Source organism: Sphingobium sp. B8D3A (genome assembly GCF_025961995.1).
Lineage (GTDB): Bacteria > Pseudomonadota > Alphaproteobacteria > Sphingomonadales > Sphingomonadaceae > Sphingobium.
Map to the genome: position 1 here is coordinate 1,809,605 of NZ_JAOQOS010000001.1, position 56,929 is coordinate 1,866,533.

General features: G+C 64.9%; 52 protein-coding genes, 1 tRNA gene and 1 pseudogene (2 of these 54 cut by a window edge). 24 read left to right on the plus strand and 30 right to left on the minus strand.

Features of this window, described 5'->3' with window-relative positions; all coding sequences use genetic code 11:
• The 3 genes from M2342_RS08320 to rpmE all read left to right on the plus strand — a co-directional run.
• Window positions 1-268, plus strand: the 3' portion of a protein-coding gene (locus M2342_RS08320) for an OmpH family outer membrane protein (protein WP_264572649.1). The gene continues 404 nt to the left of window position 1, outside the view; the window shows 268 of its 672 coding nt (coding positions 405-672); its start codon lies beyond the left edge, outside the window; the stop codon is at window positions 266-268.
• 6 nt (window positions 269-274) lie between these two features.
• Window positions 275-757, plus strand: a complete 483-nt coding sequence (fabZ, locus tag M2342_RS08325; protein ID WP_264572650.1) for a 3-hydroxyacyl-ACP dehydratase FabZ — start codon at window positions 275-277, stop codon at window positions 755-757.
• A 110-nt stretch (window positions 758-867) separates the two neighbouring features.
• On the plus strand, window positions 868-1,095 hold the full coding sequence (gene rpmE / locus M2342_RS08330; protein ID WP_181559464.1) for a 50S ribosomal protein L31: 228 nt from the start codon (window positions 868-870) through the stop codon (window positions 1,093-1,095).
• A gap of 104 nt (window positions 1,096-1,199) precedes the next feature.
• Here rpmE and M2342_RS08335 read toward each other — a convergent pair whose 3' ends face one another.
• The 6 genes from M2342_RS08335 to M2342_RS08360 all read right to left on the minus strand — a co-directional run bounded on the left by M2342_RS08335 (window position 1,200) and on the right by M2342_RS08360 (window position 13,232).
• Window positions 1,200-2,399: a S41 family peptidase gene (locus tag M2342_RS08335; RefSeq protein ID WP_264578732.1), complete on the minus strand. Its 1,200-nt coding sequence runs from the start codon at window positions 2,397-2,399 to the stop codon at window positions 1,200-1,202.
• A gap of 116 nt (window positions 2,400-2,515) precedes the next feature.
• Window positions 2,516-6,772, minus strand: a complete 4,257-nt coding sequence (gene rpoC / locus M2342_RS08340; RefSeq protein ID WP_181559466.1) for a DNA-directed RNA polymerase subunit beta' — start codon at window positions 6,770-6,772, stop codon at window positions 2,516-2,518.
• An 80-nt stretch (window positions 6,773-6,852) separates the two neighbouring features.
• Window positions 6,853-11,025 (minus strand): DNA-directed RNA polymerase subunit beta, encoded by a 4,173-nt coding sequence (gene rpoB / locus M2342_RS08345; RefSeq protein WP_264578733.1) that lies wholly within the window; start codon window positions 11,023-11,025, stop codon window positions 6,853-6,855.
• A 364-nt stretch (window positions 11,026-11,389) separates the two neighbouring features.
• A complete protein-coding gene (locus M2342_RS08350; RefSeq protein ID WP_264578734.1) occupies window positions 11,390-11,944 on the minus strand; it encodes a superoxide dismutase family protein in 555 nt (184 codons plus the stop codon).
• A gap of 56 nt (window positions 11,945-12,000) precedes the next feature.
• The gene (locus M2342_RS08355; RefSeq protein WP_264578735.1) at window positions 12,001-12,663 is read right to left on the minus strand and encodes a purine phosphorylase; all 663 of its coding nucleotides are present in this window, start codon (window positions 12,661-12,663) and stop codon (window positions 12,001-12,003) included.
• A gap of 5 nt (window positions 12,664-12,668) precedes the next feature.
• Window positions 12,669-13,232 (minus strand): adenine phosphoribosyltransferase, encoded by a 564-nt coding sequence (locus M2342_RS08360; protein WP_264578736.1) that lies wholly within the window; start codon window positions 13,230-13,232, stop codon window positions 12,669-12,671.
• Window positions 13,233-13,384: 152 nt separating this feature from the next.
• On the opposite strand from M2342_RS08360, the gene M2342_RS08365 reads away from it, so the two are divergent.
• Window positions 13,385-14,206, plus strand: coding sequence for a hypothetical protein (locus tag M2342_RS08365; RefSeq protein WP_264578737.1), 822 nt, complete (start codon window positions 13,385-13,387; stop codon window positions 14,204-14,206).
• 107 nt (window positions 14,207-14,313) lie between these two features.
• Here M2342_RS08365 and rplL read toward each other — a convergent pair whose 3' ends face one another.
• Both rplL and rplJ read right to left on the minus strand, forming a co-directional pair.
• Window positions 14,314-14,694: a 50S ribosomal protein L7/L12 gene (gene rplL / locus M2342_RS08370; RefSeq protein WP_181559472.1), complete on the minus strand. Its 381-nt coding sequence runs from the start codon at window positions 14,692-14,694 to the stop codon at window positions 14,314-14,316.
• An 83-nt stretch (window positions 14,695-14,777) separates the two neighbouring features.
• On the minus strand, window positions 14,778-15,293 hold the full coding sequence (rplJ, locus tag M2342_RS08375) for a 50S ribosomal protein L10 (protein ID WP_181559473.1): 516 nt from the start codon (window positions 15,291-15,293) through the stop codon (window positions 14,778-14,780).
• A 595-nt stretch (window positions 15,294-15,888) separates the two neighbouring features.
• Between rplJ and M2342_RS08380 the strand changes: the two genes are divergently transcribed.
• A complete protein-coding gene (locus M2342_RS08380) occupies window positions 15,889-16,434 on the plus strand; it encodes a PEPxxWA-CTERM sorting domain-containing protein (protein ID WP_264578738.1) in 546 nt (181 codons plus the stop codon).
• 103 nt (window positions 16,435-16,537) lie between these two features.
• Here the strand turns inward: M2342_RS08380 and M2342_RS08385 are convergent, their stop codons facing one another.
• The 7 genes from M2342_RS08385 to M2342_RS08415 form a co-directional block, all read right to left on the minus strand.
• Entirely contained in the window at window positions 16,538-17,065 is a 528-nt protein-coding gene (locus M2342_RS08385) for a TIGR02281 family clan AA aspartic protease (protein WP_264578739.1), read from the minus strand.
• A gap of 72 nt (window positions 17,066-17,137) precedes the next feature.
• Window positions 17,138-18,148, minus strand: coding sequence for a hypothetical protein (locus M2342_RS08390; protein WP_264578740.1), 1,011 nt, complete (start codon window positions 18,146-18,148; stop codon window positions 17,138-17,140).
• Window positions 18,149-18,335: 187 nt separating this feature from the next.
• The gene (gene rplA, locus M2342_RS08395) at window positions 18,336-19,034 is read right to left on the minus strand and encodes a 50S ribosomal protein L1 (RefSeq protein ID WP_181559477.1); all 699 of its coding nucleotides are present in this window, start codon (window positions 19,032-19,034) and stop codon (window positions 18,336-18,338) included.
• A 4-nt stretch (window positions 19,035-19,038) separates the two neighbouring features.
• Window positions 19,039-19,470, minus strand: coding sequence for a 50S ribosomal protein L11 (gene rplK, locus M2342_RS08400; RefSeq protein ID WP_181559478.1), 432 nt, complete (start codon window positions 19,468-19,470; stop codon window positions 19,039-19,041).
• 178 nt (window positions 19,471-19,648) lie between these two features.
• On the minus strand, window positions 19,649-20,347 hold the full coding sequence (locus M2342_RS08405; protein WP_264578741.1) for an HPP family protein: 699 nt from the start codon (window positions 20,345-20,347) through the stop codon (window positions 19,649-19,651).
• A 117-nt stretch (window positions 20,348-20,464) separates the two neighbouring features.
• Window positions 20,465-21,841 carry an MFS transporter gene (locus tag M2342_RS08410; RefSeq protein ID WP_264578742.1) on the minus strand — a complete coding sequence of 459 codons (1,377 nt, stop codon included), beginning with the start codon at window positions 21,839-21,841 and terminating at the stop codon, window positions 20,465-20,467.
• A gap of 109 nt (window positions 21,842-21,950) precedes the next feature.
• Window positions 21,951-22,406 (minus strand): hypothetical protein, encoded by a 456-nt coding sequence (locus M2342_RS08415; RefSeq protein ID WP_181559481.1) that lies wholly within the window; start codon window positions 22,404-22,406, stop codon window positions 21,951-21,953.
• A gap of 113 nt (window positions 22,407-22,519) precedes the next feature.
• Here M2342_RS08415 and M2342_RS08420 point away from each other — a divergent pair, with 113 nt between their 5' ends.
• Window positions 22,520-23,194 carry a spermidine synthase gene (locus M2342_RS08420; protein ID WP_264578743.1) on the plus strand — a complete coding sequence of 225 codons (675 nt, stop codon included), beginning with the start codon at window positions 22,520-22,522 and terminating at the stop codon, window positions 23,192-23,194.
• Window positions 23,195-23,213: 19 nt separating this feature from the next.
• On the opposite strand, the gene M2342_RS08425 is transcribed toward M2342_RS08420, so the two are convergent.
• From M2342_RS08425 to M2342_RS08445, 5 genes are all read right to left on the minus strand, one after another.
• On the minus strand, window positions 23,214-25,325 hold the full coding sequence (locus M2342_RS08425; protein ID WP_264578744.1) for a PQQ-dependent dehydrogenase, methanol/ethanol family: 2,112 nt from the start codon (window positions 25,323-25,325) through the stop codon (window positions 23,214-23,216).
• 270 nt (window positions 25,326-25,595) lie between these two features.
• Window positions 25,596-26,132: a transcription termination/antitermination protein NusG gene (nusG, locus tag M2342_RS08430; protein WP_181559484.1), complete on the minus strand. Its 537-nt coding sequence runs from the start codon at window positions 26,130-26,132 to the stop codon at window positions 25,596-25,598.
• 44 nt (window positions 26,133-26,176) lie between these two features.
• Window positions 26,177-26,383 carry a preprotein translocase subunit SecE gene (secE, locus tag M2342_RS08435; RefSeq protein WP_181559485.1) on the minus strand — a complete coding sequence of 69 codons (207 nt, stop codon included), beginning with the start codon at window positions 26,381-26,383 and terminating at the stop codon, window positions 26,177-26,179.
• Window positions 26,384-26,527: 144 nt separating this feature from the next.
• Window positions 26,528-26,603 (minus strand) — tRNA-Trp (locus tag M2342_RS08440).
• 77 nt (window positions 26,604-26,680) lie between these two features.
• Complete coding sequence (locus tag M2342_RS08445) at window positions 26,681-27,370, minus strand: alpha/beta fold hydrolase (RefSeq protein ID WP_264570139.1); 690 nt, start codon at window positions 27,368-27,370, stop codon at window positions 26,681-26,683.
• A 118-nt stretch (window positions 27,371-27,488) separates the two neighbouring features.
• On the opposite strand from M2342_RS08445, the gene aat reads away from it, so the two are divergent.
• A complete protein-coding gene (aat, locus tag M2342_RS08450) occupies window positions 27,489-28,229 on the plus strand; it encodes a leucyl/phenylalanyl-tRNA--protein transferase (protein ID WP_264578745.1) in 741 nt (246 codons plus the stop codon).
• 35 nt (window positions 28,230-28,264) lie between these two features.
• Here aat and M2342_RS08455 read toward each other — a convergent pair.
• The 4 genes and pseudogenes from M2342_RS08455 to M2342_RS08470 form a co-directional block, all read right to left on the minus strand.
• Window positions 28,265-28,501 (minus strand): annotated as a pseudogene (locus M2342_RS08455) (DUF2155 domain-containing protein); the annotation flags it as partial.
• A 170-nt stretch (window positions 28,502-28,671) separates the two neighbouring features.
• Window positions 28,672-29,067: an NADH:ubiquinone oxidoreductase subunit NDUFA12 gene (locus M2342_RS08460; RefSeq protein WP_181559488.1), complete on the minus strand. Its 396-nt coding sequence runs from the start codon at window positions 29,065-29,067 to the stop codon at window positions 28,672-28,674.
• A 60-nt stretch (window positions 29,068-29,127) separates the two neighbouring features.
• Window positions 29,128-29,712: a DUF192 domain-containing protein gene (locus M2342_RS08465; protein ID WP_264578746.1), complete on the minus strand. Its 585-nt coding sequence runs from the start codon at window positions 29,710-29,712 to the stop codon at window positions 29,128-29,130.
• Entirely contained in the window at window positions 29,709-30,263 is a 555-nt protein-coding gene (locus M2342_RS08470) for a regulatory protein RecX (RefSeq protein WP_264578747.1), read from the minus strand. Before M2342_RS08470 ends, M2342_RS08465 begins: the two co-directional genes overlap by 4 nt.
• A 195-nt stretch (window positions 30,264-30,458) precedes the next feature.
• On the opposite strand from M2342_RS08470, the gene M2342_RS08475 reads away from it, so the two are divergent.
• The gene (locus tag M2342_RS08475; RefSeq protein ID WP_264578748.1) at window positions 30,459-32,177 is read left to right on the plus strand and encodes a fatty acyl-AMP ligase; all 1,719 of its coding nucleotides are present in this window, start codon (window positions 30,459-30,461) and stop codon (window positions 32,175-32,177) included.
• Window positions 32,178-32,253: 76 nt separating this feature from the next.
• Complete coding sequence (locus M2342_RS08480) at window positions 32,254-34,617, plus strand: putative bifunctional diguanylate cyclase/phosphodiesterase (RefSeq protein ID WP_264578749.1); 2,364 nt, start codon at window positions 32,254-32,256, stop codon at window positions 34,615-34,617.
• Window positions 34,618-34,627: 10 nt separating this feature from the next.
• On the opposite strand, the gene M2342_RS08485 is transcribed toward M2342_RS08480, so the two are convergent.
• Window positions 34,628-35,377: a ParA family protein gene (locus M2342_RS08485; protein ID WP_181559492.1), complete on the minus strand. Its 750-nt coding sequence runs from the start codon at window positions 35,375-35,377 to the stop codon at window positions 34,628-34,630.
• Between the two features lie 147 nt (window positions 35,378-35,524).
• Here M2342_RS08485 and plsY point away from each other — a divergent pair, with 147 nt between their 5' ends.
• The 9 genes from plsY to M2342_RS08530 all read left to right on the plus strand — a co-directional run bounded on the left by plsY (window position 35,525) and on the right by M2342_RS08530 (window position 45,088).
• A complete protein-coding gene (plsY, locus tag M2342_RS08490) occupies window positions 35,525-36,145 on the plus strand; it encodes a glycerol-3-phosphate 1-O-acyltransferase PlsY (RefSeq protein WP_264578750.1) in 621 nt (206 codons plus the stop codon).
• Complete coding sequence (dprA, locus tag M2342_RS08495) at window positions 36,142-37,233, plus strand: DNA-processing protein DprA (protein WP_264578751.1); 1,092 nt, start codon at window positions 36,142-36,144, stop codon at window positions 37,231-37,233. Before plsY ends, dprA begins: the two co-directional genes overlap by 4 nt.
• Before the next feature lies 1 nt (window position 37,234).
• Window positions 37,235-37,615 carry a hypothetical protein gene (locus M2342_RS08500; protein ID WP_264578752.1) on the plus strand — a complete coding sequence of 127 codons (381 nt, stop codon included), beginning with the start codon at window positions 37,235-37,237 and terminating at the stop codon, window positions 37,613-37,615.
• A gap of 57 nt (window positions 37,616-37,672) precedes the next feature.
• Entirely contained in the window at window positions 37,673-37,975 is a 303-nt protein-coding gene (locus M2342_RS08505) for a hypothetical protein (protein WP_264578753.1), read from the plus strand.
• A 78-nt stretch (window positions 37,976-38,053) separates the two neighbouring features.
• A complete protein-coding gene (locus tag M2342_RS08510; protein WP_264578754.1) occupies window positions 38,054-38,683 on the plus strand; it encodes a DedA family protein in 630 nt (209 codons plus the stop codon).
• A gap of 73 nt (window positions 38,684-38,756) precedes the next feature.
• Window positions 38,757-41,342, plus strand: a complete 2,586-nt coding sequence (gene topA / locus M2342_RS08515; RefSeq protein ID WP_264578755.1) for a type I DNA topoisomerase — start codon at window positions 38,757-38,759, stop codon at window positions 41,340-41,342.
• 175 nt (window positions 41,343-41,517) lie between these two features.
• Entirely contained in the window at window positions 41,518-42,423 is a 906-nt protein-coding gene (gene cysD / locus M2342_RS08520; protein WP_181559499.1) for a sulfate adenylyltransferase subunit CysD, read from the plus strand.
• Window positions 42,423-44,357: a sulfate adenylyltransferase subunit CysN gene (gene cysN, locus M2342_RS08525; protein WP_264578756.1), complete on the plus strand. Its 1,935-nt coding sequence runs from the start codon at window positions 42,423-42,425 to the stop codon at window positions 44,355-44,357. Before cysD ends, cysN begins: the two co-directional genes overlap by 1 nt.
• A complete protein-coding gene (locus M2342_RS08530; protein ID WP_264578757.1) occupies window positions 44,354-45,088 on the plus strand; it encodes a 3'(2'),5'-bisphosphate nucleotidase CysQ in 735 nt (244 codons plus the stop codon). Before cysN ends, M2342_RS08530 begins: the two co-directional genes overlap by 4 nt.
• A 9-nt stretch (window positions 45,089-45,097) precedes the next feature.
• On the opposite strand, the gene M2342_RS08535 is transcribed toward M2342_RS08530, so the two are convergent.
• Window positions 45,098-45,592, minus strand: a complete 495-nt coding sequence (locus M2342_RS08535) for a nuclear transport factor 2 family protein (RefSeq protein WP_264578758.1) — start codon at window positions 45,590-45,592, stop codon at window positions 45,098-45,100.
• Between the two features lie 192 nt (window positions 45,593-45,784).
• On the opposite strand from M2342_RS08535, the gene M2342_RS08540 reads away from it, so the two are divergent.
• Window positions 45,785-48,355, plus strand: coding sequence for a TonB-dependent receptor (locus tag M2342_RS08540; RefSeq protein WP_264578759.1), 2,571 nt, complete (start codon window positions 45,785-45,787; stop codon window positions 48,353-48,355).
• 3 nt (window positions 48,356-48,358) lie between these two features.
• Here M2342_RS08540 and M2342_RS08545 read toward each other — a convergent pair whose 3' ends face one another.
• The 4 genes from M2342_RS08545 to M2342_RS08560 form a co-directional block, all read right to left on the minus strand.
• Window positions 48,359-48,952 carry a GNAT family N-acetyltransferase gene (locus tag M2342_RS08545; RefSeq protein ID WP_264578760.1) on the minus strand — a complete coding sequence of 198 codons (594 nt, stop codon included), beginning with the start codon at window positions 48,950-48,952 and terminating at the stop codon, window positions 48,359-48,361.
• Window positions 48,949-49,377 carry a ketosteroid isomerase-related protein gene (locus tag M2342_RS08550; protein WP_264578761.1) on the minus strand — a complete coding sequence of 143 codons (429 nt, stop codon included), beginning with the start codon at window positions 49,375-49,377 and terminating at the stop codon, window positions 48,949-48,951. Before M2342_RS08550 ends, M2342_RS08545 begins: the two co-directional genes overlap by 4 nt.
• A 96-nt stretch (window positions 49,378-49,473) precedes the next feature.
• The gene (locus M2342_RS08555) at window positions 49,474-49,695 is read right to left on the minus strand and encodes a hypothetical protein (RefSeq protein ID WP_264575917.1); all 222 of its coding nucleotides are present in this window, start codon (window positions 49,693-49,695) and stop codon (window positions 49,474-49,476) included.
• Window positions 49,696-49,833: 138 nt separating this feature from the next.
• The gene (locus M2342_RS08560; RefSeq protein WP_264578762.1) at window positions 49,834-50,319 is read right to left on the minus strand and encodes an RNA pyrophosphohydrolase; all 486 of its coding nucleotides are present in this window, start codon (window positions 50,317-50,319) and stop codon (window positions 49,834-49,836) included.
• A 158-nt stretch (window positions 50,320-50,477) separates the two neighbouring features.
• On the opposite strand from M2342_RS08560, the gene M2342_RS08565 reads away from it, so the two are divergent.
• From M2342_RS08565 to M2342_RS08585, 5 genes are all read left to right on the plus strand, one after another.
• On the plus strand, window positions 50,478-52,349 hold the full coding sequence (locus tag M2342_RS08565) for a 2-oxoacid:acceptor oxidoreductase subunit alpha (protein WP_264578763.1): 1,872 nt from the start codon (window positions 50,478-50,480) through the stop codon (window positions 52,347-52,349).
• On the plus strand, window positions 52,346-53,392 hold the full coding sequence (locus tag M2342_RS08570; protein WP_264570157.1) for a 2-oxoacid:ferredoxin oxidoreductase subunit beta: 1,047 nt from the start codon (window positions 52,346-52,348) through the stop codon (window positions 53,390-53,392). The genes M2342_RS08565 and M2342_RS08570 overlap by 4 nt, the downstream gene beginning before the upstream one ends.
• Window positions 53,393-53,484: 92 nt before the next feature.
• Entirely contained in the window at window positions 53,485-55,833 is a 2,349-nt protein-coding gene (locus M2342_RS08575) for a PAS-domain containing protein (RefSeq protein ID WP_413715163.1), read from the plus strand.
• Window positions 55,834-55,837: 4 nt separating this feature from the next.
• Window positions 55,838-56,296, plus strand: coding sequence for a tRNA (adenosine(37)-N6)-threonylcarbamoyltransferase complex ATPase subunit type 1 TsaE (gene tsaE, locus M2342_RS08580; protein ID WP_264578765.1), 459 nt, complete (start codon window positions 55,838-55,840; stop codon window positions 56,294-56,296).
• On the plus strand, window positions 56,293-56,929 hold the 5' portion of the coding sequence (locus M2342_RS08585) for an aminoglycoside phosphotransferase family protein (protein ID WP_264580018.1). 356 nt of this gene lie beyond the right edge of the window; 637 of the gene's 993 nt are visible here — the first part of the coding sequence; its start codon is at window positions 56,293-56,295; its stop codon lies off the right edge, out of view. Before tsaE ends, M2342_RS08585 begins: the two co-directional genes overlap by 4 nt.

Below are 56,929 nucleotides of genomic sequence, written 5' to 3' on the forward strand. Positions count from 1 at the left end.
GCTCGAGCAGATCGGCGCCAAGCTGCCCGAGGCCATGCGCAACGTGATGACCAAGAACAAGATCGACCTGCTGGTGAAGGCGGAAGCCGCAGAAGCCTTCCAGCCCACGGCGGACGTCACCCGTCTGCTCGTGCAGGAGATCAACGCGCTGGTCCCGTCCGTCAGCATCACGCCGCCGCAGGGCTGGCAGCCCGGTGGTCAGCAGCAGCAGCAGCCTGCCGCTGCAGCGCCGGCTGCGCGCACGCCGACGGCTGGCGAAGGGCGCTAATCACCGATGAGCGAAGCGGAAAGCGCAGGGGCTGAACAGAGCGGCGGACTCGATATCCGTGGCGTGCTGGCAGCCTTGCCGCATCGTTACCCGTTGCTGCTGGTCGACCGTGTGGTCTCGATGGTTCCCAAGACCTCGATCCACGCGGTCAAGGCCGTGTCGATGAACGAGCAGTTCTTCCAGGGGCATTTCCCCGGGCGTCCGATCATGCCGGGCGTGCTCATCGTCGAGGCGATTGCCCAGGCTGCCGGTATCCTCGCCGTCGAATCCCTTGGGCTCGCCGGCACGGGCAAGCTCGTTTATTTCATGACCATCGAGGGCGCTAAGTTCCGTGCGCCTGTCGAGCCGGGGCATCTGCTGGACCTCCATGTCGAGTTCACGCAGCTGCGCGGTTCGGTCTGCAAATTCTCCGGCAAGGCCAGCATCGACGGCAAATTGTGCGCAGAAACAAACTGCGTCGCGATGATCGCCGATCCGCCGAAGGACTGAGCGGGACACAAGCCCCGCAGAGCCTTGCCAAGCCGGCCCTTTCCCGCTAAGGGCCGCGCTTCCCTAACGCCCCGGACCGGTCGGAAACCGGTCATTTCAGGAGCCGACACATGAAAAAAGACACGCATCCCGAATATCACCTCATCACCGTGCAGATGACGGACGGGACCAGCTTCCAGACCCGCTCGACCTGGGGCAAGGAAGGCGACACGATGACGCTGGAAATCGACCCGACGTCGCACCCGGCATGGACCGGCGGTCAGCGCCAGCTCGATCAGGGCGGCCGCGTTGCCCAGTTCAACAAGCGCTTCGGTGGCCTCACGCTCAAGAAGAACTGAGCGGGCTCCACCCAAGGTTTCAGAGGAAGGCTCCGGTTTTCGGGGCCTTTTTCTTTGTCAGGAACGCCGACGGAGGCCTGGCCGCGCCCCCATCATGCTGACCGTCAGCGCGCTGTATCCATCGGGATCGGCTCGGGCTGGAAAGCTTCCCTCGGCGTTCCATCGACAGCGTACAGGCGCTCGGTCGGCAATTTGATGATCACGCCGGATTTGGGCAACGCATGATCGTAGATCGCGCCCAGGAGCCCCGCCATCCTGCTGCCTTGCACGCGCGCGCCTATGGCATGCAGGCCTATCGCCAGGCCTTCGCCCATGCTCCCCGTCCAGCGCGAGACCCGCACGAGGACCGGGCCGGCATGATGCTTCCCAGCCCGTGGTAGCACCTGCTCGATCCACTGCCGCGCAATGCCGGTCTCGCGCTCTTCGACGGGCAGGTTGTGAATTTGATAGGCGGTGGGCTGGGTGACGAACCAGCCCATGACCGCCCGCGCGACCGTCGTATTGCCGCCGCTGGCAGTGTCTGTCAGGTCGAGGATGATCGGCTTGCCCGGCGTCAGCGCCGCCATGGCCGCATCGAAGGCTGGGATCGTGTCATCGCGCCCGAGGGAATCGTGAAAGCGGATGATCGCCGCGCCGCGGGCGTCCTCGGCAACCGAGAGCGGCGGCATGTCCCGATGCTTGAGGGCGTACAGATTGGGTAATTCCACCGTGCGCGGTGACCTGCCGCCGGCCTTCACGGTCAGCTGTCGCGGCCGGTCGCGACGGCCCGCCGCGAGCACGCGCGCGGCATAGCCGGCATCGCCTTCGCCCGGCGCGACGCCGAGGTCGGTCCAGAACGCGTCGACCGCTGCCTGTACAGGCGTTCCGGCAATGGCGATCAGCTCGTCGCCGGCTTGCACACCGGCCTGTTCCGCCGGGCTGCCGGCCCGGACCTGCTCAATACGATAGCCAGCGCCGCGCCGCTCGATCCACAGGTCGCCATAGCTTGGGAAAACCGCCCAGCTGTTGGAGAAGGAGGCCCCCGTGATTGCATGATGGTCGGCGAGAACCATGAGGGCGCGTTCTGCAAGGCGGATGAGGCCATCCTCATCGCGGACCGCCTCGGCTTCCGCCTGGAGCCGGGAGGGCAGGCGATATTCGCCGCCTGCAAGGCGCTCGGGATAGGCATAGGTTTCCGCGATGATGCCCGGAAGTGCACGGGCATCCTCCTGATAGGGATTGGTCTGTCCCAGCGCGCCACTGGCAGAGAGGGCGAGGGCGCCCAAGGTTAGGGCAAGGCAGCAGAGCCTCAGTTTCAGCATCATGTGTCCTGCGGCCAAGGGAGTCGATGCCACAGGATATCGCGTCGGACATCCAAGCAAAAGGCCCGCCGGATCGCTCCGGCGGGCCTCTCTATTTTCTTCCTGAAAGGACCTGATGCTTAGTTCATGTCCTCGGTGGTGAAGTCCTCACCCTGCACCTTGCCGAGCGGATCGTCGCCGATGGCGGCTTCCACGGGCTGGCGCAGCTCGGCCTCATGCTCTTCGGCGGCGGTCTGCGGCGCGACGAGGTGAACCTCGTTGGCGGCCCGCATGGCGGCGCGGAGCGCAGCATCGCGGCTGTTCGCGGCGATCCGCATCCGGTTCATCGAGGAGCCGGTGCCGGCCGGGATCAGACGCCCGACGATCACATTCTCCTTGAGGCCGATCAGCGTGTCCTTCTTGCCCTGAACGGCCGCCTCGGTGAGGACGCGGGTCGTTTCCTGGAAGGAGGCTGCCGAAATGAAGCTGCGGGTCTGCAGCGACGCCTTGGTGATGCCGAGGAGCACGGGCTTGCCGAACGCCGGCTGCTGGCCGGGCGCGAGGCGGGCGTTCACTTCGTCCATTTCCTCGCGATCGACCTGCTCGCCTGCCAGCAGCGTGGTGTCGCCGCCGTCGGTGATCTCAACCTTCTGCAGCATCTGGCGAACGATCACCTCGATGTGCTTGTCGTTGATCTTCACGCCCTGCAGTCGATAGACCTCCTGGATTTCCGCGACCATATATTCCGAGAGCGGCTCGATGCCGAGCACTTCGAGAATGTCGTGGGGATCGGGCGAACCGCCGATCAGGTTGTCGCCACGCTTCACGTAGTCGCCTTCCTGAACGTCGATCACCTTGCTCTTGGGGATCAGATACTCGACCGGCTCGCCGCCATCCTCGGGGAGGATCGCGATCTTGCGCTTGGCCTTGTAGTCCTTGAGGAACTGAACGCGGCCCGAGACCCGTGCGATGATCGCATTGTCCTTGGGCTTGCGCGCCTCGAACAGCTCCGCCACGCGCGGCAGACCGCCCGTGATGTCGCGGGTCTTGGCAGCCTCGCGGGAGACACGGGCCAGCACGTCACCAGCCTGCACCTGCGCACCATCCTCGACCGAGAGCGTCGCGCCCGGTGCCAGAAGGTAACGCGCTGCCTCGCCGGAGGCATCGTCCAGCAGGGTCAGGCGCGGACGCAGATCGTCCTTGGAGCGGGACGGGGCACGATATTCGGTCACCACGCGCTGCGTGATGCCGGTGGCCTCGTCCGCCTGTTCGGTCAGCGTCTTGCCGTCGATCAGGTCCTGATACTTCACGATACCCGGCTTCTCGGTGATCACCGGCTGCGTGAACGGATCCCACTCGGCGATGCGGTCGCCCTGCTTCACCTTGGCGCCATGCTTGAACAGGATGGCGGCACCATAAGGCAGGCGATGGACCGCACGCTCGCGGCCTTCATCGTCGATGATCGCCAGTTCGCCATTGCGGGCCAGCGACAGGTTACGGCCATGCTTGTCCGTGATGGTCGGCATGTCGCGCAGCTCGATCGAACCGTCGGAGACGGCCTCGAGGTTAGACTGCTCGTTGAGCTGGGCGGCACCGCCGATGTGGAAGGTCCGCATCGTCAGCTGCGTGCCCGGTTCACCGATCGACTGGGCGGCGATCACGCCGACAGCCTCACCGATGTTCACCGGCGTACCGCGGGCGAGGTCACGCCCGTAGCACTTGGCGCACACGCCCATCTTGGATTCGCAGATCAGCGGCGAGCGGATCTTGACCGCCTGAACGCCGATGGCCTCGATCTTGGCGACCATCGCCTCGTCCAGCAGCTCGCCCTCGGGGACGATGACCGAGCCATCCTTGCTGTCCACAATGTCCTCGGCCGTGGTGCGGCCGAGCACGCGCTCGCCGAGCGATGCGATCACGCTGCCGCCCTGGATGATGGCCTTCATCTCCAGCGCCTTCTGCGTGCCGCAATCCACCTCGACGATGGTGCAGTCCTGGCTCACGTCGACCAGACGGCGGGTCAGGTAACCCGAGTTTGCCGTCTTGAGCGCCGTGTCGGCCAGACCCTTACGGGCGCCGTGCGTCGAGTTGAAATATTCAAGAACGGTCAGGCCTTCCTTGAAGTTCGAGATGATCGGCGTTTCGATGATCTCGCCCGACGGCTTGGCCATCAGGCCGCGCATACCGGCCAGCTGCTTCATCTGCGCCGGGGAACCACGGGCACCCGAGTGGCTCATCATGTAGATCGAGTTGATCGGCTTCAGGCGGCCCGTATCCGGGTCCTGCGGCATCGAGCGAATCTCGTCCATCATGGCGTTGGCCACACGGTCACCGCAGCCCGACCAGGCGTCGATCACCTTGTTGTACTTTTCCTGCTGGGTGATCAGGCCGTCCTGATACTGCTGCTCATAGTCGGCCACCAGCGCCTTGGTCTCATCGACCAGAGCCACCTTGCTGTCCGGAATGATCATGTCGTCCTTGCCGAACGAGATGCCGGCCTGGAACGCGTGGCGGAAGCCCAGCGCCATGATGGCGTCGGCAAACAGCACCGTGTCCTTCTGGCCGGTGTGACGATAGACCTCGTCGATCACGTCGCCCACGTCCTTCTTGGTGAGCAGGCGGTTGACCGCGTCGAACGGCACCTTGTGGCTCTTGGGCAGGCACTCGCCGATCAGCATACGGCCCGGCGTGGTTTCCACGCGGCGCATGTAGGTCTCGCCATTCTCGTCCGTCTGCGGCACGCGGCTGATGATCTTGCTGTGCAGCGTCACCGCCTTGGCGAAGAGGGCCTGGTGGACCTCCTGCATGTCGGCGAGGATCATGCCTTCGCCCGGCTCGCCGGCCAGCTCCATCGACAGATAATAGATACCCAGCACCATGTCCTGCGAGGGCACGATGATCGGCTTGCCGTTCGCGGGTGAGAGGATGTTGTTGGTCGACATCATCAGCACGCGCGCTTCCAGCTGGGCCTCAAGGCTCAGCGGAACGTGAACGGCCATCTGGTCACCGTCGAAGTCGGCGTTGAACGCGGCGCAGACCAGCGGGTGCAGCTGGATGGCCTTGCCCTCGATCAGCACGGGCTCGAACGCCTGGATGCCGAGGCGGTGGAGCGTCGGAGCGCGGTTCAGCAGCACAGGGTGCTCGCGGATCACCTCATCGAGGATGTCCCAGACTTCCTTGCGCTCCTTCTCGACCCACTTCTTCGCCTGCTTGAGGGTCATGGAGAGACCCTTGGCGTCGAGGCGGGCGTAGATGAACGGCTTGAACAGCTCGAGCGCCATCTTCTTGGGCAGGCCGCACTGGTGCAGCTTGAGCTCCGGACCGGTCACGATGACCGAACGGCCGGAATAGTCGACGCGCTTGCCGAGCAGGTTCTGACGGAAGCGGCCCTGCTTGCCCTTGAGCATGTCGGAGAGCGACTTGAGCGGACGCTTGTTGGCACCGGTGATGACGCGGCCACGACGGCCGTTGTCGAACAGGGCGTCAACGGCTTCCTGCAGCATGCGCTTTTCGTTGCGGACGATGATGTCCGGCGCGCGCAGCTCCATCAGGCGCTTCAAGCGGTTGTTGCGGTTGATGACGCGACGATAGAGATCGTTGAGGTCCGAGGTCGCGAAGCGGCCGCCGTCCAGCGGCACCAGCGGGCGCAGTTCCGGCGGAATGACCGGCACCACGTCGAGGATCATCCATTCCGGGCGGTTGCCGGAATCGATGAAGCTTTCCACAACCTTGAGGCGCTTGATGATCTTCTTGGGCTTGAGCTCCGACTTGGTCGTCGCCAGCTCTTCCATCAGTGCCTTCTGCTCGCCCTCGAGATCGAGGTCCATGAGCATCTGCTTGACCGCCTCGGCGCCGATACCGGCGGAGAAGGCGTCTTCGCCATATTCGTCCTGCGCCTCGACCAGCTCGTCCTCGTTGAGAAGCTGATACTTCTCCAGCGGGGTGAGGCCCGGCTCGATGACGATGTAGCTCTCGAAGTAGAGGACGCGCTCAAGCTGCTTGAGCTGCATGTCGAGCAGCAGGCCGATGCGCGAAGGCAGCGACTTCAGGAACCAGATGTGGGCAACCGGCGCGGCCAGCTCGATATGGCCCATGCGCTCGCGGCGGACCTTGGAAACGGTCACTTCCACGCCGCACTTTTCGCAGACGATGCCCTTGTACTTCATGCGCTTGTACTTGCCGCACAGGCACTCATAGTCCTTGATCGGGCCGAAGATGCGCGCGCAGAACAGGCCGTCACGTTCGGGCTTGAACGTGCGATAGTTAATCGTCTCCGGCTTCTTGATCTCGCCGAAGGACCAGCTGCGGATGCGCTCAGGCGACGCAATGCCGATCTGGATCTGGTCGAAGGTTTCCGGCTTGGCCATCGGATTGGCGAAGGTGGTCAGTTCGTTCATGTCTCAATTCCCTGCAGAGGGCTGAAGTTCGTAAAGGGGCGAAGGGGAGGGGCGCCGCGCGAGCAGCGCCCCTTTTCCCATTATTCCGCCGCCTCGGGCAGTTCGTCGTCGCCATCGCTGTCGGAGAGGTCTTCCAGCGCCGCCAGCTCCACATTGAGGCCGAGCGAGCGCATTTCCTTCACGAGCACGTTGAAGCTTTCCGGAATGCCGGCCTCGAAGGTGTCGTCACCCTTGACGATCGCCTCATAGACCTTGGTACGACCGACCACGTCGTCGGACTTGACCGTGAGCATTTCCTGCAGCGTGTAGGCTGCACCATAAGCCTGCAGTGCCCAGACCTCCATCTCACCGAAGCGCTGGCCACCGAACTGGGCCTTACCGCCCAGCGGCTGCTGGGTGACGAGGCTGTAGGGGCCGATGGAACGAGCGTGGATCTTGTCGTCCACAAGGTGGTGCAGCTTGAGCATGTAGATGATGCCCACCGTCACCTTGCGGTCGAACGCGTCACCGGTCCGGCCGTCATAGAGCGTGGACTGGCCCGACGTATCGAGCCCTGCCAGCTGCAGCATGGCCGAAACGTCCGCTTCACGCGCACCGTCGAACACCGGTGTCGCGATCGGAACGCCGGTCACGAGGTTGGAAGCAAGCTCGATGACCTGCTCAGCCGAGCGGGACTTGATCTCGTCCGCATAATCCTCGCCATAGACGGTCAGCAGGCGCTCCTTCACCGCTTCCGGCATTTCACCGCCGGCCGCGTTCGGGTTGGCCTCGCGCCAGTCGCGCAGGGCATGCTTGATCTGCTGGCCGAGACCGCGGGCGGCCCAACCAAGGTGCGTCTCGAAGATCTGCCCGACATTCATGCGCGACGGCACGCCCAGCGGGTTGAGCACGATGTCGACCGGGGTGCCATCCTCCAGGAACGGCATGTCCTCGACCGGCAGGATGCGCGAGATGACGCCCTTGTTGCCGTGACGGCCGGCCATCTTGTCGCCCGGCTGCAGCTTCCGCTTCACCGCGACGAAGACCTTGACCATCTTGAGCACGCCCGGGGGCAGCTCGTCGCCGCGCTGCAGCTTCTCGACGCGGTCCTCGAACTTCTCGACAATGACCTTCACGGCCTCGTCATACTGCGTCTTGACCGCTTCGAGCTGCGACTGGCGGGCATCGTCCGCAACCGCGAACTTCCACCACTCGTGACGCTCGACCTCAGAGAGCAGCTCCTCGGTGATGTCGACGCCCTTCTTGACACCCTTGGGCGCTGCCGTGGCCGTCTGGCCGACCAGCATCTCGCGCAGGCGGTTGAAGGTGGCGCGATTGAGGATCGCGCGCTCGTCCTCGCGGTCCTTGGCGAGACGGTCGATTTCCTCGCGCTCGATGGCCATCGCGCGCTCGTCCTTGTCGATGCCGTGACGGTTGAACACGCGCACCTCGACGATCGTACCAGCCACGCCCGGCGGCAGGCGAAGCGAGGTGTCGCGCACATCGCTGGCCTTCTCACCGAAGATGGCGCGGAGAAGCTTCTCTTCCGGCGTCATCGGGCTTTCACCCTTGGGCGTGATCTTGCCGACGAGAATATCGCCCGGCTCCACCTCGGCGCCGATGTAGACAATGCCCGCTTCGTCGAGGTTGCGCAGGGCTTCCTCGCCGACGTTGGGGATGTCGCGGGTGATGTCTTCCGGCCCCAGCTTGGTGTCGCGGGCCATCACCTCGAACTCCTCGATGTGGATCGAGGTGAAGACGTCGTCCTTCACGATCCGCTCGGAGATCAGGATGGAGTCCTCGTAGTTGTAGCCGTTCCAGGGCATGAACGCGACAAGGCTGTTGCGGCCCAGAGCCAGTTCGCCCAGCTCGGTCGAGGGACCGTCGGCGATCACGTCGCCGGCCTTCACATGCTCGCCCACCTTCACCAGCGGACGCTGGTTGATGCAGGTATCCTGGTTGGAGCGCTGGAACTTCATCAGCGTGTAGATGTCGACGCCGGACTTGCCGGCCTCGATCTCTTCGGTTGCGCGGATCACGATGCGGGTGGCGTCCACCTGATCGACGATGCCCGAGCGCTTGGCCGCGATGGCGGCACCGGAGTCGCGCGCAACCGTTTCTTCCATGCCGGTGCCGACGAACGGCGCCTCGGCCTGAACGAGCGGCACGGCCTGACGCTGCATGTTCGATCCCATGAGCGCGCGGTTGGCGTCATCGTTTTCCAGGAAGGGAATGAGCGATGCGGCAACGGAAACGAGCTGCTTGGGGCTGACGTCCATCAGCGTGATGTGGTCGCGGGGCGCCATCAGGAACTCGCCGGCCTCACGGGCGGAGATGAGATCCTCGGCGAAGGTGCCGTCCGGGTTCACTTCGGCGTTGGCCTGCGCGATCGTGTGCTTGGCCTCTTCCATGGCGGAGAGGTACACGACCTCGTCCGTCACCTTGTTGTCGATGACCTTGCGATACGGCGTCTCGATGAAGCCGTACTTGTTGACGCGCGAGAAGCTCGCCAGCGAGTTGATCAGACCGATGTTCGGGCCTTCCGGCGTCTCAATCGGGCAGATACGGCCATAATGGGTCGGGTGAACGTCGCGAACTTCGAAGCCGGCGCGCTCGCGGGTGAGACCACCCGGGCCCAAGGCCGAAACGCGACGCTTGTGCGTGATTTCGGAGAGCGGGTTGGTCTGGTCCATGAACTGCGAGAGCTGCGAGGAGCCGAAGAACTCGCGCACTGCGGCCACAGCGGGCTTGGCGTTGATGAGGTCGTTCGGCATCACCGTCGAGACGTCGACGCTGGACATGCGCTCCTTCACGGCGCGCTCCATACGGAGCAGGCCGACGCGATACTGGTTCTCCAGCAGCTCGCCAACCGAACGCACGCGGCGGTTGCCGAGATTGTCGATGTCGTCGATCTCGCCCTTGCCGTCCTTGAGGTTCACCAGCTCCTTGACCACGGCGAGGATGTCCTCGCGGCGCAGCGTCGTAATGGTGTCCTCGGCGTCGAGGCCAAGACGCATGTTCAGCTTCACGCGGCCCACGGCCGAGAGGTCATAGCGCTCGCCGTCGAAGAACAGGCCTTCGAACAGGGCTTCGGCAGTCTCGCGCGTCGGCGGCTCGCCGGGGCGCATGACGCGGTAGATGTCCGAGAGCGCGTGGTCGCGGTCCTCGGCCTTGTCGACCTTGAGCGTGTTGCGGATCCACGGACCCGTATTCACATGGTCGATGTCGAGCAGTTCGAGCCGGTCGATGCCGGCCGCATCCAGCTTGGCGAGGTTCTCGGGCGAGACCTCGTCGCCGGCTTCGATGTAGATCTCGCCGGTGCTCTCGTTGATGAGGTCATAGGCGCTGTAGCGACCATAGACTTCCTCGGTCGGGATCACGAGCGCTTCCAAGCCGTCCTTGGCAGCCTTCAGCGCCGCACGCGGGCTGATCTTCTGCCCGGCCGCGAACACCACTTCGCCGGTCTTGGCGTCGATGATGTCGAAGGTGGGCTTGAGGCCGCGCCAGGCGTCCGCCGTATAGGGGATCTGCCAGCCATTCTCGCCGCGCACGTAGGTGACCTTGTTGTAGAACTCGCCGAGGATTTCCTCGCTGTTCAGGCCAAGCGCGAAGAGCAGGGCAGTGACCGGTAGCTTGCGCTTGCGGTCGATACGCACGTTCACGATGTCCTTGGCGTCGAACTCGAAGTCGAGCCAGGAGCCGCGATACGGGATCACGCGGGCGGCGAAGAGATACTTGCCGGAGGAGTGGGTCTTGCCACGGTCATGGTCGAACAGGACGCCCGGCGAGCGGTGCATCTGGGACACGATTACGCGCTCTGTACCATTGACGATGAAGGTGCCGTTGCCGGTCATGAGCGGCATGTCGCCCATGTAGACATCCTGCTCCTTGATATCGAGAACCGAGCGGGTCTCGGTGTCCTGATCGACTTCGAAGACGATCAGGCGGAGGGTGACGCGCATCGGCGCGGCGTAGGTGATGCCGCGCTGACGGCATTCCTCGGTGTCGTACTTGGGATCTTCCAGCTCATAGTGGACGAAGTCCAGCTCGGCCGTGCCGGCAAAGTCGCGGATCGGGAAGACGCTGCGCAGCGTCTTCTCAAGGCCGGACACATAGCCGATTGCGGGATTCGACCGCAGGAACTGCTCATAGCTTTCGCGCTGAACCTCGATGAGGTTCGGCATTTCCACGACCTCGTGGATGTTGCCGAACACCTTGCGGATGCGCTTGGTGGCGCTTTCGCCGGGCTTGATGGGGAGAGCCTTGGTTGCCATGCCAGAGATACCTGACCTTCCTGCGTGTTGTGGTCCCGATAATATTTTTCGCATTGCAGCGAAAATTCAGCCTTTTGCTGCGTCTGCGCACCTCAATTCGAGGGCTGCGAGCACGCAAAAAAGTGCGGGCCGGGGCTGTCCGATCCGCACTTGAGCGTCATATGAACCTCGCCGTCACCCCATATGTGATGCATGTCGTGCGCAACGCGTCATGCTTGCCCGGGTAGCGGAAGGCGACTGGCGGGCAGATGCCCGACCAATCCGAATGACCAGCGATATAAGGCCATCGCGCGGCATTGCAAGGGGCTTGCGGCCCGCTGCAATGCCTTTGCGGCGCTGATCGGAGACGAACCCAGATCTGCGATCAGGATTCCTTGCGGTAGAACACGCCGCACATCACTCGGCCGCCACTATTGCCCGTGGGGTCGGTGCGCATGTCGTCGGCGTCTGCGTGGATCACCAGCGCCGCGCCATCGTCGTCCAGCAGGGTTGCCATGTTGGTGTGCGCCATGAACGTCACCTTGGCCGCGCCGCGTGCGTCAGCCGTGACCATCGGCAGGTCGCCGGCATGGGGGCCTTGCGGGTTCTCGGTGCCGTGCTGCTTGCTCTCGGGATTGAGGTGGCCGCCGGCTGATACGAAATCGGGCAGGGTGCATTTGCCGATGGCGTGAATGTGCATCCCGTGCGCACCCGGCGTCAGCCCGCGCGTCACCTCGACGCTGCCGCGCATATGGCCGTCTTCCGGCACCAGCGTCGCGACACCGGTGCGGTTGCCCTGGCCATCATACAGGATCGCCTCGGCGAAAGGCTCGGGCGTGGGCATCGGCCCCGCCGGGGCCTTGGCGCCGCAGCCCTGCAAGGCCAGGCAGAAGCCGGTGGCGGCGAGGAGGAGGGGGGAAGCAGCAAAATGAGCCATCATGTCTCTCTGTGTTGGGGCGATGCAGTCGGCGCAATCTAGCGTGTTGTCCGGCGAGGTCAAAGCAGGTCGAGCACCCGTTCCATGGCAAGCCCGGCCCGGCGGGAGGCGGCGCGGAGGTTGGCGTGGAAATCCCCGGCACTGTCGGGATTGGCATCGTCCGTCGTCGCCTTGATGCCGCCCCAGGGGAGCCCACTCTGGGCGGCATATTGGGCGAGCGCGCCGGTTTCCATGTCGACGATGTCGGCATCCAGCGCAGCGACGAGATGGGCGGCATAGGCGCCATCCTCGATGAATGCGTCACCGCTGGCGATGCAAGCATGGGGCAGGGCGCTGCCGGGATCGGGCATGGCCGCATAAGGCGTGACATTTGCAGGCCCCATCGGCCAGGCGCCAGCGGGATAGTGCACGAAAGCATCCGGACGACGCGCGCCATAATCATGCTGGACGGCACGGGTGAGCCAGAAGCAATCGCCGGCGAGGGCGCTCAGCTTGCCGGCCGTCCCGAGGATCATCAGCATATCCGCTGCGTGGAGCGCGTGCAGCCGCGCGGCGGCGGCGGCGATGTTGACCTTGCCGATCCCGGTCGTCGCGATGTGCACCAGATGGCGCCCGGTGTCGACGCGGCGCACCAGCGGCCAGTCGCCATCCACCCTGTCCCCCGCTTCCGGCAGAAAGGCATCGGCTTCCTCGGGCAGGGCGGCGAGCATCAGGATGCGCATGCGGCTCAATGCCCTTCAAAGGTGATGAGGGAGAGGGGCGTGATGCCCACGTCCCTGAGGCGCGCCGCACCGCCCAGCTCGGGCAGGTCGATGACGAACGCCGCCTGATCGACAATGGCACCTTCGCCCCGCAGCAAGGCAGCGCCGGCGAGCGCGGTCCCGCCGGTCGCCAGCAGATCGTCCACCAGCAGCACCCGTTGCCCCGGCCGCACGGCGCCCTGATGCATCTCGATCCGGTCGGTACCATATTCGAGCGCATAGTCGATGCCGACGGTCGCGCCAGGCAACTTGCCGGACTTGCGCAGCATCAGCTTGCCCTTGCAGAGCTTGTAGGAGAGCCCGGCTGCGACGATGAACCCGCGCGCCTCGATGCCGGCGATGAGGTCGACCTGCGCTGGATCGACCAATGCCGCGATCCGGTCGATCGTCGCCCGGAAGCCTTCGCCATCCAGCAGCAGGGTGGAAACGTCGCGAAACTGGATGCCGGGAATCGGATAGTCCGGGACGGTCCGCACCAGCGCTTTGAGGTCGTCATTGTTCGTCGTGGTCAGAGAAGATGTCTCGGCCATGATGATGTGTCCCTTCGATAATCGGCTGGCGCAGGCCGCACGTGTCGGCGCAAGGATCGGGCGGCACAGGGCGCCTTGTGTCCCTCACGCTTTACATTGGCGCGACGATATGCTGATCGCAGTCTGTCCCGAAATGGGTCGGTGGGGTCATAATGAGATTGCCTGTTGTCTTTCCAGGGATGGCGTCGCTCGCCTGCCTTCTCGCCGTGAGTCCGGCGGCAGGGCAAGCGGAAACTGCGTTTGCCCGAGCAAGCTCCAGCCTTCTCGATCTCCAGAAGCTGACCAGCCTGCTGCTCCCGCCTGCCTTCGGGCAGGATAATCAGGTGCGGGCGCCGATGCTGATCGCCAATGAGGTGCGGCCCGAGAGCCGGGATCGGCTGGCCCAGCCCTCCGCGCGGCCGGAGTCGCGCGACCGCCTCGCGCGGCCGGTGAGCGAATTGCCGGCCTATCGCCCGGAGAGCCGCGATCCCTTGGCGCGCTCCTATGAGGATGTGCGCAAGGCGCGCCCGGAGTTGCTGGACTCTGGTTCAAAGGCGGTGGCTCTGGCGCAGGATGTCGCGCCGGCCAATGAGAGCGCTGCCACGGCGCCTTCCATGAATAGCGCAGATGGGCCACCCGTGCCGATCGCGCTGTCCGCAGTGCCGATGGGCGCAGGGTCCGCCGGGCCGACCTTGCAACGCACGCAGGGCAAGGCCGAGGGCCTCGGTCTAGCGCAATATCTTTCCGCGCCATGGCAGCAGATCGGCTTCATTGCCGGCTTGGTGCTGCTCGCCAGTCTGCTCTTCTGGCGGCTGGGCATGCGCGGGCGGCAGGGGCCGCTGGCCCTGACCGACTATGGACGGGCCGAGCGCTCCGCTGCCCGAGAGGAAGCTGACAGAGCACGCTACCCGACGCTGCGCGAAGCCATCGAGGCGATGAAGGCCGAGGCCGCCACACGTCGTTGGTCGGCCTCCGGGCCTCATCGATCGGTCTGATCCGCGAGACGATCCCTGCTAATCAAAAAAGAAGCGCGCCCGGATCTCTCCGGACGCGCTTCTTTTTGTCGGGCGGGAACGGCTGGGCCGCTCCCCTCCCATCAAGCTTACTTGATCTCGACGGTCGCGCCGGCTTCCTCGAGCTTCTTCTTCAGCTCTTCGGATTCCGCCTTGTTCACGCCTTCCTTCACAGCCTTCGGCGCGCCTTCGACGAGCGCCTTGGCTTCCGTCAGGCCGAGACCGGTGATGGCGCGGACTTCCTTGATGACGTTGATCTTCTTGCCACCGTCGTTGACGAGGATCACGTCGAACTCGGTCTTCTCTTCAGCAGCGGGGGCATCGCCACCGGCGCCGCCGGCGGGCGCAGCAACCGCGACTGCGGCAGCAGCGGAAACGCCCCACTTCTCTTCGAGAGCCTTCGACAGCTCAGCAGCTTCGAGAACGGTCAGCGCGGAGAGCTGGTCGACGAGCGAGTTGATATCAGCCATGTAATTCACTCCATTTTCTAGCGGGGCCGGGTCTGGCCCAAGTCAATTGATTGCAACTGTCTGCCGGGGAGGCGGCCTGAAGATCAGGCAGCGTCCTTGGTGGCATAAGCGTTGAAGACGCGCGCGAGCTGCGCGGCCGGTTCCTTGGTGACGACTGCGAGCTTGGTCGCCGGGGCCTGAATGAGGCCGATCAGCGTTGCGCGCATCTGGTCGAGCGACGGCATCGAAGCCAGCGCCTTGATGCCATTGGCGTCCAGGAGCGTAGTGCCCATGGCGCCGCCGACGATCTCCAGCTTGTCGTTCGTCTTGGCGAAATCGATCGCGACCTTTGCAGCCGCAACCGGATCGGAAGACGTCGCCAGGCCCACCGGTCCAACCAGCATCTCTTCGATGCTGGCATAGTCGGTGTCCTTGATGGCGATCTTGGCAAGGCGGTTCTTCGTCACCTTGTAGGTCGCACCCGCATCGCGCATCTTCTGACGGAGCTGGGTCGACTGAGCCACGCTAAGGCCCAGATTGCGGGTCACGACGACCACGCCCATTTCCTTCAGAGATTCGTGAAGCGCGGAAACGACCTCGGTCTTTTCATTGCGATCCATGCCATTCTCCTCTGCGGCAAGGCCCGGAAGGCCCGGCCGCGTTCACACATGTGCCGCGCACGACCCGAGAGGGGCCGCAAGCGGCGAAGCAGTCCGAGGGGAAGGGTTGACTGGTCCAGCACGAGAGTGCGGACAGACCCGGATTGAGCTGCGCATCGAAGCGGAGCGCCGTCCGGCAAGAACTTTTCCCCGTCTCGGCTGGGCATTAAGATGGGCAGATCCCATCACCAGCTGTCTCGGACGGTGCACCGGGACGGACCCGGTGAGCGAAGGCCCGATAGGCGGGGCGGCGGTGAAAAGCAAGCCGTTTCCAATTCCGGCCACGGCGAGGGAGCCGGGGAGGGCGGTAAACGCTTAATTTGTGACCCTTTGGCAACGTCCTTCGGCCATCTGCGCAAAGGTGGTTAAGGCGTGGGAAAAGAAGGTTAAAGCGCTTTAATTCTTTCCGCCGCAGGTTTAGCACGGGTTCATGGAAAGCTTATCGACAGACTCGCTCCGTTGGGCGCGCCGTGAAATTGAACGGCACCGGGCTTTGATTGGTCTGGCCGTCGTGGCCAGCGCCTTGATCGCAGCCGCGCCGCACAATGAGCGCCGGATGTTTACCATCCCTGAGTTCGCCTCGGCATTCGTCGCCGTGCCGGCGCCGGAAGAGACGTCGCTGCGCTCCGCGATCATGGGCTATCTTCGCGATGGCTGTGCGCCCGAGTTCGTCAATTCCAAGGGTGACCTGACCCAGTTGGTCAATCGCGCCGATTGCGGTCCTGGCCGTTCGCGCAACCAGGGCAGCAGCCCGTTCGCGCAAAAGCCGACCGCGACGCCGAACAAGTCGCCGGTTGCGCCGACCGCCTTCTTCGCCGAGCCGGAAGCTGCCGATTTCGTATCGAACCTCAACAGCCCGCTGATCGTGACGCAGCCCACGCTCGAGCCCTCCATGGCCTCCTTCACGCCGCCCACAGGTGGTACGGGCGGTGGCGGCGGGTTCATCCCTGGCATTCCCATTCCCTTGCCCGATTTTGTGCCGCCGGTGTTCGGTTCGGTTCCCGAGCCGTCGACCTGGGCGCTGATGATCGCGGGCTTCGGTCTGGCCGGCACGATGATGCGCCGCCGCAATCCGGTGAAGGTTACCTTCGCCGCCGGCTGATGGCCGGCTTCACACGCGTTTCCCGCTGAAAAGGCCAGTCCGGGGGGACTGGCCTTTTCTTTGCCGATTGCGCGGCGGGATCGGTCTGGCTGGGAAGCCCGGTTCAGTGGATCGTCAAGGTGTCGCCGCTCAGGGTGACGGTGCCGAGTTGCTGGAGCGCATTCTGGCCCATCAGCGAAACCGGCAGGGCGCCATCGACCACGGCGGCGCTGATCTGCTCGATGCGCTTGCCGGCCATTTCCATCCGCTCGATCCTCGCCCAGCGCATCGCGGACGATCCGTTGACGGTGCGCATCTGCGCGCGACCGGGCAGGCTCTCATAAGTCAGGCCGAGCTTGGCCGCGTCGGCGCGATTGAGCACGACGACCGTCGCGCCGGTATCCACCACGAAGCGGATCGAATGGCCATTGGCCTTCGCCTCGACATAGAAGAGGCCGTCGGCATGGCGCTGCACGGTGTTGGCAGGCAGTTGGATGCCCGAGGCATCCAGAACTGCGGCCTCCGGCACGGCGATGTTTGCGGCGGCTTCCTTCTGGATGTTCTGGTGATCCGTGAACGGGTTGCTCAGCGCGACGGCAATGGATGCCATTGCCGCCATGATGCTACCGAATTCGAGATGGATGCCGATCATGCCGCATTATCACCCCGACTCACCCAAGAAGCGGTTTCGAGATTGAGTTAGCGCGGCATTAAGAAAGGGCGGTCAGGCGGGCGCCTGTGCCGTGCGGGAGGCCTCGATCTCGTCCTCCATCCGCTGCTTCACCCGGCGGCGGCGGCGACCGAAGATGAAGGCGGCAAGGCCGGAGATCAGGGCCGAAATCCCGAATTCGGCGGCAAGGACGTTGTAGCGCCACGTCAGCTTGTCGAGCCCGCTGAACAGTACGAAGTTATCATCCTCGACGTCATAGCCTGCATGGCGATACAGGTTGACGATCTCACCTGGCAGGGCCTCGCGCCGCAGAACGCCGTCGAGATAGGGCGTGAAGACGAGGTGCGAGAGGCGGAACCGCCAGACGCGCACCAGGTCCTCATCCTTGGGGAAGGTGATGGGATGATAGCCTTCCGGCACATCGTTGCGCCGCACCTCGACAAAGTAGCGCAGCGGCGAGCGGTCGTCCGGCCCGGAGCGAACCGGCGCGAAATAGAGCGAGCGCTTGACCAGCAGCAGATCCTCATTGAACTGCGCCGTCTCGCGCAGATCGATGCTGCCGGTGATGACGGCGCGGCCTTCCACCGGCGCGATCGCATCGGGCGACCCGACGACGATGCTGCGCGGGGTTCCCTCATCGGATGGCAATTGCAGCCGCAGGATCAGCACAATGACTGCCGCAAGCAGACTGCCAACGCAAACGCCGGCGAAAAAGCCCTGGAGGCGGGCAAGCCGCCCCTTCACGATGCGCAGATCGTCCTGCCGGGCAGGGCCGAAGGATTCGGTGCGGCGCTGGCGCGTGCGCAGCAGCCACACGGCAGCGATCAGCGGCGCAGAGAACAATGCGGTCACCGCGACGAAGGTCAGGGTGGGCCAATAACGATCGAAATGAAGAAACTGCCATTCGGCCAGTCGCGCGATCAGCCCGCGATAATCGAGCGCCTGAAAGAGGAAGAACAGGCTGACAAGAGCGATCCAGAAGCCGAGAAGGCGAACCGCCAGATTGAGCTGTTTCGACACCCGGTCATAGGCATCCTGTCCAGCAGTTGGATGTCGCTTCTTCACCCCAATTTCCCTGTTTTTCATCTGAGTTCTATCGTCGCGTGCCTCGCCAAGCAATGCCATCGCAGGGTTAACAGGCGCTTTACGAAAAAACGCCTAATCAGACAGCCGACTCAGATCACAACATCGGGCAATAAAAAAGCCCCGCCGCGGTGGATACCGGGCGGGGCGTTTTTAGAATTGGGTGAGATCAGGCCGAGGCGACCTGAGCCACGTCCACCTTTACGCCCGGGCCCATCGAGGACGACAGAGCGATCTTGCGGACATACTTGCCCTTCGAGCCCGAGGGCTTGGCCTTCACAATGGCATCGACGAAGGCGTCGAAGTTCTTGCGCAGGTCGGCTTCGGTGAAGCTGGCCTTGCCGAGACCGGCGTGAATGATGCCGGCCTTCTCGACGCGGAACTCGATCTGGCCGCCCTTGGCAGCCTTCACGGCTTCGGCGACGTTCGGCGTGACGGTGCCGAGCTTCGGGTTCGGCATCAGGCCCTTGGGACCCAGCACCTTACCGAGGCGACCGACCAGGCCCATCATGTCGGGCGTCGCGATCACGCGGTCGAAGTCGAAATTGCCGTTCTGGATGTGCTCGAGCAGATCCTCGGCACCCACGATCTCGGCGCCGGCTGCCTTGGCGGCATCAGCCTTGTCGGCGCGGGCGAAGACGGCAACGCGCACATCCTTGCCGGTGCCGGCGGGCAGGGTGACGACGCCACGGACCATCTGGTCGGCGTGACGCGGGTCGACGCCCAGGTTCATCGCGACTTCGACGGTCTCGTCGAACTTGGCGGTGGCGTTCTTCTTGATGAGCGCGATGGCTTCATCGACGCCGTGCAGCTTGTTCGCATCGACTGCGGCGGCCATTGCCTTGGCCTTCTTGGTCAGCTTTGCCATGTTCTTAGCCCTCCACCACGGTCAGGCCCATCGCGCGGGCGCTGCCTTCGATGATCTTCGTCGCGGCCTCGATGTCGTTGGCATTGAGGTCGACCATCTTCGCTTCGGCGATCTCGGCGAGCTGGGCACGCGTGATCTTGCCGGCGGAGACCTTGCCGGGCTCCTTGGAGCCGGACTTGAGGTTCACGGCCTGCTTGATGAGATAGGTTGCCGGCGGCTTCTTGGTGACGAAGGAGAAGCTGCGGTCAGCGTAGACGGTGATGATCGTGGGCAGGGGCGTACCCTTCTGCTCCTTCTCGGTCGCCGCGTTGAACGCCTTGCAGAATTCCATGATGTTCACGCCGCGCTGACCCAGGGCAGGGCCGATCGGCGGCGAGGGGTTGGCGGCTCCAGCGGGCACCTGGAGCTTGATATAGCCCGTGATTTTCTTGGCCATTACACTCACTCTGTAGAAGGCGGGGCCAATGGCGCCGCCCGGTTCAAGCTTAGCGGTCAAACGGCTGACCCTAAGGGGTCGTCCTCCCGCAATGGGCTTCCATCGGGCCTGCAAGACCGTCCGGAAGCCGGCGCCTATAGCGGTGACTGGTGCAAAAGGAAAGAGCGGTCTTATCGATTCACTTCTGCCCGGCGGTGCGCCGCGCCAGCGCATGAAGCTCCGCCTGGGAGAGCAGCATGGCGAGATCGTCGCGGCTGATGTCGAAACTCTCGTCCATATCCTCCAGCGCCTTGTCGATATCCTCGCTGTGCAGCCCTGATGCCTCTCGCACCTGCGCGCTCTGGATTGCGGGTGCAGCCGGGTGATGCGGATAACTGTGACCGGTCATGCGATGGAAGAACATGGCGAGCGACACCAGCGCGATGGAATTGAGCCCAACGGGCGCGAAGGCGAAGGCATAGCCGGCATCGTGAATGCCCTGGCTGCCGATCACGGCGGTCAGCGCTGCCGCGCCGCCGGGCGGGTGCAAGCAGCGGCAGAGCGACATCACGAGGATCGCGCCGCCGACAGCCACGCCGGCGGCCAGCGCCATGGGCGGTATCCAGCGGGCCGCCGCCACGCCCACCAGTGCCGAGAGAATGTTACCGCCCACGACGGACCAGGGCTGGGCGAGCGGACTGGTCGGCACGGCAAATACCAGCACTGCCGAAGCGCCGATGGGCGCGACGATGATCGGCAGATCGCCGTAAGCGATGGGGAATTGCAGGCAGAGCACGATCGTCAGCCCGATCCCCGCCGTCGCGCCGATCACCGCCAGCAGGCGCGGCATCAGCCGGGCGCCGGCAAGGATCGGTTTGAAGAGGCGCTCTGTGGTCATGGGTTTCGTCGCACCGGCTTGGGAGAGAGGCGCGCTATTGGCGCGGCTTCACCCAGAAAACCAGCGAGCATTTCCCCTTGCCGATCAAGCGGGGCTTTCAGTCCGTTGCGCCGCCACTCATTCGGCCGGCGCAGGTTGTGCCGTGTTGAGCACGTCTGCTGGTGCTTTGCGGCGCTTCACGATCATGCCGATGCCGAGCGCGCACAGTGCCAGAACGGCAGGGCACAGCGCCAGAATGGCAAAGCTGCGCACGATCGGCAGGCCGCTCGCCAGCACGAACGCGCCGATGATCGGCCCTGCAATGCCGCCGATCTTGGCTACGGATGTTGCCCAGCCGGCGCCGTTCGCCCGGATTGCGGAGGGATAGAAGACGCCGGCAATCGACAGAATACCGAAATGCGCGCCGCCCACGAAGCTGGTTGCGGCGACCGAGACGATCAGGAAGAGCGTCGGTTCCATCGGCACCAGGCCGACCAGCAGCAGGAGCGGGAAGGCGACGGCGGGATAGACCGCGACCGCGAGCGGCCCCTTGCCATCGGTAAAGCGCATCAGCAGCAGGCCCAGCACCGCCCCGGCGATGCCGCCGATTGACGAGACATAGGCCGCCGTCTCTCGCGAGAATTTGAGATCTTCATAGACGATCGGGCCCCAATTGGCCTTGAAATAGACCGCCAGCGTGCTGGCGATATAGGCCAGCCAGAGCAGCGGCGTCAGCCATTTGAGGTCGCCCTTGAACAGCTTGGCGGCGGTGAAGTTGCTGGTGTCCTGCTTCTCGTCGCTGAGCACGAAGCGGTCCTGCGCGGTCGCGGCGAGCGTGGGATCGACCTTGTTCAGCGTCTTGGCGATCAGGTCCGGCTTGAGGTTCTTGCTGGCGAGGAAGCGTACCGATTCCGGCAACCAGAACAGCAGGGCAAAGGCGCAGACGATCGTGCCGAGGCCGCCGAAGACGAACACGCCCTCCCAGCCATAGGTGGGGGCAAGCCACACGGTTACCGGCCCGGCCAGCGAGGAGCCGAGACTGTAGCCGACCATGATCACCGTCACCACGGTCGAGCGGTATTTGGTGGGCACATATTCGATGTTGAGCGCCCAGGCGAGCGGCAGCATGCCACCAATGGCAAAGCCATCGAGGAAGCGCAGGATGAGAAGGGCTTCATAGCTCTGCGCCAGCGCGGTGGCGGTGGTGAGAATGCCGAATGCGAAGGCGGCGCCGATGATCGTCTGTCGCCGCCCGATCCTGTCGCCGATGTATGCGAAGGCAAAACCACCCACCATCATGCCGAACAGACCGGCGGAAAACACATTGCCCAGCTGGTGGGTGGAAAGGCTCAACTCATCGCGCATCCAGGGCGCGGTGAAGCTGATCAGCATCATGTCGAACCCGTCGAACACCGTGATCAGCCAGGAGAGAACGATCAGCCGGAAATTGAACGGGCCGAGCTTCCGCTCATTGATGAACGTGGCGATATCGATCGAGCGGCGCGCGCTGGCCATGCTGGCTGTCCTCTCCGGCTGTGCCTCGAATCGTTCGTAAGGCAACTATTCTTTTGATGGTTAGCAATCTATCGGGCGGCGGCAAGCGATACCTGCTGCGCCGCCCGGTTCAGATATCGGTCGAAAGCACGAAACCCCGCAAGGCGCGAGCGTCGTGCAGCGCATTGTGCGGCACCTGGCTGTTGCGCGCGCTGCTGAACCCGGCGGCATTGACCAGCTCGAAGCGGAGGCCGCGCACATCGATCATCTCGCCGGGGCCGGTCATCAGCAGCGTCGCGAAATGGGCGATGTCCTCGGGCCAGTCTGCGACGATCATCGGCTCATTGTCCCCGGCGAGATAAGTGGCGACCAGCTCGGACGCATTGGCCCGCTCCACGGCATAATCCAGCCCGGTCGGCACATGGCGCAGATAAGGGATCACATTATGCTCGACCCAAGGGTGGAGCGGTTCGGGAAGCGGCAGAAGCGAGAGATACAGCTCCTGATCGCCATATTCGGGCACGAGGGCCAGGCTGATCAGGGCGCCGCCAAAACCATTATATTCGGTATCGAGAAAGTAACGCATGAAGCTCCGGGGATTGGATTGGGGGGAGAGTCGCGCGGAGGCATACAGTGCCGGGACCGTTTGCGCGATGCCTCCGGGTCTGCCAGAGGGACGGCTCGGTTGAAAGGAACGATATGAAGCCCCGCGAACATCTCGGCACGGCAAAGGTGCCCGGCGGTGAGGATCTGCGCCTGTTCCGGCGCGGCGACGATTTCATGATCGTACTGGACCGCAACGAACTGATGAACAGCCGGATGAGCGGATCAGAAAAGGCGCTGGCGCTGATGACGCTGGAGCGGCTGCCGACCCGCGCGGGACGGCATCTGCTGATCGGCGGCTATGGCATGGGTTTCACGCTGCGCGCGGCGCTGGGCGCGCTCGATGCGCAGGCGAAGGTCACGGTGGCCGAGCTGGTGCCGGAGATTATCGAATGGGCGCGGGGCCCAATGGCCGAGCTGGCCGCCGGCTGCCTGGATGATCCGCGCGTGGATCTCGTCCACAGCGACGTCGCCGAGCTGATCGAGGACGGGCAGGGGCGCTATGATGCCATCTTGCTCGACGTCGATAACGGCCCCGACGGCCTCACCGTGCCGGCCAATGACCGGCTCTATTCCGCGCGCGGCCTCTCCCAGGCGATGCGGGCACTCAAGCCGGGCGGCATTCTCGCCGTCTGGTCCGCCGGCTCGGACGAAGCCTTCACCCGCCGGCTGAAGAGCGCCGGGTTCATCGTCGACGAGGTGGCGGTGAAGGCGCGGGAGAACGGCAAGGGGCCGCGCCACGTCATCTGGTTCGCCCAGCGGCGGGGTTGAGGCCGCATGAACTAGCCCCTCATTGCCGCACGGCATCGTCCTGCCAATCCTCATTGCCGCGCGCGATGAGGTAGGCGTGGATCGCCTCCGCCTGTGTCTTGTCCAGCACGCCCTTGAAGCTGGCCATGCCCAGATCGGCCTTGGTGCCCTCCAGCACGATGTCGAGGAACTGCGCGCGGGTGTCGGGCGTCATGTAGCGCAGATCCTTGAGGCCGCCGCGCGCATTCTCGCCATGGCAGCGGGCGCAAGTCTCGCCATAAAGTTGCGCGCCCAGCCGCACCTGCGCTTCGGTGGCGCGGAGGAAGGGCGGGCGGGGCAGGGCCGTCGGCGGCGGTAGGGGCGGCAGCGTCACGCCCTCGGCATCCAGCCTGAACACCAGCAGTCGCGCCGGTGACACCCGGAAGCCGCCGGGTATCTTGCTCAGCCCCGCGACGATCGATCCGCCCCAGCCGACATTCACCGCCACATATTGCACGCCGTCGATGGCGTAAGTGACTGGACCGCCGATGGCGACATTGTCGACATTCATGTCCCAGAGCTTCTGCCCGGTGTCGGCGCGATACGCCGCGAAGGTCTTCTCGATGGTGCCCTGAAAGACGAGATTGCCCGCCGTCGCCAGCGTGCCACCCGAGCCGGGGAGTGAATAGGGCACCCGCCAGGCTTCCTTCTGCGTCACCGGGTTCCAGGCGAGCAGATAGCCTTGCTCCATGGCATCCGCCTCTGCCTGCAAGGCCTTGCGCTGCGCGGCCCATTCCGGCGTCGCGCCGGCATAATCGAAGCCGGCATTGTTGCGGAACGGCACGAAGGCGAAATCCTCGTCCCGCTGCCGGGCATAGACGATGGATTGTTCCATGGCCGGGAAATAGACCAGCCCGGTCTTCGGGCTGAACGACATGGGGTGCCAGCTATGCGCGGCGAGCAGGCTCGGCGTGATGCGCTGGGGCGTCGTTGTCAGATGCACGCCCGGATACAGCACCGGCCGCCCGGTCTTCATGTCGATATGGCTGGCCCAGTTGCTCGGCACGAATTTTTCGGCCGAGAGCAATTCTCCCGTCTTGCGGTCGAGCACATAGAAAAAGCCGTTCTTGGGCGCCTGCATGATGACCGGGCGGGTCTTGCCTTTGATCTTGAGGTCCGCGAGCATCATCGGCTGGGTGCAGGTAAAGTCCCAGTCTTCTTCCGGCACCGCCTGATAATGCCAGCGATAGGCGCCAGTGTCGGCATCCACCGCCACGATGGAGCAGAGGAACAGATTGTCACCCTTGCCCGCGCTGCGGAAATGCCAGCTAATCGGTGATCCGTTGCCGGTGCCGATATAGACGAGGTTGAGCGCCGGATCGTAGACGAAGCTGTCCCACGCCGTGCCGCCGCCGCCATATTGCCACCATTTTCCGTGCCAGGTCGGCAGGGCGATCTTCATCGCCGCGTCCGAGGCTTCGCCGTCGGGGCCATCGGCCGGGTTTCCGGGTACGGTGTAGAACGTCCACAGCCGTTTTCCGGTCTCCGCATCCCAGGCGCTGACGAAACCGCGCACGCCATAGTCGGCGCCGCCATGGCCGATCACCACCTTGCTGTCGAACACGCGCGGCGCGCCGGTGATGGAATAGGGATGCGCGCGGTCGAAGGTCTGCACCGTCCAGACCTCCTTGCCGGTCCGCGCATCCACGGCGATCAGCCGGCCGTCGAGCGCGGCGACGTAGATCTTGCCGTTCCACGCCGCAATGCCACGGGTCGAGGGGCCGCAACAGGCCAGCCGCGCCCACTGTCGCTCGACCTGCGGATCATAGGTCCACAGCTTGCGGCCGGTCCGTCCATCATAGGCCGTCACGATGTTGAAGGCGGAGGCGTTGTAGATCACGCCATCGACCACCAGCGGCGTCGCCTGCACGCCGCGATAGGTGTTCAAATCATCGTACCAGGCCAGTCCCAGCCTTTGGACGGTCTTGTCGTTGATCTGGGTGAGCGGCGAATAACGCTGCTCGTCATAGCTGCGCCCATAGGCCATCCAACTGCCGGCGCTGGCGGGTGCGTCTGGCGCCCGCATCCGCTCGCTGGTGACATGGGCTGGCTGCATGCCGCCTGACCGGGCGTCCTGTCCCGCGAGGAGCAGCGGCGCCGTCATCAGCGCCATGCCTGCGATCCACGATCTCCTGCTCCCTGCCACGTCTAATCTCTCCTGGTGCGGCACCGTTGCGGTGCTTGCGCAATCAAGGGATTATTCGCCGCACCAACGCAATCGCCCTGCGCGATGGTCAGGTTGGATGAGGTGGAAGAACGGTTGAAGACCGGCGCGGCGCGTTTGTGCCTTTTCGGCGTTTCCTGCCCGTCATTCCCGCGTTCGACACAAGAAAAGAGCCGCCGATCAGGGACCGGCGGCTCGAAAAATTGGCTGTCGAAGGCCTTATTTGGAAAGCTCGACTTCCTCGAAGTCCAGTTCCACCGGCGTCGCGCGGCCGAAGATCGAAACCGAGACCTTCACGCGGCTCTTCTCGAAATCCAGTTCCTCGACGGTGCCGATGAAGCTGGCGAACGGGCCGCTCATCACCTTCACGCTGTCGCCGATCTCGTAATCGACATTGACCTTGTGACGCGGCTGGGCGGCGGCTTCCTCGCGCGCGCCGAAGAAGCGGGCGGCTTCCGCCTCGCTGATCGGCTGCGGCTTGCCGGAATTGCCGAGGAAGCCGGTGACCTTGGGCGTGTTCTTGATGAGGTGGTAGATATCATCGTTCATGCTGAGCTTGGCGAGCACATAGCCCGGCATGTTCTTGCGCTCGACCTGAACCTTCTTGCCGCGCTTCACTTCGGTCACGGTCTCGGTCGGCACCTCGACCTGCTCGATGAGCTGGGCCAGACCCATGCGCTCGGCTTCGGACAGGATGGACTCGCGGACCTTGTTCTCGAAGCCCGAATAAGCGTGGATGATGTACCAGCGCGCCATAATTTTATCGTTTCCTCAATTCGTCTTGGTCGGGAGAGCGGCGATCAGCTCTGGCCCGCGGCCAAACCCAGCAGCGTGCGAACGATCCAGCCAAAGAACGTGTCGATGCCAAAGAAGAAAAGTCCGAGCACCGTGGTCAGGATCACCACCATGATCGTGGTCATCACCGTCTCGCGCGAGGTCGGCCAGGTGACCTTGTTCCACTCGGCCTTGACCTGGTTCACGAATTCGATGGGGGAGGTTTTCGCCACGCTCAGCCTGCTCTTTCAGATGAAACCAGAACTCTTCGAAACACAAGAAAGCGGACCGCACCCGGAGCTTTCTCCGGCCGGCCCGCCGCCTGCATTTCGCAACCGTCCTTGCCTCTACGCGCTCGGGCGCCTCGGGGCAAGTTTTGGCAGGGGCGATAGGATTCGAACCTACGACATTCGGTTTTGGAGACCGACGCTCTACCAGCTGAGCTACACCCCTGTGCCGGTGAAGGCGCTGCCCTTAACGCGACCCGAAGGCGGGCGCAAGCGGTCAACGGCGCTTTCCGCAACTTGTCGTCATTCGTCCTTCGCTGCGTCATCGAGGAGGATGCGGGTCACGCCGGGGAGATCGTCGTCCCACATCATGTGGCTGGTGGGGAGTTCGTGGACATCCCAGGTCGGGTCTGCGGCGCAGCGCGCGCGGAACGGCGCGAACGAGCCGAGCGGGCTGGCGGACGCAAAGACGTAGGTCCGCCGCGCAACCGCGTCCTCCTCGCCACCGAGCTTGACCGGTTCGAGCAGGGTGAGGAGCGGATGGCCCGAGACGCGCCCGGCCCGCCCCGGCGGAATCGGGAAGATCGGCTGGACGAGGCCCGGCGACTGCCGCTGATTCTCGATATACATCGCTCGTGTCGCGTCATCGACGATGTCCCAGAGCATTTCGCCATCCTTCGGCAGGAAGGCGTCGAGATAGATGAGGCTGCGGATGCGGGTGCCGCGCAGGGCCGAGACACCGGTGATGACCATGCCGCCATAGCTATGGCCGACGAGGATGATGTCGCGCAGGCCCTCGCAATCGATGAGGCCGACCACATCGGCGATATGATCGCTGAGCGTAATGCCGCCATGAGCCAGATGGGCACGCTCGCCCAGCCCAGTGAGCGACGGGACGTGTACCTCATGGCCGGCGGACCGCAGTTCACGGGCGAGGGGGCCATAACCCCAGCTGCCGCCCCAGGCGCCATGAACCAGCACGAAAATTGCCACAGGCTTGCTCCTCTCCAGACTGTACCGGATCGCTATCGCCTCCCGGTGGCGCCTGCCAGCGCTTTTTGCCCCAAGGGACGGGCGCGACAAAGGCCGGTGGGGATGCTAAAGGCCGGGAATGGCGATCGATTTACCGATCCTGTTGCGCGCTTATGCGGTCGGGCTGTTCCCCATGGCTGACGACCGTGCCGCCAATTCGGTCTTCTGGGTAGAGCCTGAGAGGCGGGCGATCCTGCCGCTCGATGGCTTTCACCTCTCCAAATCCTTGCGCAAGACCGTGCGCGCCGACCGGTTCGAGGTCACGGCGGATACCGCGTTCGAGCAGGTCATCGCCCTGTGCGCGCAGAGCGCCACAGATCGCCCGACGACGTGGATCAATCGGGACATTGAGGAAGCCTTTGTGCGCTTGCACCACGGCAAGCTGGCGCACAGCGTGGAAGTGTGGAGCCGCGAGGATGGCGAGCGCCATCTCGTCGGCGGGCTTTACGGTCTGGCGCTGGGGCGGGCCTTCTTTGGCGAGAGCATGTTCAGCCGCCGGCGCGATGCCTCAAAGGTGGCGATGGCCTGGCTGGTCGCCCGGCTGCGGGTCGGCGGGTTCACGCTGCTCGATTGCCAGTTCATGACCCCGCACCTTGCCTCCCTGGGCGCGGTGGAGATTGACGCGCAGGCTTATTCGGGATTGCTCGGCGAGGCGCTGTCGGCAGGCGCGGACGGCGCTGCGGGGGCTTCTGCCGCGTTCGATGCGCTCGATTCGTTGCCGGATGCGCCGGCCGACCGTGCGCTGCGATCCGCCACGCGCACCGTGTCCGGCCCGGTCTCCGGCCAGCTCATCGCGCAGCTGATCACCCAGACGTCGTAGATCGGGTGCAGCACCACATTGCGGTCAGGCCGTTCCTTGAACAGCCAGCCGGAGAAGGTGCGGTGCCATTTGTTATCGCGGCTTTCGAGCACGTCGAGCTGCACGAATGCGCCGGTGTCCTTGTCCATTTCCCACGGCGCGGTGGTTTCGCAGGCGCGCAGGCGGATGATGGCATTGCCCGAGCGCAACGCCACGCCCGGCTTCATCGTGAATTTCTGGGTGATCCCGTTGCGCTTGTTGAGCAGGCCGATCTCCGCGACGCGCTCTGCCATCGGCGTTCCGGGCAAGCCGGTCTCGACCTTCACGGGGCGCTCGTCCTGCGTGCGTTCTTCCGGCACGACCGCGACATTGCGGGCTGCCTCGGGGTCTCCGCAGGCCGTCAGCGGTCCAATGATGCCGAGCGCGAGCAACCATCGGCCCGGCCGCGCGGACCGGAGAATCGTCACGTATTCGGAGTCCAGGCTTCGTAATCGCCCGTCGCCATCTGGCGGCGACCGCCGGCAGCGATGGCGCCGGAAGGCAGATGGGCCTGTGGCGTGCCGGTCTGGTTGGGCGTGAATTCGGTTTCCCAGATGCGGGGCGGCGGCAAATGGCTTTCGGGCGTGCCGTCGATGCTGTGATGCAGCCAGCCATGCCATTCTGCAGGCACGCGGCTGGCATCATTGGCGCCCTTATAGATCACCCAGCGGCGCGTGAGGCCATTGGGGTCCGTGCCGCCTTCATAATAGACATTGCCCTGATGGTCCTCGCCCACTTTCGTGCCTTTGCGCGAAGTGAACAGCGAGGTGCCGATGGTGGCGCCGTCCCACCAGGTGAAGATCTTGCCGAGCAGTCCCATGGCCAGAGCGCTTAGCCGCACTCACGGGGGATTGGCAACGTGGAATCGAATGAAGTGCGCTCAGCGCTGCGACGAGGGGCAGAAGCGATCCGCTCGCCACACGGGCGCGCGACCGGCACCGGCGCCTGCAGCCGTGGCACAATCGCCCCATTCGATCCGGTCGCCCTTGGTGATGCCGAGCGCCTCTGCACGTCCTTGCCGGATTTCCAGCACCGCTGTCACTGGCTCATTGGCCGCGAGCGGGCGCAGGCTGTTCGGCTCGCCCTGCAGGATGTCGGCAATCGTACCGTCGGTGCGGATGAACAGCAGGTCCAGCGGAACGCGCGTGTCCTTCATCCAGAAGGATGCCATGTTGGGATAGGCGAAGGGAAAGATCATTCCGGCATCGTCGGCCAGCGTCTCGCGGCCCATCAGGCCGTGCTGCTGCGCGTCCTTGTCCACCGCCATTTCCGCGACGAAGCGATGGGTCTGGCCGCTGGACGTGCGAATGCGAACTTCGGTGCTGCCAGCGGGCAGGGCCGCGCTATTGGCAACCGCTGAGGTGTTAGCGCGGTCCTCCGGCGCCGCATGGCAGGCGGACAGTGCGAGAGCTGTCGCCAGCGCGCCGATGTTCAGACCACGCCCGATCCGCCGCCTCTTCGTCATTCCCAATCCTCTGCTGACAGGGTCTCCGGTCGCTCCGGCAACTCGCCGGGCGCGCTTTCGATCCAGTTGCGAGCGGTCTGCATGCTGTGCCCCGCCCGCAAAAAGGTCGCGATCTGCTTTTCCCGCAACGGCCGGTCGGCCGGCTCGACCGCGAATGGCCCGATTCGCTTGCGGCGGGCGAGGCGCTCGGCCGCATCCCATTGCGCGGCAGCGTCCGGGGCGGCCTGCTCGGATGTCGTCTCGTCGATCCCGTCATGCCGCAGCGTTTGCGCGATGCGGCGTTGCCCGAGGCCCCGCCGCTGCATCGCCCCGGATTTCATCTCGGCATAGGCTCGGTCGTCCACATAGCCGAGATCGACCAGCTTTTGCGTGATCCGCTCGGTCGGGGGCGGGGAATCGCCGGCCCAGCCACGCTCGCGCAGCTTGCGCGCAAGATAGGCGGCGAGTCGGCCCCGGCTGGTGGCGAAGCGCCCGACATAGTGGAGAGCCAGCGCCTCAAGGCTCGCTTCGACGAGCGGTTTTGGCGGCGATTTTTGCGGGCGCGGCGTCATGCGCCATTTTTGTGCCACACTCCCTGTCTTAAAGTAAACGCGCCTAACTCGCGCAAGAACGGGGTAGGGCCAGGCATAGAATGCGGCTTTTCGGTTCAGACAAGCGCAAGCCAGCCAGGCGTAGACGCAAGAGAACAGCCGCCATGCCTTGACTTAAGGGGATGATATCTGGCGGAAAAAGAAGGGTCATTTAAGATGCAGCCAACACCGACGGAAGATCGGCTTGAGCGGCGCTTTGCCGATTTCGATACTTTGGGTGCCGCGCTTGATTATGCGGCGCAGGGTGTTCGTGGAGTTAACTTTCACGATGCCCGCGGCAATCTTGCGCGTCCTTATCCCTTTTCGGAGATGCGCGGCGATGCACTGGCCTGCGCCTATCGGCTGATCGCGCGGGGTGTCCAGCCCCAGCAGCGGATCGCCCTGATCGCCGAGACCGGCCCCGAGTTCGCCCAGTTGTTCTTCGGCGTTGTCTATGCCGGTGCCTGGCCTGTGCCGCTACCGTTGCCCACCAGCTTCGGCGGCAAGGAAAGCTATATCGACCAGCTTTGCGTCCAGCTCGACAGCTGCGACCCGATCATGCTGCTCTTCCCTACCGAGCTGAGCGAGATGGCCGGTGAGGCCGCGCGCCGCAAGGGCGTGGAACCGCTGAGCTTCGATGACTTCCTCGCGGCACCCGTTGCAGCCTGTGCGCTGCCGCAGGCCGGTCCGGACGACATCTGCTATCTGCAATATTCCAGTGGATCGACGCGATTTCCGCATGGCGTGGCGGTGACCCACAAGGCGCTGCTCAGCAATCTCGCCGCGCATAGCCACGGCATGGAGCTGATCGCGAGCGACCGCTGCATCAGCTGGCTGCCCTGGTATCATGACATGGGTCTGGTCGGCTGCTTCCTGTCGGTCGTCGCCAATCAGGTCTCGACCGATTACCTCAAGACCGAGGATTTCGCGCGCCGCCCGCTGGCGTGGCTGGATATGATCTCGCGCCATCAGGGCACCGCGATCAGCTATTCGCCTACGTTCGGTTACGATATCTGCGCCCGTCGCATGTCCAGCCAGACGCGGGCATCCGAGCGCTTCGACCTGTCGCGCTGGCGCTTGGCCGGTAACGGCGCGGACATGATCCGCCCGGATGTGATGCAGCAGTTCGTGGATGCCTTTGCGGAAGCGGGCTTCTCGCCGAAGGCCTTCCTGCCGAGCTATGGCCTGGCTGAAGCGACGCTGGCCGTAACCATCATGCCACCGGGTGAAGGCATCATGGTGGAGCTGGTCGAGGAAACCGAACTGTCCGGCGGCCATGCCGTGGAGGATCGCCCGCAGCGCTTCCGCGCGATCGTCAATTGCGGCAAGCCGGTGATGGGCATGACTGTCGAAATCCGCGACGAATTCGGCGGCCCGCTGCCCGAGAGGACCATCGGCAAGGTGTGGACGACCGGTCCCTCGCTCATGGTCGGCTATTTCCGCGATCAGGAATCGACCGATGCCTGCATGGCCGACGGCTGGCTGGACACCGGCGACATGGGCTATCTTTCGGACGGCTATCTGTACATCGTCGGCCGCGCCAAGGACATGATCATCATCAACGGCAAGAATCACTGGCCGCAGGATATCGAGTGGGCGGTGGAGCAGCTTCCCGGCTTCAAGCAGGGGGACATTGCCGCCTTCGCCATCACCACCGCTGGGGGCGAGGAAGCACCCGCCGTCCTGGTGCATTGCCGCGTCTCCGACAATGTCGAGCGCGCACGGCTGCGGGAAGAGATTCGCGAGCGCGTCCGTTCGATCACCGGCATGAACTGCGTGGTGGAACTGGTGCCGCCGCGCTCGCTGCCGCGCACCAGCTCGGGCAAACTCAGCCGCTCGAAGGCGCGGACCCTGTATCTGACCGGCGAAATCGTGCCCTATGACATCGCGGCCTGATCGGGGCGGTTGACGCGGTAAAAGACTGCGAGCGCGTGCTTACGGGTTGATAACCTGCGCGCGATATGACCGCGCCGTGACCAAGCGTTCAACCGTCCCAGACCAGCGCACCGCGCCCGCCACGGAAGTCGTTTCGCTCGGCTTGTTGTGCGGATTCCGCCCGCTTCCCGGGGCGCAGGCACGCCTTGTATGCGGGAGCCAGTTGCGCTCCGCAGACCGGATGCTGGGGCTCTTCACCACGATCACGGCCATTTCGGCCATGCTCGTGGGTGCCCGGTTTTTCAACCATATCAATATCTGGATGTTCATTGTCTGGATGTTGGTGCTCGGTATTTCACAAGCGCAGTTGCTGCGGTTACGCCGGGTCAATGTGGCGTCGGATTATGCCGATGCGACGCGGGCCGCATTGTTGCGACATGGCGCGATCTGCTGGCTGCAGGGCGCCATATGGGTCGCCGCAATGGTGCTCTTCACCGGCGAAGCCAGGCCGGAAGAAGTGGTCACATTCTGGACCATCGCCTGCTGCCTGATGGCGTCGGTGGCCATTTCGTTCCAGTCGACTCCCTTGTCCGCAAGTGGCTTCATCCTGTCGATCGGCGCGGGCACCGTCTGGATGATGCTGCGACATGCCGATCCCTTTCTGGCGGGTGTCGTGGCGATCTATGCTCTGCTCGCTTTGGCGACAAGCCTCTGGCAGGCGCACCAGTTTGGCGTGCAGGTCTCGACCAGCAAGGCGCTGGCCGAAAAGCGCGAGGTCGTCAGTCTCCTGCTGCGCGAGCATGATCGCGACGGGGCCGATGTGCTGTGGCAGACCGACCCCGCCCGGCGTCTGACCGGGGTTTCCCCGGCCTTTGCGCGGATGCTCGGCAAGACGGTGGAGGAGGTGGACGGGCAATCCATCCTTCAGGTGCTGGCGGGATCGACCTGGACGAACGGGGACTTCGACCCGGCCCTTCATGTGCTGGCGGAGAAGCTCAAGGACCGTGTGTCCTTTTCCGACCTGTGCCTGTCCGGCACGGTCGATGGTGCGCGCCGCTGGTGGTCATTGTCCGCATCTCCCCGGCTGGATGAGGCCGGCAATTTCCTGGGCTTTCGCGGCGTCGGCTCCGACATCACGGTGCAGAAGGAGACGAACGAGCGCATTTCGCAGCTGGCCCGGCTGGATACGCTCACCAATCTTCCCAACCGCCTCAATCTGGGCGAGGAACTGGCTAAATCCGTCGAAGACACGCAGACGTGGCAGACGCGGTGCGCCTTCATGATGATCGATCTCGATCGGTTCAAATCGGTGAACGATACGCTCGGTCATCATGTCGGCGACCAGCTTCTGGCCCAAGTTGCCGAACGTTTGCGCGGCGTCTGCTCGCTCAACGAAGTCTGCGGTCGGCTCGGCGGCGATGAGTTCGCGGTGGTCGTACGCGAGGTGGCCGATCCCATCTATGTCGACCGGCTGGCGAGCGCGATCATCGATGTCGTTTCCAGACCCTATGTGCTCGATGGGCAGACGCTGTTCATCGGCGCCAGCATCGGCTCGGCCATGGCACCGCAGGACGGGACGGATGCGGACATGCTGATGCGCAGTGCGGATCTGGCCATGTATCGCGCCAAGGAGGCAGGGCGCGGCAAGCATCTGCGCTTCACGGCATCGATGCACGCCGATGCAGAGGAGCGCCGCAATCTCGAACTGGCGTTGCGCAACGCAATCGAGGCCGGCGAATTTCACTTGGTCTACCAGCCCATCGTCAACGCGCGGTCCCGCCATGTCATCGGCTTCGAGGCATTGTGCCGGTGGACGCACCCCCAGCTTGGTCCGATTCCGCCCAGCCGCTTCATTCCTATCGCCGAGGATACAAGGCTGATCTCCCGCCTTGGCGCTTGGGTGCTGGAGACGGCATGCAAGACCGCCTGTCACTGGCCTGACGCGGTGAGCCTCTCGGTCAATGTGTCGGCCCAGCAACTGTGCGATCCCGAGATCGTCCCGCAGATCAGCGCAGCTCTGGCGCAGTCCGGACTTCCCGCTAGCCGGTTGGAGCTGGAGGTGACCGAGAGCGTGTTCATGCAGGAGGAGACGGGCGCGTCCCAGGCGCTCGATCGGTTGGCGAAAATGGGCATCCGGCTTTCGCTGGACGATTTCGGGACGGGCTACTCGTCGCTCGGCTACCTTTCCCGTGCACGGTTCGACACCATCAAGGTCGATCAAAGCTTCATTCACGGCGCCGCTCGCGGCCAGCGTGAGAGCCTCGCCATCATCAACGCGGTGGTGGCCATGGCCACCAGCCTTGGGCTGGAGACCACCGCCGAGGGTGTAGAAACCGAAGGGGAATATGACATCATCCGGGCGCTGGGATGCTCGAAGATTCAGGGCTATTATTTCGGCCGGCCCATGTCGCGAGACGAGAGCATCGGCCTGTTCGGGCGCTCGGCGACGCAGGTCGCCTAATCCTTTCGCCTCACCCTTTGGCGAGACGGCGCTCGATGGCTTGCCAGATCGTCGCAAATTGCTCGGCCGGCTGGCTCTGGGCGGCATAAGTGGCGAGCGGCGCACGCCGGAAGCCCATCTGCTCGACAAGGCTGGAGTAGCTGACGATCGGCCAGTCTGGATGGGCTTCGAGCGCCTCGGCATGGAGCTTGCGCCGCCGGTCCACCATCGAGAACACCGGCAGGATCGGGGGATGCCATCCGCCGCGCCGGATCAGGATGCTGGCCAGATCATCGAGCGATTTGCGGGCGAGCGGTGAGGGGATCACCGGCGCCACGACAAGATCTGCGCCCCGCAGCACCTGCTCGGCTGTCTCGGTGAGCCCGGGCGGGCAATCCAGGATGACGCGGTCATAACGCTGCGCGAGGCCCGAGAGGAGCTTCGCCAACCGGCGCTTTTTACCCAGATCGAAGAGCAGCCGCTCCAGACCGTGAAGGGACATGTCGGCGGCCAAGAGATCAAGGCCGGGGATGGCGGTGGGCTGGCAGATGTCTTCCGGTTCCAGCTGCCGCGCGAAGACAGCGCGGGCGGCGTCGCGCGTTTCCGTCTGCGCGGCCAGGAGCCAGGTCGCGGCGCCCTGCGGGTCGAGATCCCACAGCAATGTCCGCCGCGCCGAGAGGCTTGCCGAGGCCCATGCCAGATTGACGGCAAAGGTGGATTTGCCGACGCCTCCCTTGAGGCTGAACACCGCGATTGTCTTCATCTCGGGTTGCGCTGCCATGATCCTGTGATGGATCGATGACAGAAATGTTGCAAATTAAAGTCATGCGATGGGCCCGTCCGCGCCATGCGCCGAGCCCTCGCACGCGATCCCCGCTTGCAAGATCGCCCGCCGCTGCGCAAAGGTCACCGGCGAAACAGGAGCAGAATGTCCATGCAATGGCAGTTGCCGGCCCTTGTCGCGCTTGTCGGCTATCTTCTGGGGTCCATCCCCTTCGGCATCATTCTCACGCGGCTGGCCGGGGCGGGGGACCTGCGCGCGATCGGCTCCGGTAATATCGGCGCGACCAATGTGCTGCGCACCGGACGCAAGGACCTCGCGGCTGCGACGCTCCTGCTGGATGGCGCGAAAGGTGCCGTGGCAGCGATGGTCGGCGCATGGCTGATGCCGGTCGGTGATATGGCCCTCAGCGGCGCCACTATTGGCGGCGTCATGGCCTTTGTGGGGCATTGCTATCCGGTCTGGCTGAGTTTTCGCGGCGGCAAGGGCGTGGCGACGATGCTGGGCGTATGTCTTGCACTGTCCTGGATCGCCGGACTGGTCTTTGCGGCGGTCTGGCTGGCCGCGCTTGCCCTGTTTCGGATCAGTTCGGTGGGCGGCATGAGCGCGGCCATCAGCGCGCCGGTGGCAGCGTTGCTGATTGGCCGGCCCGATCTGGCGGCGCCCATCGCCGGCATGGCGCTCGTGGTGCTGTGGCGGCATCGGTTGAACATCGCGCGCCTGCTGCGCGGGGAAGAACCGCGCGTGGGAAGCTCCCGCGCCGCATGACGACGCTCAACGCAGATCGGTACGATCGCCTGCGGCTCATCCGGACGCCGAATATCGGCCCGGTCGCCTATCGGCAACTGCTAGCCCGCTTCGGCACGGCGGGACGCGCTCTGGAGGCGCTGCCCGATCTCGCCTCGCGCGGCGGAAACCGGCGCTTCAAGCCCTGTGATCGCCACAGCGTCGATGCCGAAATCGCGCAGGTCGAGCGGCTGGGCGCGCATTATCTGTTTCTGGGCGAGGCGGATTACCCGGCTCTGCTCGGCCAGGCCGAAGGTGCCCCGCCGGTGCTCATCGCCCGGGGCAACGCGGGGCTGGGCGTTGAGCGCTGTGTCGCCATCGTCGGTGCGCGCAATGCCTCCGCCGCAGCCTGCCGATTTGCGCGAGAACTGGCCCATGCCCTGCGCGAGGCCGGCATCGTTGTGGTCTCCGGTCTCGCACGCGGCATCGATACCGCCGCGCATCAGGGGGCAGGGATCACGCGGACCGTTGCGGTCATTGGGTCAGGCATCGACGTCAATTTCCCGCCGGAAAATGCCGATCTGCAGGAGCGGGTTGCGCGCGAGGGCCTGCTGCTCACCGAACTGCCGCCCGGTGCTGAGCCACTGGCTCGCCACTTTCCCGCCCGCAACCGGATCATCGCCTGGATGAGCCTGGGGACGGTGGTGGTCGAGGCGGCGCCGCGCTCGGGCTCGCTGCTGACTGCGCGGCTGGCGGGCGAGGAGGGGCGGGAGGTGATGGCCGTGCCCGGCTTTCCGGCCGATCCGCGCGCCCATGGCTGTAATGCCCTCATTCGCGACGGCGCCACGCTGGTGCAAAGCGCGCAGGATGTCGTGGAGGCGATCGCGTCGCTCGATCCCCGCGCGCTGCGCTCGGGTCAGCGCGACTTCCTGCCGCAGCCGCCGTCCGACGATCTGGGGGAGGCGGAACGCCAGCGCGTGACGGGCTTGCTCAGCCTCAGCCCGGTGGCGGTCGACGAACTCATCCGGCAGAGCGGCCTGCCGCCGGCGAGCGTGCAGACGGCGCTGCTCGAGCTTGAGATTGCCGGTCGTTTGCAGCGCCATGCCGGGGGACGGGTGAGCCTTGCCTGAGGTGGCACCGCTTGACATCTTGCCCGCCTGGCAGGCCCGAGGATTGCCCGGTGCGATGATGCGCCGGCTGCTGTCCTTGTTGCTCCTTGCGCTCATCGCGGTGCAGGCATGGCCGGACGGTGCGGCGACGTTCCAGCCGCGCAACGGCTCGGCCTTCAGCGCTTCGACCGTCGACGTCGCGCTGGTTCCGCCGGGGCGGAGCGAGTTTGCCAAGACGGGGCTGCCTCACACGCTGCCGCCGCTCCCTTATGCGCCCGATGTCGTGGCAGCAGGGCGCACAGCGGCGGTCCCGGAATTCTTGCCGCGGCTGGGCCGCGCAGACCCAACCCACGATCAGGCGGCGCGCCGTAATCAAGGCCCACGCCCGCCTCCCTCTGTCTGAAGCTCGGTAATCGCGCCTTCTCGGCGCCCTATCTCACCCGAACTTCGGACAATTATCATGAAACATCTGACGACCCCCGACTCCGGGGATGTCGCTGCGCAGGCGCGCATCGAGACCCTGATCGCCGCATATCCTGACCTGAGCGAGGACGATTTGCGCCGCCTTCTCCACTGGTATCGCAAGGAGGCCTCCTCCTACGATGTCGCGATGCTGTCCGCTCGCGATGACCTGCGGCCGGGCTATGAGCGCTTCTACAAGGATCATATCGGGCGGATTTCGCCCTTCGGCTACACGGTGATATCGATCCTCGTTCTGATCTGCGCCATCGGCGTTTATGCGATCATCAACTATTTGCGCTGACAGGTGTTGAGGCAGGGCGGGCTTGCCATTTGCGGGGCCGCCCCGTCTCAACGCGTGCGCGCTTGACTGGAGTTTTCGATGCAAGGCTGGGTGTTTGATGTCGTGGAAAGCAGCGGCCTGTTCGGCGTGTTCCTGCTCATGCTGCTGGAGACGGTCTTCCCGCCCATCCCATCAGAGGTGATCATGCCGGTCGCGGGCGTGCTCGCCGCGCGGGGTGGCATGGGGCTGGGCGGCGTGATCCTGGCCGGCACGGCGGGCGCGATGGTCGGCAATCTGTTCTGGTATGCGCTGGCGCGGATGATCGGCCTGCATCGCTTCCGCCCGCTCATCGAGCGATACGGCCGCTGGCTGACGCTCGACTGGCCCGAGGTGGAGCGCGCGCAGGGCCTGTTTCGGCGCTTTGGCGGGCCGATCGTGATGGTCGGCCGGGTCCTCCCAACCATTCGCTCGGTCATTTCCATTCCCGCCGGCGTTCTGCGGATGCGGCTGGTCCGCTTTTTCGTGTGGTCGACGGTCGGCACCGCGGCATGGAGCTCCGGCCTGGCGATTGCCGGTTGGGTGCTCGGGCGGCGGTTCAGCAACATCGAGCAGTTCCTCGGGCCGCTGTCGACCGGCATCATCCTGCTGATCGTGCTGATCTATATCTGGCGGCAGGCGACGTGGCACCGCCGGCATGTGGCAGCCGACAAGCCCGATGCCGACGCGTAAGCATTTCGCTTGACGTTGCGGCCGAGCCGTTTCCAGACTCGCGCGTACACGTAAGGATCGTTAGCGGAACTCTATGCAACTCGTCATCGTCGAATCGCCGGCCAAGGCCAAGACCATCGAAAAATATCTGGGAGGCGACTTCCGGGTGCTGGCATCCTATGGCCATGTTCGAGATTTGCCGGCCAAGGATGGCTCGGTCGATCCCGACGACGGCTTCTCGATGGCCTGGGAAAATTATGGCGACAAGGCGCGCCAGCTCAAGGCGATCACCGACGAGGCCAAGAAGGCCGACCGTCTGATCCTCGCGACTGACCCTGATCGCGAGGGTGAGGCGATCAGCTGGCACGTGCAGGAAGTGCTGCGCAACAAGAAGGCGCTGCCCAAACTGGTCGATCGCGTGACATTCAATGCCATCACCAAGGCCGCCGTGACGGAGGCCATGAAGGCGCCGCGCGCGCTCGATGAGGATCTGATCGATGCCTATCGCGCCCGTCGCGCGCTGGATTATCTGGTCGGCTTCACGCTCTCGCCGGTGCTGTGGCGCAAGCTGCCCGGCGCCAAGTCCGCCGGGCGCGTTCAGTCGGTTGCATTGCGCATCATCGTCGAGCGTGAGCGCGAGATCGAGGCGTTCACGCCGCAGGAATATTGGTCCGTCACGGCCGATCTGGAGCAGGCCGGGCAGAGCTTTGAGGCGCGGCTGGTCCGCTGGCGTGGCGAGAAGATCGACCGGCTGACCATCGGCAAGGAGGGCGATGCCAAGGCTGCCAAGGCTGATGTGGAGGCCGGGCGCTTCACCGTCGCCTCGGTCGAGACCAAGCCGGCTACCCGCAATCCGCCGCCGCCCTTCACCACCTCGACGCTGCAGCAGGAGGCCGCGCGCAAGCTCGGTCTTTCAGCCAACGAAACCATGCGCGTCGCCCAACAGCTCTACGAAGACGGCGCGATCACCTATATGCGGACCGACGGCGTACAGATGGATGGCAGCGCCATCTCCGCCGCGCGCAAGGCCATCGCGGACCGCTATGACGGCGGCTATCTGCCGGACAAGCCGCGCATGTACCAAACCAAGGCCAAGAACGCGCAGGAAGCGCACGAGGCGATCCGCCCGACCGAATTCACGCGCGAGAGCGTGGGTTCGGGCGTTCATGCCAAGCTCTATGATCTGATCTTCAAGCGCGCGCTCGCGAGCCAGATGGCGTCAGCACGGCTGGAGCGCACAGCCATCGAGTTCACTGACGGCACCGGCCAGCACGCACTGCGCGCCACCGGGCAGGTCGTGCTGTTCCCCGGCTTCCTGGCGCTGTACGAGGAAGGCCGCGACGATGTCGCGGATGAGGACGGCAAGCTGCTGCCTGCCATGTCCGCAGGCGATCAGCCGGCGAAGCGCGATGTGCGCGCCGAGCAGCACTTCACCCAGCCGCCGCCGCGCTACAGCGAGGCGAGCCTCGTCAAGCGGCTGGAGGAACTGGGCATCGGGCGCCCGTCCACCTACGCCTCGACGATCCAGACGCTCAAGGATCGCGATTATGTCCGTGTCGAGAAGAACCGGTTCTTCGCCGAGGAGAGCGGGCGGCTGCTGACGGCCTTCCTCGAGCGCTTCTTCGAGCGCTACGTGGCCTATGAGTTCACCGCCGGTCTTGAAGATGAGCTGGACGAGATTTCCGGCGGCCGGGCCCAGTGGCAGGCGGTGCTGGAAGCCTTCTGGCGCGACTTCAAGCCCAAGACGGTCGAGATCATGGATCGCAAGCCGTCCGAGATCACCGCGGAGTTGGACGAATTCCTCGCGCCGATGCTCTTCCCGGAGCGGGCCGACGGCAGCGATCCGCGTGCCTGCCCGCTGTGCGCGGACGGGCGCCTGTCACTACGCGGCGGGCGCTTCGGCGCATTCATCGCCTGCTCCAATTATCCCGAGTGCAAGTTCACCCGCAAATTCGGCCAGCCCGGGGGCAGCGGCGAGGCAGACACCGGGCCCGAGGAGCTTGGCAAGCATCCCGAGACCGGTGAGCCTATCCTGCGCAAGTCGGGTCGCTTCGGGCCTTATGTCGAAATGGGCAATGGTAAGGAGGCCAAGCGCGCCTCGATCCCCAAGGATCTGCCGGATGGCGAACTGACGCTCGACTGGGCGGTCAAGCTGCTCTCGCTGCCGCGCACGATCGGCGACCATCCCGAGACCGGCAAGCCGATCGTCGCCAGCCTCGGCCGCTATGGCCCCTATCTAGCGCATGAGGGCAAATATGCCCGGCTGGGCTCGACGGTCGAGATTTTCGAGACGGGCATGAATGCCGCCGTCGCGAAGCTGGCCGATGCCGCCAATCGCGGCGGCGCCCGCAAGGCCGCCGAGCCGCTCAAGATACTGGGCGCACATCCCCGCACAGAGGCCGAGATCAAGCTGATGGAAGGCCGCTATGGCCCCTATGTCACTGATGGCACCACCAATGCGACCCTGCCCAAGAGCGTTGCGCCGGATGCGCTGACGCTGGAGGAAGCGGCTCAGCTTATCGATGCGCGCGCGGCCGCCGCGCCGGCCAAGAAGAAGGGCAAGAAGGCACCGGCCAAGAAGAAGGCCGCGACCGCCAAGGCGCCAACCAAAAAGGCCGCAGCCAAGAAGCCTGCCGCGAAGAAGGCACCGGCCAAGAAGAAGGCAGCAGAAGAGGCTTAAGGGCCCGCTTTCCACGGGGCAGTCGCAGGGTCAGGCGCGACTGCCCAAGCCAAACTGTGGCGGATCGTAGGAAAAGCTTGCTGCACCACCTCTGGTGCTGGGCTAGCAGCGTGGCCAGATTAATCGGCCAAGATTGATCGACAATGCCACCGGCACATCCAGTCCAGGACTTTCCATGACCCGTACGCTCACGCATCTCGAACGCCTCGAAGCCGAGAGCATCCACATCATGCGTGAGGTGGCGGCCGAGGCGGAAAAGCCGGTGATGCTCTATTCGGTGGGCAAGGACAGCGCGGTGATGCTGCATCTGGCGCGCAAGGCCTTCTATCCCGCGCCGCCGCCCTTTCCGCTGCTCCATGTCGATACGACATGGAAGTTCAAGGCGATGTACGAGCTGCGCAACCGCATGGCGGAAGAAAGCGGCATGGAACTGCTCGTCTACCAGAATCCCGAGGCCAAGGAGCGGGGCATCAACCCCTTCGATCATGGCCCGCTGCACACGGACATGTGGAAGACCGAGGGCCTCAAGCAGGCGCTCAATCTCTACGGCTTCGACGTCGCCTTCGGCGGCGCGCGCCGCGATGAGGAGAAGAGCCGCGCTAAGGAGCGCATCTTCTCCTTCCGGACCGCGAGCCATGGCTGGGACCCCAAGAATCAGCGCCCGGAGTTGTGGAATCTCTACAATGCGAAGAAGGCCAAGGGCGAGAGCATCCGCGTCTTCCCGATCAGCAACTGGACCGAGCTGGACATCTGGCAATATATCCAGCTCAATCGCATCCCCATCGTGCCGCTCTACTTCGCGCAGCCGCGCCCGACGGTGGAGCGCGACGGGATGCTGCTGATGGTGGATGACGAGCGCTTCCCGCTGCGCCCCGGCGAGGAGCCGGTGATGCGCTCGATCCGTTTCCGCACATTGGGCTGCTATCCGCTCACCGGCGCGGTCGAGAGCGAGGCGAGCACGCTGTCGGAGGTCATTCAGGAAATGCTGCTCACCACCACCAGCGAGCGGCAGGGCCGCATCATCGACAAGGATGGCGGTGCCGCGAGCATGGAGAAGAAGAAGCAGGAGGGCTATTTCTGATGGCCGACGCCACCCTCGAGACGCCGGTCTACCAGACCGATGCCCTCATCGCGCAGGATATCGATGCGTATCTGGAGCAGCATCAGCACAAGTCGCTGCTGCGCTTCATCACCTGCGGCAGCGTGGATGACGGCAAGTCGACCCTGATCGGGCGGCTGCTCTACGACAGCAAGATGATCTTCGAGGATCAGCTTGCCGCGCTGGAGGCCGACAGCAAGCGCGTCGGCACGCAGGGGCAGGAGATCGACTTCGCGCTGCTGGTCGATGGTCTCGCCGCCGAGCGCGAGCAGGGCATCACCATCGACGTCGCCTATCGCTTCTTCACGACAGAAAAGCGCAAGTTCATCGTCGCCGATACGCCGGGTCACGAGCAATATACCCGGAACATGGTGACGGGAGCCTCCACGGCGGATCTTGCCGTGATCCTCATCGACGCGCGCAAGGGCGTGCTGACCCAGACCCGGCGGCATAGCTATCTCGCCAAGCTGGTCGGCATCCGCCACATCGTGCTCGCCGTGAACAAGATGGATCTGGTCGGCTACGACCGCGCCGTGTTCGATAAGATCGTGGCGGATTATGCCGCTTTCGCCAAGGAAATCGGCATCGAGCAGTTCGTGCCTATGCCGATCTCGGGCTTCAAGGGCGACAACATCACGACCCTCTCGACCAACACGCCTTGGTATCAGGGGCCGACCCTGGTCGATTATCTGGAGACGGTCGAGGTTGATAACAGCGCGGATCAGGCCCGCCCGTTCCGTATGCCAGTGCAATGGGTCAATCGGCCGAACCTGGATTTCCGCGGTTTCTCGGGCCTGGTCGCCAGCGGCGCGATCAAGCCGGGTGATGCCATCCGCGTGCTCCCCTCGGGCAAGACCAGCACCGTCACGCGTATCGTCACGCTGGATGGCGATCTGGACGAAGCCGTTGCCGGCCAGTCGGTGACGCTCTGCTTTGCCGATGAGGTCGACTGCTCGCGTGGCGATGTGATCGCGTCCGCCGAAAACCCGCCGCAGGCGGCCGATCAGTTCGAATCCACCGTCGTGTGGATGTCCGACGATGCCCTGATTCCGGGCCGGGCCTATTGGCTCAAGATCGGCACGCAGACTGTCTCCGCGACGGTCCAGCCGCCCAAATATGTCGTCAACGTCAACACCATGGAGCATCTCGCAGCCAAGACTCTGGAGCTGAATGCCATCGGCGTTGCCGAACTGACGACCGACAAGGCTATCGTGTTCGAGCCTTATGCCGAGAACCGCACGCTGGGCGGCTTCATCCTCATCGACAAGATCACCAATTCCACCGTCGCGGCGGGAATGTTGAACTTCTCACTGCGGCGGGCGCAGAATGTCCACTGGCAGGCGATGGATGTCAGCCGCGAGGCCCATGCGGCGCAGAAGGGCCAGCAGCCTGCGGTGCTGTGGTTCACCGGCCTGTCCGGCTCGGGCAAGTCGACCATCGCCAACATCGTCGAGAAGAAGCTGTTCGCGCTGGGGCGGCACAGCTTCTTGCTTGATGGCGACAATGTCCGCCATGGCCTGAACAAGGATCTGGGCTTTACCGAGGCCGACCGGATCGAGAATATCCGCCGCGTCGGTGAGGTGACCAAGCTGATGGCCGATGCCGGGCTGATCGTGATCACCGCCTTCATCTCGCCCTTCCGCGCCGAGCGGGACATGGTCCGCGCGATGCTGCCGGCCGGCGAGTTCATCGAGGTGTTCGTGGATACCCCGCTGGCCGAGGCGGAGCGCCGGGACGTCAAGGGCCTCTACAAGAAGGCCCGTGCCGGCGAGCTCAAGAACTTCACCGGGATCGACAGTCCCTATGAAGCGCCCGAGAAGCCGGAAATCCGCATCGACACCCAGGCCCTCACGCCCGAGCAGGCGGCGGACCTCATCGTCGAGCGCATCGTGGGCGTGTGGAGCCCGGATCTGTGACGGACGCAGAGCTGGCCGCGCACCTCGCGGAGGAAGCGGGCCGGCGGCTGCTCGCCTTGCGGGATGAAGCGCGCTTCGACGGAAAGGCGCTCGGCGATGAGGGTGATGCGCTCGCCAATGCCTATCTGTGCCAGGTCCTCGGACGCGAGAGACCCGACGACGGCCTGCTCTCCGAAGAGAGCCGCGACACAAAGGATCGGCTCGCCAAGTCCCGCGTCTGGATCGTCGATCCGGTCGATGGCACGCGCGAATATGGCGAGGCGCGAGCGGACTGGGCGGTCCATGTCGCGCTCGCCGTGGATGGCGTGGCGTCGCTTGGCGCCGTCGCCCTGCCGGACATGGGGCTGGTGATGCGCTCGGACCGGCCCATCGCCGTGCCGCCGGCACCTGCGACGCCCCGCATGGTCGTCAGCCGCACTCGCCCGGCGCCCGAGGCGCTGTCGGTCGCGCAGGCGCTGGGTGCCGAGCTGGTCCCGATGGGCTCGGCCGGCGCCAAGGCCATGGCGGTCGTGCGCGGCGCGGCGGATATCTACCTGCACAGCGGCGGCCAATATGAGTGGGACAGTTGCGCACCCGTCGCCGTCGCGCTCGCCCATGGCCTGCATTGCTCGCGCATCGACGGGACACCGCTGCGCTACAATCAGGCCGATGTCTACATGCCCGATCTGCTGATCTGCCGCCCCGAATACGCCGATCGGGTGCTGGACCTGGTCGGCGCGAAGGCGGGGTGACGGGCGGGCTTACCGCTTGATGATCAGCGATTCCGGGCGCTTGCGCGGCACCCATTCGCCCTTGCCGGGGAAGTTCTTCAGCACTTCCCCATCCCAAAGGCGCACGGTGCGGCGATGGAACAGCCAGCCCCCGTCCGCGCCCTTGACGGCATGGTCGTCATACCAGCCGGCAAAGCGCAGCAGATAGGGCGGCTCGCCCTCGCATTCGGTCACGAAAGCGAAGGAGCGCATCTTTACCGATCCGTCCGGCTGCGGCACGAACTGCGTCTGGGTGACATGATGCTGCCGGCCCGGAAAGCCCGGCGCATTGCGATAATGCTCGGCAATGCCGCGAATGCCTTCATGGCCCTCCCAGATGTCGGGATCTTCGAAGACCTCTTCCACCATGCGCGCATCGGGGGTGAAGCAGGCGACCAGCCCATCGACATCGCCGGTATCCAGCGCCCAGCTGTAGTTGGCGATAAGATCCTGCAGGCCGAGCCTGTCTTCGATCGGCAAAGTCATTGCGCGCCTCTCCTCATATGCTGTGCCATCCCCGCTACGGGCAGGGTGACATTTTAGTACAAATTGCAGGATTGAAGGCGGCGGCGGCATTTTGCAATGCGGTCTTGGCGGACAGGCCAGAAATGGACCTGTTTCGCTGTTTGCCATCCCTATCCGGTCGAGCCTCGGCTCTCCCTCGTTCTGAAGGTTTCTATGCCCGCCAACCGACGCACTGCCGCCGCACTGTTCCTGGCGACCTCGTCCTTTGCCCTGATGACCGCAGCGCGGGCGCAAGAAGCGGATACCCACCTCGATGAGGGCGTGGGGACGGATATCGAGGAGATCGTGGTGAGCGGTCAGCGCGAGCGGGGCGCGGTCATCGGCAATGCCACCCCTGAGTTGCAGCTGCGCCCTGCGGACATCCGGGCCCTGGGCGTGAGCACGATCAGCGACCTGCTGACCGAACTCGGTCCTGAGCTGCAGAGCGCGAGCGGGAAGCCGCCGGTGACGTTGCTCGAAGGGCACCGCATTTCCGGCTTCCGCGAGATCGCCCGCCTGCCGGCCGAAGCCATAGCGCGGATCGACATCCTGCCGGAAGAGGTTGGCCTTCGCTATGGTTACGGCGCCGACCAGAAGGTGATGAACATCGTCTTGCGCCAGCGCTTCCGCGCGGTCACGGCTGAGGTCGACGGCCGGGTGCCGACCGCGGGCGATGGCGCTTCGCTGGAGCTGGAGGGCGGCCTATTCCTGATCCGCAACAGCCAGCGGGTGAACATCAGCGCCGAGCATGAGAGCGTTGATCCGATTCTGGAGAGCGACCGTGGGCTGAACCGTGCGGAAAGCCCGGCGCGCAGTCTTCAGCCGGCGCAGGAGACGCTGACGCTCAATGCCAGCTATAGCCGCCCCTTGGGCGAACGCACCAAGGCGACGCTGAGCGGCGAGATGGTCACCAACCGGCGGGACAGTCTCGTCGGCCTAACCCTGCCGGGCGTGACGATTCCCGCCGGATCGCCTTATGTGCCGGGCACCGACGATCTGCTCTTCTACCCGCAACTGGCGGGCGCCGGCGCTCTGGGGCGCGCCTCCAAGAGCCAGACCGGCACGGTCGGCCTCACCGTCAATGCCGAGCGCAGCACGGGGCAATGGACGCTCACCGCCAATTATGCGCGTGCCGAGAGCCGCGTCATCACGGGCCGCCCGTTCGATCTGTCAGATTATGCCGACGCATTGGCGGCAGGCGATCCGGCGGCTGACCCCAGCCTGCCGATCGATGCCGCCTTTCTCAACGCGCGCGCTGCGGACCTCACACGCAGCACCTCGGACACGGCGGATGTCACCTTCATCCATAACCGGCCGCTGTTCAGGCTGCCGGCCGGTGAGGTCATGGCCACGATGAAGCTGGGCGGCGCGCTCACGCGGATCGAGAATATGCGCGAGCGCGATCTGATCCCCTCGGTTCGCGACCTTGGGCGGGACAGCGCGACCGGGTCGCTCACCGTGGATATTCCCCTTATGCCCGCCTCCTCGGGCATCGGGCGCATGTCCGCCAATGCCACGCTCGGGCTTGATCATTATTCGGATGCCGGCACGTTGCGGAACTTCGGGCTGGGTCTCAACTGGTCGCCTCTCGGCTTCCTGTCCCTCTCGGCCGGTTACAGCGATGAAGACTCCGCCGCGACGGTGGCCCAGATCGGCGATGCGCAGACCTTTACGCCCTTCGTACCGATCTTCGATTTCGCGCGCGGCGAATCCGTGCTGGTGACAACGATCACCGGCGGCAATCCCGATCTCGACAAGGCGCGGGTGAAGACGTTCCGGCTCGGGGCGGACATCTCGGTGCTACGCGAGCCGCGCCTGCGGTTCGACATATCCTACAATCGCCGCGCGACCGAGGGTGGCGTGTCGGCCTTTCCGGGCGTGACGGCGGACACGATCGGCGCGTTCCCGGAGCGGTTCGCGCGCGATGAAAGCGGCCGCCTCACGCAGGTGGACCTGCGCCCGATCAACATCGCCGAGCAGACGCGGGAAGTGCTCCGCTGGGGTTTCAGCTTCAGCAAGCGCCTTGCCACCCCGCAGAGCCAGATCGATGCCATGCGGGCTGCGTTCCAGCGGCGGCAGGCCGAGCGGGCCGCGCGCGGGGAAACGGGCGGTGCGGATCGGCCGGGCAGGGGCGGGCAGTCCGGAGCCGAGACCCCACCCGGAGCGGATGGACCCCCTCCGGGCGATGCACCCGGCCCCCGGCCGGGCGGCTTTGGTCCCGGTGGTCCCGGTGGACGGGGCGGTGCAGGCGGTGGCGGCGGCGGACGCGTCGACTTCTCCATCCATCACGAGTGGGCGCTGACCAACACCACGCAATTGGCCCCGAGCCTGCCCGTGCTCGATCTGCTAGATGGCGATACGCTGGGCGACACCAGCGGGCCGTCGCGGCATCTGATCGAGCTGCGCACCGGCGTTTCGCAGAGCGGCTATGGTCTGCGGCTGACCGGCAGCTGGCGCAGCCCCTCGCGCGTCAATGGCACGGCAGGGCTGCCGGCCAGCCAGCTGCGCTTTGGGGCGCTGGCCAAGGTGGACGTGCGGGCGTTCGTGAACTTCAATCAGATGCCCGGCCTGATCGAGAAAGCCTCGTTCCTGCGCGGCGCGCGGCTCCAGCTGGGGGTCGACAACGTCTTCGATGCGCGCCAGCGTGTCACGGATGGCAATGGCGCAGTGCCCTTCGCCTATCAGCCTGCCTTCATCGATCCGCTGGGCCGCACGGTCCGGTTGAGCGTCCGCAAGCTGTTCTAGGCACTACAGGTCGCGGGACCAGAATTGCATCTGGTGGCTGGTCTCGTCCGTCTGGTCGATGTCTTTCCAGCGATATTCCGCCATGACGCCTTCCAGCGGCTGATAGCCCCGCTTGCGCCAGAATGGGCCAAGGTCGCGGGCCTCAGCGGGGCGGAGCGGATGATCGGCAGGGCGAATGACGCCGCAAAAGCAGGTCGCCATCGCCCCGGCCTCGCGTGCGGCGGCTTCGCGCGCATCGAAAAAGGCGTGGCCAAGGCCGTGGCCACGATAGGCACCGAGCACCACGGACTCGCCGAAGTAGAAGAGCCGATCCACCTCGATGCCCTGCGCGCGGAATGGCGCCTGCAGCGGTTCGTCCTGCCCCCTCATCGGCGAGGCGGTGGCGGCGCCGATGATGGCGCTGCCATCCCGTGCGATGACCAACGCCGCATCGGCGCCGTCGAGAAACGCGCTCAGATAGCGCTGCTCGTAATCGACCGAGCCGTCATAGAGATAGGGCCATTCGCGAAAGACGGTGATGCGCAGGCGGGCGAGATCGTCGATGGCGGCATGGCGCGCCTCGCGGTCCCGTAGCGTCTCGACGGTCAGGTTGCTCACGCTGGCGCGTCTTCCCGGCTGACCTGCGCGATCCAGTCGGCGAGATTATAATAGACGGTGACACGGCGGATCAGATTATCGCGCACCTCGAAGAAGGCCGCAGCCGGCAGCACATAGCTTTGGCCATGCGCGGGAGGCAGGCCGTCCTCGCCGACCAGATATTCGCCATGGACGATGAATTCCGCCGCGGCGCGACTGCCATCCTCATTCACCATCAGCGCGATGTCGGCGAGGCGCTCGCGATAGGCGCGGTCCATGCGGCCCAGAAAGGCGCGAAAGGCGTCCTTGCCGGATTCCCGTTCGCCCTGATTGATATCATGCACCACATCGTCGGCGAGGCAGGCCAGCATGGTCTCGGCATCGCCGGCATTGAAGGCGTCATAATAGCGCGCGAGAAGGGCGCGGGTCTGGCTTGCTGAGGTCATCGCAGGTCTTTCGTGATCCATGGGAGGCGGATCGCAAACCTATTCACGGTTCAACAATCGAGCGCAAGATGCGCCCGAACCGCCCGTGCCTGGGGTTCAGTGGCAGTAGGTCTGCTTGAGGGTCACCCCATCGATCATCAGTCCGCCCACGATCATCACCGCTCCGCAGCAGCTGGCGTAGAGCAGATAGCCCGGAAAGCCGGGATAGACCTCAAGATAATGGGCACCCCGTGCGGTCGCGCCCATGGCGACGCCGAAGATCGCCAGATAGGCCTCGAACTTGGTGCGAATGGTGAAGAGGCGGGCGATCTTGCGCATCTCTGGTCCTGTGCATCGAGTCCGAAAGGCGAGATGCACAGGTAAGGATCGCGTTAACCATCTGCAATCGCAGTAGGCGGGCCCGCGCGGTAGCTGTTTCAGGATGGGACGGTGCCGGCGTTCTTGCCAGCCCCGATTTTAGAGCAGGTGCGCAAATTCCTGCACGACGGCGCGATAGACCGGGCGCTTGAACGGCACGATCAGATCCACCAGTCGGTCGGACGTGACCCACTGCCACGCCATGAATTCCTGATGCTCGGTGGCAATGTCGATATCGCTATCCTCGCCCTTGAAGCGCAGCAGGAACCAGCGTTGCGTCTGGCCGCGATATTTGCCGCCCCACAGCCGGCCCATCAGCTCTTCGGGCAGATCGTAAAGATGCTCTTCGGTCGAGCGGGCAATGATGTCGACGAGATCGGCCGCAATGCCGGTTTCCTCGCCCAGTTCGCGCAGCAGTGCCTGCTCGGCCGTCTCGCCCTTGTCGATGCCGCCCTGCGGCATCTGCCAGGCATCGCTTTCCTTGGAATCGAGTCGCTGGCCTACGAACACCTCGCCCTGACGGTTCGCCAGCATAATGCCGACGCAGGGGCGGTAGGGGAGAGAGGCGGGGTCGATCTTGGTCATGACGAGGTCGCGATTTCATCCGTTAAAAGAAGTTCACGGCCGCGATGGCAAGCCGGAGAGAAAAAGGCAATGCTCTGTCGCGCGCAGCTTTTCTACTTTGCTCGGCTGGGCTCGACGGACTAGGGGCGATGCAACCACTGCATTACTAGAGTCTGAGCATGGCATCTGCCGCACCCACATCGACCATAACTCACAGCAGCGAAGAGGCTGCGCCCGAAGCCGTTGTCGTCCGTTTTGCCGGAGACAGTGGCGATGGCATGCAGCTCACTGGCGGGCAATTCACCCTGTCCACCGCGCTGGCAGGCAATGACCTTGCGACCTTCCCCGATTTTCCGGCGGAAATCCGGGCGCCGCAGGGCACGCTGTTCGGCGTTTCGGCGTTCCAGATCAACTTCGGCTCGTCCGAGATCACAACGGCCGGCGATGCGCCCGATATCCTGATCGCGATGAACCCGGCCGCGCTCAAGACCAATGTCGTGGATTTGAAGTCCGGTGGCCTCATCATCGCCGACACGGGCGAGTTCAACGAGCGCAATCTTGCCAAGGCGAAATATGAGAGCAATCCGCTGGAGGATGGCTCGCTGGCGCGCTGGCAGGTGCTGGCGTTTGATATCTCCGCGCTGACGCTGGAAAGCGTGAAGCCCTTCGGCCTTGGCAACAAGGAAGCGCTGCGCTCCAAGAACATGTGGACGCTGGGCCTGGCGTTGTGGATGTTCGACCGCAGCCGTCAGCCGATCATCGACTGGCTGAAGGCCAAGTTCGCCAAGGCGCCGGAAATTGCCGATGCCAACATCGCCGCCCTCAATGCCGGCCATGCCTATGGCGAGACCGCCGAGCTGGCCGCGCCGCTCAAGCAGCTCCATGTCGCCCCGGCGCCGGCCCCCGAGGGTCTCTATCGCACGGTGACGGGCGCCGAGGCGATCTCGCTCGGTCTCGTCGCGGGTGCGCAGCTGGCCAGCCTGCCTATGTTCTTCGGCGGCTATCCGATCACGCCGGCGAGCTCGATCCTGCATCATCTCTCGCGCCTCAAGGAATATGGCGTGACGACGTTCCAGGCCGAGGACGAGATCGCCGCCATCGCCAGCGCGATTGGCGCGAGCTATGCTGGGTCACTGGGCGTCACCAGCTCGTCCGGCCCCGGCATCGCGCTCAAGGGCGAGGCGATGGGCCTTGCGATCATGACCGAGCTGCCGCTGGTGATCGTGAACTCACAGCGTGGCGGTCCCTCGACCGGTCTGCCGACCAAGACCGAGCAGTCGGACCTCTATCAGGCAGTCTATGGCCGTAACGGCGATGCGCCGATGCCGGTCATCGCCGCGCGCTCGCCCGCAGACGCGTTCGATTGCGCCATCGAGGCATGCCGGATCGCCACCGAGTATATGACGCCGGTGATGCTGCTGACCGACGGCTACATCGCCAATGCCGCCGAGCCTTGGAAAGTGCCGGACATGAGCGGTTACGAGCCGTTCACGGTCAAGTTCCTGGATGCCGTGCCGGAAGGCGGCCTCAAGCCCTATGCCCGCAATGAGAAGCTGGCACGGCCCTGGATCAAGCCGGGCACGCCCGATCTCATGCACCGCATTGGCGGCATCGAGAAGGAAGTGAACACCGGCCACATCAACTATGCGCCGGCCAACCACCAGGCCATGACCGAACTGCGCCGCGACAAGGTGCTGGGCATCGCCAAAGGCGTGCGGCAGGATGTGTCGCTGGGCGAGGAGAGCGGCAAGCTCGTCGTCGTCGGCTGGGGCTCGACCTACGGGCCAATCCTTCAGGCCGTGCGACGCGTGCGGCGCAAGGGGCTGGATGTCTCGCACATCCACATCCGCCATATCTGGCCGCTGCCGGAAAATCTGGGTGAGCTGCTCGCCGGCTACGAGAAGATCCTCGTGCCGGAGATGAACACCGGCCAGCTCAAGACCGTGCTGCGCGACCAGTATCTGCTGGATGCCCGCCCGCTCAACAAGATCTCGGGTCAGCCCTTCCGCATCGCGGAAATCGAGGCGGCCATCGAGGGGATGCTCGCATGAACGACATGACCACATTGACCAAGCCGCGCGTCGAGACCAGCCTCAAGGACTGGGAGACCGATCAGGAGGTGCGCTGGTGCCCGGGTTGCGGTGACTACGCCATCCTGAAGGCCGTTCAGCGCACGCTGCCGCAGCTGGGCGCAGACCCCAAGAACACTGTGTTCGTTTCGGGCATCGGCTGCTCCTCGCGCTTTCCTTATTATGTCGAGAGCTACGGCTTCCACACCATCCACGGCCGTGCGCCGGCGGTGGCGACGGGCGTGAAGCTGGCCAATCCGGAACTGGACGTGTGGATCGTCACCGGCGACGGCGATGGCCTTTCCATCGGCGGCAACCACACGATGCACATCCTGCGTCGCAACCTCGATTGCCAGATCCTGCTGTTCAACAACGAGATCTACGGCCTCACCAAGGGGCAGTATTCGCCGACGAGCCGGGAGGGGACCAAGAGCCCGTCCACGCCGTTCGGTTCGGTCGACCATCCGGCCCGGCCCTGCGCCTTCGCGCTCGGCTCGGGTGCCCGGTTCATCGCGCGGGCCTATGACGTGTCCAAGCAGCTGCCGGACGTGCTCAAGGCCGCCTATGAGCACAAGGGTGCGGCGTTTGTGGAAATTTTCCAGAACTGCATCGTCTACAACAAGGATGTGTTCGCCGACTTCACCGAGAAGAAGAATGCCGATGTCGGCCAGCTCTGGGTAGAGCATGGCAAGCCGCTGCTCTTCGATAAGGGCGCTAAAGGCATCGCGCTCGACCGCGAGGCGCTGACGCTCAAGGTCGTGGATGTGGTCGATGGTGATTGGCAGGCAGCCGGCGTGATCGTCCATGACGTCACCAACCGCGCCGTTGCGCACATGCTGGTGGAAATGCCCTTCGGCCTGTTCCCGATGGCGCTGGGCGTGCTCTACGATGCCCCCAAGGCGAGCTTCGAGCAGGCCGTGGTGGAGCAGAATGCCCTGCTGGCCAAGGGCAAGACGCCGGACCTGCAGAAGCTGGTGAGCCAGGGCCAGACCTGGACGGTGACGAAGGACGGCCCGGCGCTCTGAGGGCGCCGGTTCCTTTTCTTATCCGGCCCACGCCAAAGAAGGCGCAAGCCGACCTTGTCTCAGGGTGGATTGGCCCGTAATCCACTCCCGTGATTGCCAATGTCCCATTCTTTCCGCTGATCGTGGGTGCCGTGCTGGCCGTCTGGCTGGTGCTGGCGGTCTGGGCGCTGTTCACCGGCCTCTCGATGCGGCGCAAGGCGGCGCTGGCGCGCACGCACGCTGCGCAACTGGTCGATCTGCTGAATTCCGCGCCCGCTGTGCCCTTGCTCATCCGCCCCGATGGCAAGCTGGATGCGCCGGACAGGCTCGCCGCATGGCTCGGCCGTGAGACCGCGCCCACCGACCTCGATCGGCTGCTGGATGCAGATGGCGGCCTGGAGCCCGATCATGCCCGCGCGCTCGGCACCGAAATTGCAGCGGCGCAACAGGGCGGCCGCCCCTTCACGCTACCGGTGCGCGTCAACGGGTCGGACCGGATGCTGCTCATGCGTGGCGGTCCGGTGGGCACGCGGCTCGGCAAGGCCGGCACGGTCGTGCTCTGGGTCTTCGACGCGACCGACAGCTTCGCGCAGATCCAGGAGCTGCGCGGGCAGGTCGGGCAGTATCGCCAGGCCCTCGATGCGCTCTCGGGTGTGATCGAGGCGGCGCCCATGCCGGTCTGGCACCGCGCCGCCGATCATCAGATCAGCCTGGTCAACAGCGCCTATGTGAAGGCGGTGGACGGAAAATCCGCGCAGGATGTGATCGAGCAAGGCATTGAGCTTGTCGAAGCAGTCGACGGCATTTCCCCGCGCGCATCGGCCGCCAATGCCGCCGCGCGCAAGGCCCCTACTGCTCGGATGCTGCCGGTCACCATCGATGGCAAGCGCCGGTTGATGAAGGTCGTCGATGTCCCGCTCGGCCCCTCGGGCGTTGCAGGTTACGCGATCGACATGCAGGAGCTGGAGGAGGTGCGGGCCGAACTGCGCCACCTCTCGCAAGCCAACCGGGACATGCTGGACAGGCTGTCGGCCGGCGTCGTTCAGTTCGGTGCCAATCAACTGCTGCAGTTCTGCAATCAGCCCTTCCTCAGCCTGTTCGGCCTGACGCCGGAGACAGCGGCGTTCGATACCCATTTTGACCGCGTGCTGGATGCCATGCGGGACAGCGGGCAGGTGCCCGACACACCGGATTTCCGCGCGTGGCGGCAGGAGCGCCGCAACTGGTTCCTCTCGCCCTCCGCGCATGAGGAGCAGTGGCGCCTGCGCGATGGCGTGCATCTGCGCGTCTACGCCCAGCCGCTGCCCGATGGCGGCCTGCTGGTCATCTTCGAGGACCGTACCGAGCATGTCCAGTTGGCCTCGGCGCGCGATACGCTGCTGCGGGTGCGCACGGCCACGCTCGACAATCTGTTCGAGGCGATTGCCGTGTTCGCCTCCGACGGTCGTCTGCATCTGTGGAACAGCCGCTTCACTAAGATCTGGTCGGTGCCCGACACAACCATGGCGGCGCATCCGCGCGTTGATGAACTCATGTCGGCGCTGGCGGATCGCCTCGCGCGCCCCGAACAGGCAGGCCTTGTCCACCAACTCATCCGCGCGGCGACGATGGAGCGCCGTCAGCGTGGCGGGCGCATCGCCTTTGCGGACGGGCGCTTCTTCGAGTTTGCGGCCATCCCGCTGCCGGACGGCAACGCGCTGTTCACCATGCTCGACACCACCGACAGCCGGCGCATTGAGCAGGCCCTGCGGGATCGCAATGAAGCGCTGGAGGATGCCGACCGGGTGAAGACCGCCTTCGTCTCCAACATGAGCTACGAGTTGCGCACGCCGCTCACCTCCATCGTCGGCTTCGCCGAGATGATGGAGGCCGGCTATGCGGGCGAATTGAGCGCCCAGTCGCGTGACTATGTGAATGCCATCATGACGGCGACGACGCGTCTGACGCGACTGATCGACAATGTGCTGGACCTGACTCAGGGCGCGGCGGGCGGCTTGCCCATCGAGAGGCGCGACATCGATGTGGCCGCGATGGTGCGGCAGGTGGTCGACGGCCTGAGCGACAAGGCGGACTCGCGCGATGTGACGGTGGACATGTCGTTCGAGCAGGAGCCAGGCACCGTGTCGGGCGACGAGCGCCGGTTGCGGCAGGCTCTCGCCCATGTGGTGGATAATGGAGTGAGTTTCGTGAGCCGGGGCGGGCGGGTGCTTGTGCATGTGCAGCCCGCGCCGGACGTGGTGCGCATCATCGTGTCCGATGACGGCCCGGGCATCGATGCTAAGACACAGGCGCATCTGTTCGACGTGTTCGTGCGGTTCGGGCGTCACGGCGATGGGGCCAATCAGGGGCTGGGATTGCCGCTGGTGCGCCAGTTCGTGGAAGCGCATGGCGGCAGCGTCGATCTCGTCTCCGAGCCCGGGCAGGGGACCAGCGTCACGCTCACTCTGCCGCGCGGAGGATGATGGCGTGTCCGATCATGCCCTTGTCTTCTCCTCGGCAGACGCGCTCACCGATTTCGGCGCAGCCTTGGGCGCGAAACTGCGGCCCGGCGATGTGATTACGCTTACCGGCGGGCTGGGCGCCGGCAAGACGACGCTCGCGCGTGGCCTGCTCACGGGCCTTGGGCATGAAGGCGATGTGCCAAGCCCGACCTTTGCCATTCTGCAGGGCTATGAGCCGCCGGAAACGCGTCTGCCGGTCGGCCATGTCGATCTCTATCGTATCGAGGACACGGGCGATCTCGGCGAACTCGGGCTGGACGAATGGCTCGAAGATGGCGCGCTGGCGATCGAATGGCCCGACCGGCTGGCGGGGCGCTACGATGCCATCGCCCTTGCCTTGCAGATCGACATTTTGGCGGACGGCACGCGCCGCTTGACAGCGCGGGTGCCGCGCGTTTGGGAGAGCCGATGGCCAGTCATATGATCCCACCACAGAGCGCGCGCGCATTTCTCGATCAAGCCGGATGGGCAGGGGCCGAGATCCTGCCGCTTGCCGGTGACGCTTCGTTCCGGCGCTATTTCCGCGTGGTCGAGGGTGATCGTCGCGCCATTTTGATGGACGCCCCGCCGCCGCATGAAGATCCGCGCCCATTCATCAGCGTGGGCGAGTGGCTGTGCGAAAGCGGATTCGCGGCGCCCGCCATATTGGCGCGGGATCTCACGCAGGGCCTCGTGCTGCTCGAGGATTTTGGCGATGCGCGGGTGCGCGAGCATCTGGACGCCGCGCCGGCCGAGGAGATGGCGATCTATACCCGCGCCGTGGACCTTCTCGTCGATCTTCATGAGCAGCCGGCCCAGAGCGGCCTCGCGCCTTATGATCGCACCGTCTACCAGCGCGAGGCAGCGCTGTTGACCGAATGGTACGCGCCGGCGGCAGGGCTCGCGGTCGACGCGCCGGGCTACACCGCAGCATGGGACAAGGTGCTGCCGATTGCCGAGCAGGATGTCGCGCCAGTGGTGACGGTGCTGCGCGATTATCATGCCGAGAACATCATGCTGCTGCCGGACCATGCGCGCTCGCGCGGGCTTGGTCTGCTGGACTTTCAGGACGCGCTGG

Excerpts from the sequence above, each read along its gene's own strand:
- M2342_RS08335 (WP_264578732.1), bottom strand. The coding sequence starts at position 2,399 with ATGATGCTGAAACTGAGGCTCTGCTGCCTTGCCCTAACCTTGGGCGCC.
- M2342_RS08415 (WP_181559481.1), bottom strand. The coding sequence starts at position 22,406 with ATGCGTTACTTTCTCGATACCGAATATAATGGTTTTGGCGGCGCCCTG.
- rplL (WP_181559472.1), bottom strand. The coding sequence starts at position 14,694 with ATGGCTGATATCAACTCGCTCGTCGACCAGCTCTCCGCGCTGACCGTT.
- nusG (WP_181559484.1), bottom strand. The coding sequence starts at position 26,132 with ATGGCGCGCTGGTACATCATCCACGCTTATTCGGGCTTCGAGAACAAG.
- M2342_RS08385 (WP_264578739.1), bottom strand. The coding sequence starts at position 17,065 with ATGATCGGCATCCATCTCGAATTCGGTAGCATCATGGCGGCAATGGCA.
- M2342_RS08505 (WP_264578753.1), top strand. The coding sequence starts at position 37,673 with ATGAAACATCTGACGACCCCCGACTCCGGGGATGTCGCTGCGCAGGCG.
- rplK (WP_181559478.1), bottom strand. The coding sequence starts at position 19,470 with ATGGCCAAGAAAATCACGGGCTATATCAAGCTCCAGGTGCCCGCTGGA.
- M2342_RS08405 (WP_264578741.1), bottom strand. The coding sequence starts at position 20,347 with ATGACCACAGAGCGCCTCTTCAAACCGATCCTTGCCGGCGCCCGGCTG.
- M2342_RS08535 (WP_264578758.1), bottom strand. The coding sequence starts at position 45,592 with ATGACTTTGCCGATCGAAGACAGGCTCGGCCTGCAGGATCTTATCGCC.
- M2342_RS08510 (WP_264578754.1), top strand. The coding sequence starts at position 38,054 with ATGCAAGGCTGGGTGTTTGATGTCGTGGAAAGCAGCGGCCTGTTCGGC.
- M2342_RS08540 (WP_264578759.1), top strand. The coding sequence starts at position 45,785 with ATGCCCGCCAACCGACGCACTGCCGCCGCACTGTTCCTGGCGACCTCG.
- M2342_RS08475 (WP_264578748.1), top strand. The coding sequence starts at position 30,459 with ATGCAGCCAACACCGACGGAAGATCGGCTTGAGCGGCGCTTTGCCGAT.
- M2342_RS08560 (WP_264578762.1), bottom strand. The coding sequence starts at position 50,319 with ATGACCAAGATCGACCCCGCCTCTCTCCCCTACCGCCCCTGCGTCGGC.
- M2342_RS08550 (WP_264578761.1), bottom strand. The coding sequence starts at position 49,377 with ATGACCTCAGCAAGCCAGACCCGCGCCCTTCTCGCGCGCTATTATGAC.
- M2342_RS08425 (WP_264578744.1), bottom strand. The coding sequence starts at position 25,325 with ATGGCGCTGATGACGGCGCCGCTGCTCCTCGCGGGACAGGACGCCCGG.
- rpmE (WP_181559464.1), top strand. The coding sequence starts at position 868 with ATGAAAAAAGACACGCATCCCGAATATCACCTCATCACCGTGCAGATG.
- M2342_RS08485 (WP_181559492.1), bottom strand. The coding sequence starts at position 35,377 with ATGGCAGCGCAACCCGAGATGAAGACAATCGCGGTGTTCAGCCTCAAG.
- M2342_RS08555 (WP_264575917.1), bottom strand. The coding sequence starts at position 49,695 with ATGCGCAAGATCGCCCGCCTCTTCACCATTCGCACCAAGTTCGAGGCC.
- M2342_RS08380 (WP_264578738.1), top strand. The coding sequence starts at position 15,889 with ATGTTTACCATCCCTGAGTTCGCCTCGGCATTCGTCGCCGTGCCGGCG.
- rpoC (WP_181559466.1), bottom strand. The coding sequence starts at position 6,772 with ATGAACGAACTGACCACCTTCGCCAATCCGATGGCCAAGCCGGAAACC.
- M2342_RS08565 (WP_264578763.1), top strand. The coding sequence starts at position 50,478 with ATGGCATCTGCCGCACCCACATCGACCATAACTCACAGCAGCGAAGAG.
- M2342_RS08470 (WP_264578747.1), bottom strand. The coding sequence starts at position 30,263 with ATGACGCCGCGCCCGCAAAAATCGCCGCCAAAACCGCTCGTCGAAGCG.
- aat (WP_264578745.1), top strand. The coding sequence starts at position 27,489 with ATGGCGATCGATTTACCGATCCTGTTGCGCGCTTATGCGGTCGGGCTG.
- M2342_RS08410 (WP_264578742.1), bottom strand. The coding sequence starts at position 21,841 with ATGGCCAGCGCGCGCCGCTCGATCGATATCGCCACGTTCATCAATGAG.
- M2342_RS08360 (WP_264578736.1), bottom strand. The coding sequence starts at position 13,232 with ATGGCCGAGACATCTTCTCTGACCACGACGAACAATGACGACCTCAAA.
- M2342_RS08460 (WP_181559488.1), bottom strand. The coding sequence starts at position 29,067 with ATGGGACTGCTCGGCAAGATCTTCACCTGGTGGGACGGCGCCACCATC.
- rplA (WP_181559477.1), bottom strand. The coding sequence starts at position 19,034 with ATGGCAAAGCTGACCAAGAAGGCCAAGGCAATGGCCGCCGCAGTCGAT.
- fabZ (WP_264572650.1), top strand. The coding sequence starts at position 275 with ATGAGCGAAGCGGAAAGCGCAGGGGCTGAACAGAGCGGCGGACTCGAT.
- M2342_RS08365 (WP_264578737.1), top strand. The coding sequence starts at position 13,385 with ATGAGATTGCCTGTTGTCTTTCCAGGGATGGCGTCGCTCGCCTGCCTT.
- rpoB (WP_264578733.1), bottom strand. The coding sequence starts at position 11,025 with ATGGCAACCAAGGCTCTCCCCATCAAGCCCGGCGAAAGCGCCACCAAG.
- M2342_RS08420 (WP_264578743.1), top strand. The coding sequence starts at position 22,520 with ATGAAGCCCCGCGAACATCTCGGCACGGCAAAGGTGCCCGGCGGTGAG.
- topA (WP_264578755.1), top strand. The coding sequence starts at position 38,757 with ATGCAACTCGTCATCGTCGAATCGCCGGCCAAGGCCAAGACCATCGAA.
- cysN (WP_264578756.1), top strand. The coding sequence starts at position 42,423 with ATGGCCGACGCCACCCTCGAGACGCCGGTCTACCAGACCGATGCCCTC.
- M2342_RS08350 (WP_264578734.1), bottom strand. The coding sequence starts at position 11,944 with ATGATGGCTCATTTTGCTGCTTCCCCCCTCCTCCTCGCCGCCACCGGC.
- dprA (WP_264578751.1), top strand. The coding sequence starts at position 36,142 with ATGACGACGCTCAACGCAGATCGGTACGATCGCCTGCGGCTCATCCGG.
- rplJ (WP_181559473.1), bottom strand. The coding sequence starts at position 15,293 with ATGGATCGCAATGAAAAGACCGAGGTCGTTTCCGCGCTTCACGAATCT.
- M2342_RS08465 (WP_264578746.1), bottom strand. The coding sequence starts at position 29,712 with ATGACGAAGAGGCGGCGGATCGGGCGTGGTCTGAACATCGGCGCGCTG.
- cysD (WP_181559499.1), top strand. The coding sequence starts at position 41,518 with ATGACCCGTACGCTCACGCATCTCGAACGCCTCGAAGCCGAGAGCATC.
- M2342_RS08355 (WP_264578735.1), bottom strand. The coding sequence starts at position 12,663 with ATGCGCATCCTGATGCTCGCCGCCCTGCCCGAGGAAGCCGATGCCTTT.
- M2342_RS08570 (WP_264570157.1), top strand. The coding sequence starts at position 52,346 with ATGAACGACATGACCACATTGACCAAGCCGCGCGTCGAGACCAGCCTC.
- plsY (WP_264578750.1), top strand. The coding sequence starts at position 35,525 with ATGTCCATGCAATGGCAGTTGCCGGCCCTTGTCGCGCTTGTCGGCTAT.